Source organism: Mesorhizobium robiniae, from assembly GCF_040545535.1.
Taxonomy (GTDB): domain Bacteria; phylum Pseudomonadota; class Alphaproteobacteria; order Rhizobiales; family Rhizobiaceae; genus Mesorhizobium; species Mesorhizobium robiniae.
Genome location: NZ_JBEPMC010000021.1, coordinates 1 through 52,330, shown reverse-complemented (window position 1 = coordinate 52,330; position 52,330 = coordinate 1). Strand labels below are relative to the sequence as shown.

Below are 52,330 nucleotides of genomic sequence, written 5' to 3'. Positions count from 1 at the left end.
GCTCCGCGCCAGCGCCCGTCGCTTCACCCGCCCAGCAGGGCACAACCCACGCCCGAAACGAACTCAAAACTGGATAGAAACTGGGGGCAAGGTCATTGTGACCAAAACGGCCAGGTCAATATGGGTGATCTGGGTGCCTTCAGACGGCTCGAGCAGGCCTTCAAAGGCGACGGCGCTGGAGGCGATATCGATGACCCCTGCTTGTGCGCGAGGAAGAAACAGGGGTGATCGGAAGTGTCGTTGTCGAAATAGGCGTGTGACGCCTCAACTGTGACGTCGCGCAAGAGCCTCGCTTCACGGAACTGTTCCGGCGTGTTGGCCAGTGGCACGCGGGCATAGGCATGCATGACCCTTTGATGCAGTTCTTCGGCATTTATCTGCTGATAAGGACCGACAAGCAGCAATTGGGCGAGCGCCCTGCGTTTGGATGTTGGCGTCGGGCCAGATGTGCGGGGAACAGCTACCGAGCACGGATGTCTGGAGAGGATGACGTGCCGATGTTTAACCGGAATGGGCCCGGTCCCCTCAGGCGCTTGTCTGGAACGTCGCCTGTTGGCCATGGGTTGCTCTTAGCTTTCTCTGTGCCTTTGTCGGTTCTAGTGTGTGCTGCAAACGCCATGCCATCTGACTTGAAAGCAGCGGGTTAAAGCGATCTTTTTGCCTTAGAGAAAGGACCATGCCTTCGCCAAGACCCCGCGCCATAGTCGCTTGCCTCACGCGCACCGAGCAAAGGTGCTGACCTGCGACTGCATCACCGGATTCTAAGGTGTTCCCTTTGAGATCGAAGGGATATCCGCCGACCGTGTCGTGAAGAGACGACATGCTGCCAATTTCCAAATCGCAGCTGAATGTTCGCGGATGCCCGTATTTGGTCGCACGTGCGCACCGGCTCGAAAATAGGCTGGCATGTTCTCGGCGCCGCCGCGCCGGCGGCCACGATCAGCGGACGAGGAGCCGCCACGAAGGAAAGCCTGCCGGCTATTATGGCGATCTCATCGGGCTGGCGGCCGACATCACGTTGAAGCCCAAGTCCGCCGCGGCGATTGCAGCACCCACAGCCTCTGCATTGGACCATCGATGTCTTTCCCAGCGCCGCTTTGTCGCAACCTTGCGGCGGCAGCTGCCATCGCGAAACGTTCGATGCTCGGGAAAGATGAAAACCCTATCGAACAGTCCGATGAAACCTCTTGTGTCCGAAGGTGGACAAAATGTCGGAAGCCCGACCAAAGGGTGAGGGGGCGGGCCGCCGGAACGAAGAGTGGTTCAACGCAGATGGTACATTAATTCGGCACGCGTCTTGCTTCGATGCTTCTGTCACGCCGGGCGGCAATTGTAGATCTCCGATTGGCCCCAAGGGCGGTTGATGATGAAGCGCTTCGTGCGGCAGCCATGACAAATGTGTCCGTCCGGATAGACGGAGTGGAGGTAAGACAAGCATGCTGGGCAGACATACTGATGCGCGGAAGTTCGTGCGATTCCCGGCGCCGATGCACGGATCTGCGGAGACGATCGCCGTCCTGACGGTCCGCGCCAGCAAAAATCGCAAGGACCTCACCGCAGCCCGCCGCCCACTCGGGAGGAGGCTGTGACGCCACGTGCGCAGAGGCGTGCGTATCGCTTTGTGAAGAGCTATGTAACGCGGAACGTACTATCGGACAGCGTCCCGATAAGCGCTCGCAAGATCTCGACAATTCTCGGCGTCAGCCCTGTCCCGGTGCGCGAAGCTATGTTTCGCGGTCGCATGAGGGCCTGATGGACTTTGTGCCTGAAAAGGGTTTCTACGCAGACGTTGTCCCAGTCTGATGTCCTCCAGGCGTGCGCCACCGGCAAGGCCGTGGCTGCCGCCGGACCGGTCGGAGTCGTTTCTAGAGCGTCACAGGGCATCAATTGGCAAACCGAAGGTGTCGGCCGAATGCTTTAATCGCGAGGTCGGCGAGGGGACGAGGGCCGCCCCTGCCGGGTTGCAGGCGCCACCCCTCAAATCTCGGGCAAGCAGGCTGCTTCTTCTTGCTCTGTTGTGGTTTACGCGCGGCCATCAAGAATGTTCAGCGCGTAGCGGGTGTGTCGCCGTTCGCCGGTTCTTGTCAGTGCACCCTTGGCAACGAGGTCCTGCATATCTCTTGTCGCCGTCGCGCGCGATGCCTGTGTGATGGCGACATAGTTTTCGGCGCTGAGCCCTCCTTTGAAGCCGTCGATGCCTTCGCGGAACATCCGGGCAATGACCTTTTCCTGTCGCTCGTTGAGCTGATCCCGGTAACGTTCATAAAACTTAGCCTTGGCGACGGAGAATTCAACACGGGCGAGGGTTACGCGCTGGGCTTCAAGGATCGTGTTGGCGAAGTAGAGCAGCCAATTGGTAATCGCGTTGCTCTTGTTGTTGGCCTCCAGGCTATCGTAATAGGCCTTGCGGTGGCGCTCGATCGTGTACGCCAAAGCGATGAGAGTTGGCTCACCCAGGCTTTGCGCCAGCGCCTTTTCACAAAGGGCACGCCCTATGCGGCCGTTGCCATCCTCGAACGGGTGGATGCTCTCGAAATAAAGGTGCGCGATACCGGCACGCGTCAATGCCGGGAGCGGTGTCTTGCCTTTGGGTGAGGTATCGTTGAACCAAGCGGCGAAGGCGTCCATTTCAGTTCTCACCCGCGCCGACGGCGGCGCTTCGAAATGCACTTTGGGCTTATCCAGCCGATTGGAAACGATCTGCATGGCGGCGGCATGCTGGCGATAGTTGCCGATGGTCTCGATACGCCGCTCACCCGACATCACCATCTTGTGCCAAGCGTAGAGGGTGCGATGCGAGAGCACATCGGCAAAATGCAAATACACATCAGCCATCATTTCCGCGATGCCGCGCTCGGCAGGGGGAATGCGCCTTGTCTCGCTGCCCAATCCAAGTTGCTGGCGCAAGGATGATTGCAGACTCTCGCGGTTGAGATACTCCCCCTCAATCGCGGATGTCTTCAATGCCTCTTCGCTGATGAGATCGATGCGGATCTGGTCGCGCTCGTCGGAACCGACGTGCCGAAAGACGCCCAGGAACTCGCCTGATCGCAGCAGGAACTCGCTTTCCAGCGGTTCCAATATATTCTTATCGTAGGTAAAATGCGGCCAGTCGGCCTGCTCCCAATTCCATGCCATGAGTTATAGGGCACCTTTCTATAGCTCATCCTTGCACAAATAGTGAGCTATAGCAATCTCTGCTATGCCTCAGCGATTGAAGCGGGCGCGGGAAGACTACGAAACAAAATGATGAGGTCGGACGGATATGACAATCGATATGGAACAGGGGACGGGTAACGTCTTTGCTGATCTTGGGCTACCCGATGCTGTCGACCGGCAGACCAAGACGCGTCTTGCTCTCGCCCTTAACGAGATCGTCAAGGCGCGTAAGCTGCGCCAGGTCGCGATAGCGACGTTACTCGGCATTCCACAATCCAAAGTGTCGGCGCTGGTAAATTATCGCCTCGATGGATTTTCCGTCGAACGGCTTATGGGTTGTCTTACGCTGCAAAACCGCGATGTCGAAATCGTCATCCGCCCTAGCCGCGACGATCGTGAGGGGCATGTTTCCGTGCATGCTTTGCGATGAGTGGTTATCTAGCCGACTAGCCGGACAACGGTCGGAGCCTCTGCCCCAAAAGCGGAACCCTTTGGTTCCTGCCGGGGTCCTTTGCCCCCTATTTTGTCAGGTCCTCAGGCCCTTCGGCTATGGAAACTGCGGTAATTTCGACACGAAATTTACACAGAACCCTATACATAGCCGCATGCGCAGATAAAATATGGTAATTATTTCAATTTGATAACGCAATGACTTAAAGTCCATTTCGCTGCGGGATCCCCGCTTCGCACAAAAAACAGGGGTTCCGCGGGGAAGAGGGCCGGCTCCGGCGAGGTCAGCAGCGTCGCAAGTTACGGCATCCGACGCGTCCTGTCGCCTTTGTCGGGTCCGCTACACAGGGGCTTGTTTAGCCCATCTCTTGTTTCGCCTCACGCTAAACAGCTGAAAAGCAATCATGAAATCTATTCTTCGACTCGGTCAGCCAAATTGGCATGAGTCTTGAAACCCTTTGGTGCGAGGCGGCGAAAGCTGCCGACCGGCATTCATGTTGCGGGCAGCCGCGATTGATAGGAACGAAGGAAGGAAAGCTACATGGCACGTCTGCGTCAGATTGCCTTTTACGGCAAGGGCGGCATCGGCAAATCCACCACCTCCCAAAATACACTCGCCGCACTTGTCGACCTCGGGCAGAAGATTCTCATCGTCGGCTGCGACCCTAAAGCCGACTCCACCCGCCTGATCCTGAATGCGAAGGCCCAGGATACGGTCCTGCACCTGGCGGCACAGGAAGGTTCGGTGGAAGACCTCGAACTCCAGGACGTGCTCAAGATTGGCTATAAAGGCATCAAGTGCGTGGAGTCCGGCGGTCCCGAGCCGGGTGTCGGCTGCGCGGGGCGCGGCGTCATCACCTCGATCAACTTCCTCGAGGAGAACGGCGCCTATGACGATGTCGACTATGTCTCCTATGACGTGCTCGGGGATGTGGTGTGCGGCGGTTTCGCGATGCCGATCCGCGAGAACAAGGCCCAGGAAATCTACATCGTCATGTCGGGCGAGATGATGGCGCTCTACGCCGCCAACAACATCGCCAAGGGCATCCTGAAATACGCCCATTCGGGCGGCGTGCGGCTTGGTGGCCTGATCTGCAACGAGCGCCAGACCGACCGCGAGCTCGACCTCGCCGAGGCGCTGGCTTCCAGGCTCAATTCCAAGCTCATCCACTTCGTGCCCCGCGACAACATCGTCCAGCACGCCGAACTCAGGAAGATGTCGGTGATCCAGTATGCGCCGGACTGCAAGCAGGCTGGGGAATACCGCGCACTGGCCGAGAAGATCCATGTCAATTCGGGCCAGGGCACCATCCCGACCCCGATCACCATGGAGGAGCTCGAGGACATGCTGCTCGACTTCGGCATCATGAAGACCGAGGAGCAGATGCTTGCCGAGCTTCAGGCCAAGGAAACGCCGAAGGCGGCCGCGCAGTAACGACGGCTGTCAAGCCAACATGAGGCGTGGCCTTGAGCTGGCGCGCCTTCCGAACAACGGCGCCTCGTCCGTGAGGCGTCATGCGAACCTTGAAAGGGGTCCCATGAGCCTCGAATACGAAAATGACGGTGCTCTGCATGCGAAGCTTATCGAGGAGGTGCTGTCGCAATATCCTGACAAGGCGGCCAAGCGCCGCAAAAAGCACCTCAGCGTCGCAAGGAGCGGAGACGAGGCTGGCGAGGAAGGCGAGGTCGTTTCCGAATGCGACGTCAAATCGAACATCAAGTCGATTCCTGGCGTGATGACCATTCGCGGCTGCGCCTATGCCGGCTCTAAGGGCGTGGTCTGGGGGCCAGTCAAGGATATGGTCCATATCTCGCACGGTCCGGTCGGCTGCGGGCAATATTCCTGGTCGCAGCGGCGCAACTACTACGTCGGTACGACGGGCATCAACACGTTCGGCACAATGCAGTTCACCTCCGACTTCCAGGAGAAGGACATTGTCTTCGGCGGAGACAAGAAGCTGGAACAGATCATCGACGAGATTGAGGAACTGTTTCCGCTGAACAAGGGCATGAGCGTGCAATCCGAATGCCCGATTGGCCTGATCGGCGACGACACCGAAGCGGTGTCCCGCAATAAGGCCAAAGAGCACGAAAAGACGATCGTGCCGGTGCGCTGCGAGGGTTTCCGCGGCGTTTCGCAATCACTCGGCCACCACATCGCCAACGATGCGATCCGCGATTGGGTCTTCGAGAAGAAGGACGTCGAGTTCGAGGCCGGCCCATTCGACGTCAATGTGATCGGCGACTACAATATCGGCGGCGACGCCTGGGCTTCGCGCATCCTACTCGAGGAGATGGGCCTGCGCGTGGTCGGCAACTGGTCGGGCGACGCCACGCTCGCCGAGATAGAACGCGCGCCGAAGGCCAAGCTCAACCTCATCCATTGCTACAGGTCGATGAACTACATCTGCCGGCACATGGAGGAAAAGTATGGCATCGACTGGATGGAGTACAATTTCTTCGGGCCCTCCCAGACCGAAGCCTCTCTGCGCAAGATAGCCAAGCATTTCGGGCCGGAAATCGAAGACAAGGCCGAGGCGGCCATCGCCAAATACCGGCCCCTGGTCGATGCGGTCATCGCCAAGTACCGGCCGCGCCTGGAAGGCAGGACGGTGATGCTCTATGTCGGCGGGCTGCGCCCCCGTCACGTCGTCACGGCCTATGAGGACCTGGGCATGGTGATCGTCGGCACCGGCTACGAATTTGGCCATAGCGACGATTATCAGCGCACCGGCCATTACGTGAAGAAGGGCACGCTGATCTATGACGACGTGACCGGTTACGAGCTGGAGAAGTTCATCGAGGGGATCCGCCCTGATCTCGTTGGCTCCGGCATCAAGGAAAAATACCCGGTGCAGAAGATGGGCATACCGTTCCGTCAAATGCATTCCTGGGACTATTCCGGCCCGTATCACGGCTATGACGGCTTCGCCATCTTCGCCCGCGACATGGATCTGGCCATCAACAACCCGGTCTGGGACCTCTACGACGCCCCCTGGAAGAACAAACCCGAGCCGTCGGCGGCAATCGCAGCCGAATAGAACCTGGCCTCCCGGAGGCCGGGAGGCGGCGAACGCCTGCGGCCCTGTGTCCGCGGGAGACCTGAAAATGTCTTGATTGTCCCTGTGCCGCCCTATGGCGCGGCCAGATGGAAAAGAGGTAACGACCATGCCGCAGTCGGCTGAAAAAGTTCTTGACCATGCTCCGCTGTTCCGCGAGCCGGAATACAGGCAGATGCTCGCCGAGAAGAAGCTGAATTTCGAGTGTCCGCACCCCGACCAGGTCGTTACCGATCAACGCGAATTCACCAAGACATGGGAATACCGCGAAAAGAACCTCGCCCGCGAAGCGCTTGTCGTGAACCCCGCCAAGGCCTGCCAGCCGCTCGGCGCAGTGTTCGCGGCCGCGGGCTTCGAGCGAACCATGTCCTTCGTCCACGGCAGCCAGGGCTGCGTGGCCTATTACCGCTCGCACCTGTCGCGCCATTTCAAGGAGCCCGCTTCGGCGGTTTCGTCCTCTATGACGGAGGACGCGGCAGTGTTCGGCGGCCTGAAGAACATGGTCGACGGGCTGGCCAACACGTATAAGCTCTATGACCCGAAGATGATCGCCGTCTCGACCACTTGCATGGCCGAGGTCATTGGCGACGACCTGCACAGCTTCATCGAGAACGCCAGGGACGAAGGCTCGGTCCCGCGCGACTTCGACGTGCCCTTCGCCCACACGCCGGCCTTCGTCGGCAGCCATGTCGACGGCTATGACGGCACGGTCAAGGGCATTCTGGAACACTTCTGGAAAGGCGCGGAGCGAACCGAAGAAGGTGGAACCATCAACATCATTCCGGGTTTCGACGGCTTTTGCGTTGGCAACAACCGGGAACTCAAGCGCCTGCTCGATGTGATGGACGTGTCCTATACCTTCATTCAGGACGCCTCTGACCAGTTCGACACGCCGTCGGACGGCGAATACCGCATGTACGACGGCGGCACGAAGATCGAAGACGTGAAGAAGGCCCTCAACGCCGAAGCGACACTTTCGCTCCAGCATTACAACACTCGAAAAACGCTTGAATATTGTGAGGAGGTCGGGCAGGCTACGGCCTCGTTTCACTACCCGCTCGGCGTCCAGGCGACCGACGAATTGCTGATGAAGGTCTCGGCGATTTCCGGCAAGGAAATCCCCGAGACAATCCGCCTGGAGCGCGGCCGACTTGTCGACGCCATGGCGGACAGCCAATCCTGGCTGCACGGCAAGAAGTACGCGATCTACGGCGATCCGGATTTTGTCTACGCCATGGCCCGCTTCGTCATGGAGACCGGCGGCGAGCCGACGCATTGCCTCGCCACCAACGGCACCTCGGCATGGGAATCCGAGTTGAAGCAACTGCTTGCATCATCGCCCTTCGGCAAGGATGCTCAGGTCTGGGCGGGCAAGGACCTCTGGGCGATGCGCTCGCTGCTCTTCACAGAACCGGTGGATCTGCTGATCGGCAATTCCCATGGCAAGTACCTGGAGCGCGACACCGGCACGCCGCTGATCCGGCTGATGTTCCCGATCTTCGACCGGCACCATCACCATCGCTTTGCGCTCATGGGCTACCAAGGCGGCTTGCGTGTACTGACGACGATCCTCGACAAGATCTTCGACAAGCTTGATCGCGAGACAAGCGAGACGGGCGTGACGGACTATTCTTATGACCTCACCCGCTAAGGTTGGCGGCCGGCTTTCCGCCGCCGCCGTCCGTCCCCCCAATGGACTTTGGAGACATACGCAGTGTCCTCGCTCAGTGCCAAAATCCAGGATGTCTTCAACGAGCCCGCCTGTGATAGGAACCGCGGCAAGGATGCCAAGGCGCGCAAAGAGGGCTGTTCGAAGCCGCTGACCCCCGGCGCGGCGGCTGGCGGCTGCGCCTTTGACGGCGCCAAGATTGTGCTGCAACCGATCACCGACGTCGCGCATCTGATCCATGCGCCGCTCGCCTGCGAGGGCAATTCCTGGGACAATCGCGGTGCGGCTTCGTCCGGGCCAACGCTGTGGCGCACGAGCTTCACGACGGACCTTACCGAACTCGACGTGGTGATGGGGCAGGGAGAGCGAAAGCTTTTCAAAGCGATCCGCGAGATCAAGGAAGCGTATGGGCCGCCGGCGATCTTCGTCTATTCGACCTGCGTGACGGCGCTGATCGGCGAGGACATCGAGGCGGTCTGCAAGCGCGCAGCGGAAAAATTCGGCTTGGCCGTTGTCCCGGTCGATGCACCAGGCTTCGTCGGCTCCAAGAATCTTGGCAACAAGCTTGCCGGCGAGGCGTTGCTCGATCATGTCATCGGCACGGTGGAGCCCGACGATGCCGGACCCTACGACATCAATATCCTTGGCGAATTCAATCTCGCGGGCGAGTTCTGGCTGGTGAAGCCGCTCCTTGACCGGCTCGGCATCAGGGTGCGCGCCTGCATTCCGGGCGACGCGCGCTATCTCGACGTTGCCTGCGCGCACCGCGCACGGGCGGCGATGATGGTGTGCTCGAGCGCGCTCATCAATCTCGCCCGCAAGATGGAGGAGCGCTGGGAGATCCCATTCTTCGAGGGCTCCTTCTACGGCATAACCGAGACCTCCGAAGCGCTCCGGCGGATCTCTGCGCTGCTCGTGAAGAAGGGAGCGGATCCAGAGATCCTTGACCGCACAGAGACGCTGATCGCACAGGAGGAGGGGATTGCGTGGAAGAAGCTCGCAGCCTACCGGCCGCGGCTCCAAGGCAAGCGCGTGCTGCTCAACACCGGCGGTGTGAAGTCCTGGTCGCTCGTCCATGCGCTGATGGAAATCGGCATCGAGATCGTCGGCACCTCGGTCAAGAAATCCACGGCCAAAGACAAGGAACGCATCAAGCAGATACTCAAGGACGACAACCACATGTTCGAGCAGATGGCAGCGCGCGAGCTTTACGCCATGCTGTCAGAACACAAGGCCGATATCATGCTCTCGGGCGGGCGCACGCAATTCATCGCGCTGAAAGCCAAGACACCCTGGCTCGACATCAACCAGGAGCGCCAACACCCTTATGCCGGCTATGACGGCATGGTGGAACTCGTGCGCCAGATCGACCTCGCCATTCATAACCCGATCTGGCGCCAGGTGCGTGAGCCCGCACCGTGGGATCGCCCGCCTGCGGTAAAGGACGAACTGTCGAGCACAAAGAGCGCGACCGCGACTGTCCAGGCTTTCAAGAAATTCGCCGGCGCGACAGCCGTCGACTTCGGCGCGTGTTGAGGAAAGCCGATGGTCCGCATCCTTCCCCAGACCAAAGCAGCGGCGGTCAATCCGCTGAAGTCGTCGCAGCCGCTCGGCGCCGCCTTGGCCTTTCTTGGGGTCGATGGTGCGATGCCGTTGTTCCACGGCAGCCAGGGCTGCACCAGCCTCGCGCTCGTGCTTTTCGTGCGGCATTTCAAGGAAGCCATCCCCTTGCAGACAACGGCGATGGACGAGGTGGCGACCATCCTCGGCGGGGCGGACCGTCTGGAAGAAGCGATCCTCAACCTCAAGGCCCGTACAAAGCCAACGCTGATCGGGGTCTGCACGACGGCGCTCGTGGAAACCCGTGGCGAAGACTGTGCTGGAGAAATCGCCACCATCAAGCTGAAGCGCGCGGAAGACATCGCGGGTACGGAGGTGGTACTGGCCAACACGCCGGATTTCGACGGCGCGATCGAAGAGGGCTGGGCCAAAGCCGTCACCGCGATGATCGAAGGGATTACACGGCCAGGCCAGCAGGCGCGGCAATCAAAGAAGATTGCAATCCTGCCCGGCTGGCACCTCACTGTGGCTGACATCGAGCATTTGCGCGAGATGGTTGAAAGCTTTGGGCTCAAGCCGGTGATCCTGCCCGACATCTCCGGCTCGCTCGACGGCACGGTGCCCGACCGCTGGATCACGACCACCTATGGCGGCACCAGCGTCGAGGATATCCGTGAGCTTGGCACGGCCGCGCAATGCATCGTCATCGGGGAGCATATGCGGCGCCCGGCGGAGGTGCTGCAGAGGGTGACCGGCATGCCATACGTGCTGTTCCAGTCGCTGACGGGATTGCGGGGCGCCGACCGGTTCGTCTCACTGATGGCTGCGATTTCAGGCGTGGCGGTGCCGGCCGGGGTGCGCCGTCGCCGGGCGCAATTGCAGGACGCGTTGCTCGACGGACATTTCCATTTCGGAGGCAAGAAAATTGCGATCGCTGCTGAACCAGACCAACTCTACCAACTCGCAACCTTCTTCACCGACATGGGCTCCGACATCGCGGCGGCGGTCGTCACGACCGACATGTCGAAAATTCTGCAGAAAATACCGGCGGAGTCGGTTCAAGTCGGCGATCTCGGCGATTTGGAAGCGCTTGGCGCCGACGCTGATCTTCTCGTTACTCATTCCCACGGCCGCCAGGCGGCGCAGCGCCTTGGCATCCCGCTCATGCACGTCGGCTTCCCGATCTTCGACCGGCTCGGCAGCCAGCACAAGCTCACAATCCTCTATCAGGGGACTCGGGACCTGATCTTCGAGGTTGCCAACATCTTCCAGGCCAACCGCCACGCGCCGACACCTGAGGCGCTTGATCCACTCCGTAAGCGAGACATGCCAGATGAGCTCCGTTCGTCGCCTCTCACTCGTCACTGACGAAGTCCACGCATCGGTGCCGGAACGGCAAGCCGGCGCCTTGCGCGTCGCGATCGCCACGCAAGACATGAAGAGCCTCAACGCCCATTTCGGGTCGGCCAGGCGCTTTGCTGTCTACGATGTCACGCGCGAGGAGTGGGGTCTCGTGGAAGCCGTGGCCTTCGATGATGTTTCCGATGAGAGCGGGAAGCATCGGACTGACGGCGATGATCGCATCACCCCGAAAGTCGAGGCGCTGAGGGGCTGTCATCTCCTGTTTTGTCTGGCTATCGGCGGACCGTCGGCAGCCAGGGTTGTTTCGGCAAAAATCCACCCAATCAAAGTGCCGAAGCCCCAGACCATCCAGGAGGTGCTGTTGCGCACGCAGATGATGCTGAGGACATGTCCTCCCCCCTGGTTGCGCAAGGTGCTGGCGGAGGCAGGCGTCGCCGAAAAGAAACCGTCGTTCGAGGACGAGGACTGAGAGGACTGAAATGAGGAGAACGCGAAATGGATGCCGCGGTTAGCCTTGCTGTCGCCGAGGACGAGGCGGCCCTTGCCACCCCGTTCGTCAAATGCCTCGTGCGGCTGATCCGTGCTCAGGATTCCTACGGGTCATGGGAAGGCAAACCGGATGCCGAGCTGCTGGGCGACTTCATCGTCACCAAGCAACAGCTCCGTGCGATCCCGATCATCGGCGATCCCGATCCGGACGTGCTGTGGCGGCTCAACATGTTTTACGCCGCCGTCGGGCTAACCATCGAGGAGCGCTCCGGCTTGATGGCATCGCCGATGATGGAGATGAGCCATGAGGGTTTCGGGCGCGTCGTTTTGACGTCCGGGCGGTTGGTCGTTCTGTCGAAGACCCTGCGCGACGTCCACCGGTTCGGCTTCGAGACGTTATGGAAACTCGCGGCGGCCGGTACGAAACTGGCCGGCGATGCGACCGCAGCCCTTGAAACCTATCCCGAGGTGGCACGGGCGTGATGGAACCGATTTTCAAGCAAGGGGATCATGTCAGGTTCTGAGGACAGGCAATGGCCAGCCCACTCCACCGAGGCGGTCGAGGCCGATTTGGTTCTTGGGGTAGCGCTGATGAAGCCACTGGTCTTGATCTGTTCGCAAGATGCGGAGTTGTATCTGTTCCTCAGCCACATCCTGGGGGTGGACGGCTTCACAAGTGAGCCGGCAGGCGGCGTGGACGACGCTCTCGCATTGGCCGATGATCGGGAGCTCCAGGCGGTCGTGCTGGACTGCGGGCCAACAAGCGCGACAGGCTCCACAATTTGTGCCCGGCTCAAGGGCGAGCCACGGACCGGCGATCTGCCCGTTATTGCCCTGATCGCGCCAGGTGCCGAGAACCAGCACCTTGATCTGTTGAAGGCAGGCATTGACGAGAGCTTTGTGCGGCCGATCGCGCCGGCCACGCTGCTTGACTGTCTGCGGACGAAGCTGGCGCTGCCGAAGCCAGGTTCAAACGGAATTGAAAACGGCAGTTGGCTCCGCTGCGGCGGGCTCGAGATGAAGCTCGATGCCTACCGGGTTCGCGGCAATGGCCACGACATCCATCTCGGACCTCTCGAGTTCAATCTGCTGCGGCAGTTTCTTGAGACTCCAGGCAAGGTCTTCAGCCGAGACGAGCTGATCGACGCGGCCTGGCCGGACAATATCCATATCGGTGCGCGCACCGTCGACGTCCATATAAGCCGGATCAGAAAGGCGCTGAAGGCGGCTTCGCCAGGCAGCATCATTCGCACCGTCAGGTCGGCCGGCTACTCGCTCGAGAAGCCGGACGACTAAACAGGGCAGGGGTGGGTGCCACTCCCGTCTGCGTCCTGGCCAGGGTAAGTCTTGCGGCTTCGAAACGCGCCTGCGGGCACGACAAACTCAGGGAGAGGCAGTCAGATGGCCTTCAAAAGCCTACTCAGTGTAATGGGAGCTGACCACTCCGATCGGGATGTCAGAACAGCTGCCGGCTTGTGCGCCGAGGTCGGCGCATATCTGTCCGTTCTGATTATGTCGCCTCCTCGGCTCGTTATGTCGCCTCCGCCGCCATGCGATGGCATCCCCGAATGGCCTGAACAACACGCAAGGGCCATTGCCAGACTGGAAAAACGCTACAGGCAAATCGAGACATTTTCCCAGGACATGGCCAGTCTGGAAAAAACATCCAGGGAAATTCATAAACTGCTGAGAGCCACGTGGCGGTGCTATGATGTCGATATTGCCAACTGCGATCGGGCCAGCGTCGGTGAGGCGGTGCGACAGCGCGCGCTCTGTACCGACCTGACAATCGTCGGCCCCGCACTTCTCAACGACATTAGTCTCGGACCTTTAGTTATCGACGGCAGCTTGTTTGACACCGGAAGGCCGGTGCTTGTCGTGCCGAACGGCTCTGAGGCTACTCTGTCGCCACGGCGCGTGCTGGTCGGATGGGATGCGCGAGCCGAGGCGTCCCGTGCGGTTCGGGAAGCGCTGGATCTGCTATCCGGTGCAGAGGAAGTTCGTGTCGCCCTCGTCGATCCGGAGGCGACCTGTAGCGGCGACGAGCCGGGAGCCGACATTGCTGCCTATCTCACTCGGCACGGTGCTCGGGTGTCGGTTGACCGGCTAGCGAGTGCCGGCAAACCGGTGGCCACAGTGCTCGCGCAGCACGCAATCGACACGTCTGCCGACATGATTGTCATGGGCGCGTACGGCAGCCGTCGGCTGCGCGAGCGGCTCTTCGGTGGCGTGACGAGATGGATCGTTCGCAAGCCGCCATTGCCGCTGTTTTTGGCTCGTTGACGGGTTCCCAAGGTGCAGCATGCTGTTCGAAGCTCTACTCCCCTGCGTTATGTATCCTGACGCCAAGTCGCAGAAAGATCGCGGCAAACACGCAGGTTTCGCGAAGCTCCTCGAGCGAATTTGCACGCGCCATCGCGAAGAACATCCCGGACGTCTCGAGCGCGCTCGGGGTTTCTGCACGCCCGAGATGACCGGTGACGCGCAGACCAACGGCCGCGCACAGGTACAGGCGCCTCAATGCGCTCAAAACCACCGCTTCGCAGGTCGACGTCAGGTCGAGAAAGAGAGTCGTTTCAGCGCGGCAGGCCGCGTTCGGACCTTAGCCGCATCGTATTGGCGTTATCACGATTTCCCTCATCACTGGCCGGGAGCTGAACACCGCAACGACCGTGCAGTGGCCAAGGCACCGACCTTCGAGTCGGGACGGTCGGGCTCTTGCCGGCGTCGGCGCGAACGATGGCATCAATCCCATGTCATCGCCTAGGATGGTAGCCCGGGTTAGTGCGGACGGCGGCATCTTCGTTTTCGGTCGGTCGGGCCCGACCCCGCTTGGCGACAGAGCGGTCTTTGGGTTGTCAATTTCGCCAACGCTTACATTCCCACCATGAATTCCCGTTGCACCTGAGCACCGGGAATACAGAAGATAGACACAAAGCAGGATTCCCGCAGAGTTCACCGGCAGGCACATGCCGGCTCTCATCCTGATCTTTTCGCCCCGATCATGGTCGTCAGATCTGACGATTCGGTATTCACGAGCCGCAGTTGAACCGGCTTCGTCGTAAAGAACTCCTATGCCGCCAGCCAGGAATTCAATCGCAAGCGGGGGAGGCGGCGCAGGAGGGGCACGGATGAAGCGGCCCCTTGCAAGTGGCGAGGTCCGCTACCGCCTCCGGACCGGAACGGCAAGAAGCTCAAGCGAGGTGGCGTTAGTAGAGGATGATGACGATCCTGATGGTTGCCAAGACAGTCATCATGGCCTTCTGCTTGTCCCTTAACCCAAATTATATGTTGCGTCGTCCGTAGCCACACTTTTCTGACCGCGACGCGGGGTGCTTGTCCAAAACCTGACAGCGACAGACAACATGTCAGGTTCGCTACAACCGGCCATCTTGGACGCTGTGAAGGTTTTTCAATGCGAAATCATGCGCTTAACGCGCGCTGTGCGCGCTGGCACGGCCTTTGCTAATTGACTGTTGCAGATTGTGATGTGGTAACACTGAGTGAAGGCTGACTGCATGCATATGCGCGAGACGATAGCTCTCCTTTCTTTGAACCCTTGTGCCCCTCTCTAAGAGGGAAACAAGCTCGGGCATTAGGTGGTGAAACCTGCGGCAACAGCTTTGGAGAGCAAGATGGTATTGCGGATGGAGTCACCGGCTCCTTCGATCAAAGTGGAGAACTGGCTGCGTGGCGAGCCCCTTGCGAACTTCCAGTCCGGCAAAGTGTATGTCGTTGAATTTTGGGCAACTTGGTGCGGACCATGTTCGACGGAGATGCTCCAACTGATGCTGTTCCAGGAAATATACAAGGACAGCGGACTTGAGGTCGTCGGGATAGCGGCGGATGAAGACGCTCCAACGGAAGTTGAGGCCCGAAGCAAGTTGGACGCATGGTTGACCGACAAGTGCTCGAATCTGAACTATCGGATCGGGTTCGACTTCACAGGCGAAATGAAGAAGCTTTGGAGGGAACCCAGCTTTTCCGTCGGGATTCCGACCTCGTTCGTGGTCGACCGAGACGGCCACATCGCTTTTATCGGTCATCCGAGCCAACTCGATGAGGTTTTGCCGGAAGTGCTGAACGGCAGCTGGCGCACCAGCGATAAAGCTAAAGCCGCCGATACGGAGCGGCTCGCCACAAGCGAACCTATGGCGCGCGAGCAAGCGTTGAAAAAGCCGATCGATGACAGATTCTGGGCGGCGGTGAAGTTGGAAGATTGGAAGACGGCGCTCTGGGCAATCGAAGAGGGCATCGCCTTGATGCCGGACGACATCAATTTCCGCCTGGCTCATGCGCATCTGTTGCTGCACAAAATCCAAGACATGTGGACCGGCTTGCCCGTCATACGCCAATTGGTTCGCGACGCGATCGACAAAAACTCCGAGGATTGGATGGTTTCGGCGCTAGACCAACTTTTCCATCCGGCCAATGACCATTCGCGCCTTCCCCCTGCTGAACGCTTCGCGATGGGCAAGGAGCTGTCCGAACACATCCTGGCACTGAATCCTCCGCACGGCGACAGCCCTAAGTCCCAGTCTTATCCGGCAGTCGCCCGGTACTATCACGAGAACGGCAACAACGATCGCGCGATCGAGTTGGTCGAACTGGCACTGACGTCGCTGGACGGTCCGGAGCCTATCCCGGACGAACTGAAAGAGCACCTTCTACCGGATCTCCTGCAGGCCCTGGCCAACTACAGGGGTGGCAAGGTTTGTTACGGCGCTCTCTGTGCGGCTCCGCAAAACAAGCTTCCCGGAGGTGCCAAAGCGCGGCCGCGCGAGAAGAGTCCATAAAAAGGAGGATGGTCGGGATGTTCACTGGCCAATTCGTCCATTTCCCTGGCGTGGCCGCAAGCAGGCCCCGTGCAGCACCGGATGGATTGTTTGCAGCGGGGTCGAGGCTCGAATCTTGCGGTGACCTGTGGCCGCATCACGGTGGAAGGGATGCTCGACGCGGATCCGCGTGGAAGGCCTTGCAGTCGAAGACACGACCAAGCTCGGCCACCGAGGCATCAATTCCATGGAATTGGCCGCCCCGAGCCGGGCGTCGGCTGCGCAAGTGTGCCCGAGGCAACCGTCTTCGAAAAAAGAAAGAGTTCTTCGCGGAAGAGGACAGAAATTGAGGAGATATGAAATGTCTGATGCCGCGGTTAGCCCCGCTGCCAACGAGGACGTGGCGGCCCTTGCCGCCCCGTTCGTCAAATGCCTCGTGCGGCTGATCCGTTCTCAGGAATCCTACTGCTTATGGGAAGGCAGATCGGACGCCACGCTGCTGGCCGACTTCATCGTCACCAGAAAAAAGCGCCATGTGTTCCCTGGCATGGGCTATTCCGATCCGGACGTGCTGTGGAGGCTCGATATGTTTTACACCGCTGTCGGGCTTGCGATCGCGGAGCGTTTCCGCCCGGTGACATCGCCAATCGTGGAGATGAAACCAGTCAGGCCTTCGGGCGCGTGCTTTTCAGGGGCGGGCAGTTGGTCGTTCTGCCCAGACCTGCATCAGTTCGGCTTCGAGACGTTCCGGCAACTCGCCGAGGCCGGTACGAAACTGGTCGACGATGCGACCGCAGCCACTGAAGCCTGTCCCGACGTGGCGCGGGCATGATGAAACCAATTTGCGAGGAACGATCAATGTCAGACCTTGAGGCGTTGCGGAAGAAAGTTCGCAAGCTGCAGTCCCGTGCGGGCACAGCGAAGATGGAATTGCACGACCTTGCCGAGGACCTCCCGGTCAACTGGACTGAGATCAAGGCGGTTGCCGAGAAAACGTTCACCGTGTTTGCTGAGTGGGACGCAGCCAAGAAGGACCTCGCTGCACTGGAGAATGCGCGATGAGCAGCGCTTTCGTCACCCGCGACGGCTCCAAATGGATGCCGGAGTATCTCACCGCTATCGATGGCACGACCTGCATCGGCTGCGGCCGCTGCTTCAAGGTCTGCTCGCGCGAGATCATGCACCTCTACGGCGTCGACGACGCGGGTGAAATCCTCGGCGCCTGTGACGGCGAGGACGACGACGACTTCGACGGCGAGCTCAATCGCATGATCATGGTCGTCGACCATGAAGGCCGCTGCATCGGCTGCGGAGCCTGCGCCCGCGTCTGCCCGAAGAACTGCCAGACCCATGTCGCGGCCGACAAGGTCGCTGCATGATATGGCGCACAAACCAGGAGAACGGCGTTGCCCCTTAGAATCTTTTATCGCGTCCTGTGGCTGGTCCTGTGCGGCAACGCTCTGACCGTCTACGTGGCTTCTCATTCCATCCGCGCAGTTGTCGTCACAACGCTGGCTTGTTGGCTGCTCCTCCAGGTAGGCTATTTCGGTAGCGTGCTCTTTCTGATCTGGCGGTCCGGCTGTGCTAGCAGAAATGGCCGAATGGCTGAGCATGTCGGCAGTTGCAAGGAGGTTGGGTCCCAGCCGTCAGACCATGACGAGGTGACGAATGAATCTGCAGATTTACTCCATCAAATGCTAGCCATATCGCTGCTGCTGCCTTGATTTGTCATGACAAGGTCTGCGCTCAGGATACTTTTGATCAACCTTGAATATTGAGCGGAACTTGCAAGGAATACAGGCTTGATACATCGATGGCGACCGCACTCCGGTCATTCTATTTAATTCGGGAAATGCAGCTTTTCGGTGCCATAGGCATAGTAGCTTTGTTGCAGGACGCCGCCCTGCGGGCGCTTCGTCTCGATGACGAAATGGCGCTGGAACTAATGATGGGGGCCTCTTCTGGAACGTTGGAGGAAGGCAGCTAAACCTCAAATCAAACATGCCTTTAGAATGACCGTGCAAGCTAATTTTAGCTCAATCACGAGTTGCCGGAGAGAAAATGCTGAAAAAATTCGAACGCTATCCGCTCACCTTTGGACCAACGCCCATCGAGAAGCTCGACCGCCTTGGCAAGCATCTAGGCGACAAGGTGGAAATCTACGCCAAACGCGAGGACTGCAATTCCGGTCTCGCATTTGGCGGAAACAAGCTGCGCAAGCTCGAATACATCATCCCCGACGCCATCGCGTCAAATGCCGATACGTTGGTCTCCATCGGCGGCGTGCAGTCAAACCACACGCGGATGGTCGCCGCGGTCGCCGCCAAGATCGGCATGAAATGCCTCCTGGTTCAGGAGAGCTGGGTTCCACATGAGGATGCCGTCTACGATCGGGTCGGCAACATTCTTTTGAGCCGCATCATGGGAGCAGAGCTGCGCCTGGTCGACGAGGGCTTTGACATCGGCATCCGCCGCAGTTGGGAAAAAGCGCTCTATGAGGTCAAGGCAAGGGGCGGCAGACCCTATGCGATACCCGCCGGGGCGTCTGTTCACGAAAAGGGCGGCCTCGGCTATGTGGGGTTCGCGGAAGAGGTGCGCGCCCAGGAGAAACAGCTTGGCTTTGCCTTCGACTACATCGTTGTTTGCACGGTCACAGGCTCAACGCATGCCGGCATGCTCGTCGGATTCGCCGAGGACGGTCGACAGTGCAACGTGATCGGTGTCGATGCCTCTGCCACCCCCACCAAAACCAAGGCGCAGGTGCTAAACATTGCCCAACATACAGCGAAGCTCGTCGATCTCGAAACGGAAATCGTCGAAGACGACGTGGTGCTGTTCGAGGAGTATGCGTACCCGTGTTATGGCATTCCGTCCGAAGAAACCAAGGAGGCCATCCGCCTGTGCGCGCGGCTCGAGGGGATAATTACCGATCCCGTCTATGAGGGAAAATCGATGCAAGGGATGATTGATCTCATTCAGAAAGGCTTCTTTCCAGAGGGATCGAGGGTCCTCTACGCGCATCTCGGCGGCGCGCCGGCGGTCAACGGCTACAGCTATACCTTCCGCAGCGGCTGACGCTCGACAGATTGCGATTGCGCCGTCCTGCCGATGCTTTCTTTCGAGGGCCGCCCGGCAACCGAGGGAGTCGGCGGATGATCAACCATCGCGACGTTGACGGAGTTATGCGGAAATGTTTTGATCGATGGATTTTTGCTGAATAATCCCAAGTTTGTGGACAATATTATTTTGAGTATTGCAGGATGAATCTTGTACAGACCGATATCGCAGGGGCGATGATACAATATCTGTTGGTGGCTGAAGCAACGTTCTATCCGAGTGGACTTTTTCTGTTAGCAATTAGAGAGTGGCCAAGAGCACCGGAAAAGTGGATTCATATCCGATGATCTCTGTCGTCCCAGGCGGCAGGATTTTGGAAATAACGACGACCACAGGTTGCATCGTCGGATGTTCCTGTTGCCCGCAGGACAAGTTCGCCCATCGGCAAAGAGCAGTCTCTCATGCGAACCGTCTTCGGCTTGAAGATTTCAAGGGATGTCTGGCGCGCGTACCAACTTCCGTCGACATTGGTTTTTCCGGTACTCCGAGCCTTGGTTCAATCCGGATTGCACCGAAATGGTCGAGCACGCTTACGCCAGAGGCCATGGCATCCGGATTTTCACGACGCTTGTAGGAATGAAGGAGTGGGATCTACAACGCCTGCAAGCGCTGCATGTGAGCGTATTCATGGTCCATGTTTTCGATGATGGCGCATACATGAATAGCTACGCTCGTCGTGAGAATGCGGAGAGCGTGTGGGCCAGAATGAATGCGTTGGACACCTTGCGATCCAAAGATTACGCGTTCGCGCTGGCAGCATTCAAACCCACCATCGAAGCGCCCAGAATGTGGCACCCACAGCGGTGACCACGAACAGAAGCGTGAAACCCGCAGACGACGAGGACCGCTGAAACCGCCGAGGAGGTCGTTGACCGATTACAGAAGGTGTCCAACTGGAATAATATCTTACATCCAAGCTTTTTTGCAATTTCTCTACGCTCACAAAAGCTTTTGAAAAATAACTTTTACACAAAATAACTTTATGCAACGCGAGGGTGGGGTAGAGCTTCAGCGCTGTCCGTCTGCGAAGACGGCGCCTTAAACCGGCAGATTGGCGCACCAGGCGCAAGTGGCTGCAGAGCAGAGACTATGGCGAGCCCGCGGATGACTGCAGTCTCTCAGCTTCGAAGGCTGGAAATCGGCGTTTCCGACCAGTTTTCTTTAGTCCCCTCGACGAATTTGCGAGCGGCAGCCAAAGATGCATTTGCCGTCGAGTTCGGCCGATTTCTCGACCAGGCTGATGGTGTTGCTCAACCCGAGAAGTTGTTCGACCTAGTATGTGCTTTTGCCCTGAAGTTTGATTGCCCGTGGATTGCATATAGCTATCTTACTGGCAACCAAAGATTTTTGAAGCCCGTCAAGTGCGATCCTGTGGCCATGCTGAATTATCCTGACGAATGGCAGGAGCGCTATTTCGAGATGGGCTACGACAAGATAGACCCCATTATTAAGACGAGCCGAAAGCGGGCAGGCACCTTTCGTTGGAGCGAGGTGTACAACGATGCAAGTACGACTGAAGACGAACGACGCGTTTTCGACGAGGCTGCGACGTTCGGCCTAAGGTCAGGCATCAGCATTCCATTGCACCGCCCCGATGGCAGCTTTGCAGTTGTAAGTTTTGCGCAAGTATATGACCAGGATTTCCGGAATATAGCAGTCACCTACTTGGAACTTGTTGCCTTATACTTCCATCTGAGGATCGCCGAGTTCGTGCTTTCGAGTTGCGCCAAGGGCCCTTTTGGCCTCTCTCCAAGAGAAAAGGAATGTATTTCGTGGGTAGCACGAGGAAAAACGTCGTGGGAGATAGGGAAAATTCTAGATATATCTGATAACACTGTAAACTTTCACATAAAAAACGTAATGCGAAAACTTGATGTCGCCAGCAGGACGGTTGCCGCTATAAAGGCGGTCAACAACGGAATTATAGAACTATAATTCTATTGTAAATCTCGTTAAGTAAAATTTACGTTGGCTTTTCGTATGAGAAATATACTTGAGTTATTATGATATGATTCTTATATCGTGGGCTTTTCGAGGGGTTTTGATTTGGCCCCTGTGCGTTTGCTCTACTAATCAGGCCGGATCGGGAGTGACTGCGAGAAGGTGGTGCTCACAGACTTCGACGTTAGGCCGCCGCATGATGAGGTCAGTAGCGCAAGGCGTCTCAATCTGTTGAACGATCTTAGGAGAGTTCGTCCCAGGATCGTGCCTGCTAACGAGATCGCCTTGCCCGTCGTCCACGGGAACGATCCGGCTTTGTCAAGCGACACGAGGAATTGGCCCCTTTGGCGACATCAGGAACTGACCGCCTTCACTGGGTTGCTGTTTCGTTGGTTTCGGGCGCCGGACCGGCGCTTTTCGTGGAGACGGTAGCTATCGCCGCGGATAGTAATCACCGCGGAATGGTAAAGCAGGCGATCCAGGATCGCGGTGACCACCACGGGATCTCCAAAAACGTTCCCCATTCGCGCCCACCGAACGATTGGAGGTAATCAGGATCGATCCCTTCTCGTATCGGCGCGACACCAGTTGGAAGAACAGGTGAGCGGCATTGGCCTCGAAGGGAAGATAGCCGAGCTCGTCGATGATCAGCAATTTTGGACGTGATAAGATCGTCAACTGCTTGTCGAGCGAGCCGTCGTCATGGGCTTTTGCCAACATCGCCACCAGCGTGGCCGCAGTGACGAATTGAACATTGTAATTCTGCCGGATCGCCTCGCGACCAAGGCTCACAGCACCGTTCCCGGAGGCCCCAGCAACAAGAGCGTGTCGCCATGGGCAATCCAGCGACAGGTCGCCAGCCTTGCGGACCAGATCCCGCAGCTGTCTGAACGGCGCGCGTCCGGCCAGCGGGCGAAGCGCACGAGCTTCAGCGGCAAAGCGTTCCACCGGCGCGACACCGGTCGTGCCGTGTTCGCGCTGGTCGGCGACCTCGCGCGTCCACCGGTCCAGATGCGCCTCGAACGCCGCCCAGCTCTCAAACCGGCGCCCGGCGATCGCGTTCTTCTTGACGTAGCCGACTCCGCGTTCGTCCTACCCTTTCGTGCGCGCTCGATAGGGAGCACAGGCCCGCGGCTTGAAGCCCCAGTACCGGGCGAAGGCATGCAGCCGCGCGTTAAACCTCACCTCGCGCGTCACCGCGTCATGGTGCTCGACAAGAGCCTTCGCATTATCGATCAGGACTTCCGCCGGAACGCCCCCGAACCGCAGGAATGCGCCCTCCAGCCCTTCGAACCAGTCGGCCTGGCGCTGCCTCTGCGAGGCCCGGATATGCATCCGGCGCGAATAGCCAAGCGTCCCGACAAACACATGGATCCGCACCCGCTCGCCGCCGATCCAAACACGGGTATCGCCGAAGTCGATCTGCATCTGATGACCGGGCGCCGTCTCGAAGCGGACTGTCGCCCGCTTCTGCGCCTTTAGCTCCCGGCGCCAATGCTGTACCCCACGCTCCACCGAACGCAGGCTGATAACGATCCCGTGTTCGTCCGCCAACTCCTGGCGGATAACGTCCGTGTGCGGGGCAAGGAAACCAAGCTGTGTTTCATCGGGCATGGGCTGATGGAGAACCGCCACGGCCTTTTGGTCGATGCCTGCCTGACGCTGGCCGACGGACATGCCGAGCGAGTGGCACTGCACATGATCGAGCCCCGCGCCGACCGGCCGCAGGCGATCACGCTCGGTGCCGACAAGGCCTACGATGCGGAGGACTTCGTCAACGAACTGCGTTCGATGAAGGTGACGCCGCATGTGGCGCAGAACACCAGCGGCCATAGTTCGGCCATCGACGGGCGCACCACCCGGCATAGCGGCTATGCTGTCAGTCAGCGTATTCGTAAGCGCATTGAAGAGGCGTTCGGCTGGATCAAGACGGTCGCCGGTCAGCGCCAAACCAAGTTGCGCCGCCGGAACCGCGTCGGATGGGCTTCACCCTCAGCGCCGCCGCCTACAATCTGGTGCGGCTGCCGAAGCTCATCGCTGGAACCACTGACATGTCCAAGGTTCCAGCCATCGCCATGGCCTTTGCCGATCGCTGGCGTATCGTCGACGCCTCTCTCTCGTCGCGACTGAAAGATACTACCATCCTTGGTAGGCGCACGAGTCGAGGTTACCGTCTAAAACTGCGAAGCCATCAGAATTTCGATTGGGATGCTTCGATTGGGATGCTATGGCGCCACCATTTAGATGAGGAAACGATTGTGCTTCAAGAGAGTACCTCCAACTCGCTATTTGCCTTCGAAACTCTCGAGTCAAACGTGCGGTCTTATTCGCGATCGTATCCTGTTGTGTTCAGGAAGGCTGCGGGAGCCATTCTCGAGGATGAGAGTGGCTTCGAGTTCATCGATTTTCTCTCCGGCGCGGGCGTCCTCAACTATGGCCATAACGATCCCGATTTGCTAAATGCCGCAAGGCAATACCTTGAATTACGCGGTATTATTCATGGTCTTGACATGGCTACCTCTGCAAAAAGAGAGTTTATGGAGAATTTTGACGCGACAATACTTCATCCGCGTGGCCTAGCGTACAAATTTCAGTTCCCCGGCCCCACCGGCGCCAATGCCGTGGAAGCGGCTTTAAAGCTCGCACGCAAGGCCACTGGTCGGCAAACTATAATTTCATTCACCAACGGCTTTCATGGAGTGAGCTTGGGCGCGCTTGCCGTAACGGGTAATCGGCACTGCCGAGACGCAGCAGGCCTTCCTCTAGCCGGCGCAGTGTTCATGCCTTACGATGGGTATTGGGGAGCCGATCACGACACTTCGGAATATCTGGCGAGGCTACTTGCTGATGCAAGCAGTGGTGTCGACCTACCCGCAGCCATCATTCTAGAAACTGTCCAAGGCGAGGGGGGCATCAACACTGCGAGCAAGAATTGGCTTCAGTCGCTCGAGCGACTTTGCAGAACGAACGGCATTCTCCTGATTGTTGATGACATTCAGGCGGGTTGCGGACGAACAGGTAGTTTCTTCAGTTTCGAGTTTGCCGATTTATCTCCGGATATGATTGTTTTGTCGAAGTCCCTCAGCGGCTGTGGACTGCCACTGTCCCTTTTGCTGCTAAAACCTGAAATAGACGTTTGGCAGCCGGGCGAACACAATGGAACTTTCAGAGGCAACAACCTTGCGCTAGTGACTGGGACTGCTGCGTTGCGAAAATATTGGACTAGTGAAAAGCTGTCTGATGGCGTTGCGGAAACAGGACGCATTTTGAGCGGGCGCCTTCACCAGGTTGCTCAAAGTAGCGGAGATCATAACCTTTCCGTTCGCGGAAGGGGCATGATGCTCGGGCTCGATTGTAATACAGGCCAATTGGCGGAGAAAATCGTCCGTAGGGCCTTTGAAGATGGACTTGTGGTAGAGCGATGCGGCGCCGAGCACCAGGTTATCAAGCTCCTTCCTCCTTTGACGATCGACGGGCAGACGCTTCAACGCGGTCTCAACATTTTGGACCGTTCTGTGCATGCAAGCGTCTAAGCGGATCCACGCTGTGGTGCTTACAGAGGGGGGATCATGTCAATTAATGGCTGCCGAAATCGAAGATGCTACAGGATCACACTGCGACGTGACCGACTGAACCCCTTGAGGCGTAGAGTGGGGGCTGCGCGTTGAACGCATCTCTCATCGCATAGCTTGCAAATTGCTTACGACGTGATTGGTGGAACATGAACGCGACGGTTCTGAAATTCGGGGGCTCCTCTTTTCGACATACTGAAGACTACCATCGAGTTGCTGGGCACATAGCCGACCGACTAGCAACTGGCGAAGGCAAAATCGTTGCCGTGGTCAGCGCGATGTCGGGAATAACTGACAACCTGAAAGAGGTGATGCTCAACGTCAACAAGAAAGCATCACCATCGAACGTTGATGCAGCACTTGCAACTGGAGAGATGATCAGTGCCTGCTGTTTGGAGGCTGCCATCAGCCGGCTGAGGATACCGGTCATGTCTTTGAACGGCTATTCCCTTGGAATACGTACGAATTCGGACTTCGGTCGCGCGTCAATAGAAAGCGTAGATCCTAAGCAAATTATGGCAGCATTGCTGGAGCATGATGTGATCGTTGCCGCTGGCGCCCAGGCAATCGATCAGTCCGGCAGGTTAACGTTTCTGGGCAGAAACAGCTCCGACCTGACAGCTATCGTAATAGCCTCCATGTTAGGAGAGCACGCTTGCGAAATCTACTCAGATGTTCCGGGCGTCTATACGGCAGACCCTTATCTTGTCCCAGGAGCACAACTGATTCCGGAGCTTGCCTATCAGACGATCCTACAGATGTCCCTACACGGCGCAAAGGTTCTCCACCACAGGGGGGTGCATTACGCCGAAAAGCACAGGGTTTCCATTATTTGTAAATCGCTGACCAGCGACGGAGCCATCACCGGCACGATCGTATCAGGTCATGGCAACGCCCGTTCTGTGACCGTGGCTCGCGACAGCCCGGTGTTTTCATGCGCCAGCCTCGAAGAATGCGACAGCCTTTGCGCCCTTCTTGCTAGACATGACATCAACGTCCTTCGCCTGGAGGACAGTCACGGGGTGAGGGTTTGTATTGTAAGCGACATCGATTTTGCCCAGCGACTAGTCTCGCTTGCGGACATTGGTCCGGTTTTCATTGGCTTAAGCAATGTGGTGACAGAACTTGATTCTTCGGGGTTGCTCGTGCATTTGGTCGGCGATTATGACGGCGCCATTTCCCTGGTGCGCCAAATCCACGAACAAATGTATCCTGCAGTAGTTAGCGTACCGTTTGGGGCGTCGGTGTAGTTCGAGGCGCCCATCGTTGCGACGAACAGCTTTAGGCCGGTGATTGGATCCAAGATGTTGAAGGTGTCGCCGGCGAAATCGCCAAACACCTTCACGCCGCGGAGTGCATCTGGCGTATCGTCTGGTGTACGCGTCCTTTCCAGGTAAGGTCATGCAAAAATAGATATAGAAGGCCGCCTGGATTGGCGTCGCGATACTCCTCCCACGCCAGCACCCGCGTTAACTCTGAGACCAAGCTGATTCGAAGGTAACCGCTGTTCTCAGGCCACGGCCTTGAGCGGCCCGGGGGCATAGGCCCAGGGCAGCAGGTCGTCGATCTGGCTTTGCGGATGGCCTGCGACGATGTGGGTGATGACGTCGGCGAGATAGGCGTATGGGTCGGCGCCGTTGAGTTTCGCGGTTTCTACGAGCGAGGCGATGGTCGCCCAGTGCTCGCCACCACCGTCGGAACCGGCGAAGAGCGCATTCTTCCGATTGAGGGCGATTGGCCTAATCGAGCGTTCGACGACGTTGGAGTCGATCTCGACGCGGCCGTCGTCGAGGAAGCGACCAAGTCCGGCCCAGCGCGAGAGCGGGTAGCGGATTGCTTCGGCGAGCTTGCTCTTCTGGCTGACCAGGGCGAGCTTTCGCGCAGCCATGGCTGGAGGGTATCGATGACGGGGCGGCTTCTCTCCTGGCGGGCGGTGCGCCGCTCTTCGGGCGAGCGTCCCCGTATCTCGCTCTCAATCCTGTAGAGCTCGGTGATGCGCTGGAGCGCCTCCGTGGCGATTGGCGCGGGTCCGGACTGGACCAGTTCGTAGAACCGGCGACGGACATGCGCCCAGCAGAACGCCAGGCTCACGGCATTGCGCTCGGCCAACGCCCGGTATCCAGCGTAGCCGTCGACTTGCAGGGTTCCGACGAAGCCCTGAAGGTGCCGGAGTGGCTGTTCGGCCTTGCGGTCGGGCGCATAGAGATAGGCGACGCCGGGCGGATCGATCCCGCCCCAGGGGCGATCGTCGCGCGCATAGGCAAACAGCTGGCCCGTCTTGGTGCGGCCGCGCCCGGGATCGAGCACCGGCGCGGTGGTCTCGTCGGCGAAGAGCTTGCCGGACGCCTTCAGCCGCTCGAACAGCCGCTCGTGGATCGGCCGTAGCAGGAAGGCTGCCTTGCCGACCCAGTCGGCGAGCGTGGACCGATCCAGGTTCACGCCCTGCCGGGCATAGATCTGCGCCTGGCGATACAGGGGAAGATGGTCGGCATACTTCGACACCAGCACGTGGGCGACGGTCGCTTCGGTCGGGATGCCCCCCTCGACGAGGCGCTCCGCTGCGGGCGCCTGCACCACGACCTCCTCGCAGCTCCGGCAGGCATACTTCGGTCGGCGCGTGACGATGACGCGGAATTGGGCCGGCACGATGTCGAGGCGCTCGGAGCAATCCTCGCCCATGACGTGCAGCATCCCCTTGCAGCACGGGCAGATCTTGTCGGGGATGTCGATGACCTGCTCGATACGCGGCAGGTGCGCGGGCAGTGAACCGCGGTTGGCGCGGCGCTTCCTGGCGCGAGCCTCGCGCTTAGCAGGATCGGCGGCGTGCTCTGCGGCGAAGCCCTCCGCCTCGACCTGCTCGGCCTCTTCCAGGCCCAGCAGCAGTTGGTCGACCGGCAGGCTCTCTGCCCTGCGGCCGAAGCGGTGGCGCTGCAGTTCCTTGATGATCTGGCGCAGCCGCTCGTTCTCGGCGCGCTCCGCCGCGAGCATCGCCTGAAGCGCGATCGGATCGTTGGTCTGAGGCTCGGCCGGGTTGCTCACAAGGCCGATTCAATCATGTATTCCAATGCTTTGCCAGCGTCTCTGGCCGCCCGTGGAATCAATTTGCCGCGACCGGCACGCGCGTCTCGCGGGCGTCATGCACGCGCCGCCAATCCAACCCTTCCAGGAGCGCCTGCAATTGCGCCGCCGACGACCTCACCACGCCATCGGTGATGGCAGGCCAGCAGAACTTCCCGTCCTCCAGACGCTTCGCCAGCAGGCACACGCCGGTGCCGTCGAAGTACACCAGCTTGACCCGGTCGGCGCGCTTGGCCCTGAAGACGTAGACCGCGCCGGAGAACGGATCGGCGCCCATCGTCTCGCGCACCAGCGCGGCCAAACCCTCGGCGCCCTTGCGGAAGTCCACTGGCTTCGTCGCGACCATCACCTTGACCGCCCCCGTCGGCCCGATCACGACGACGCCTTCAGCGCACGGATCACCGCCGCCACCGTCCTGGCGTCGGCGCCACGACCGACCCGCATGGCGACACCGTCAATCTCCAGCTCGATCACGCCAGCTTCTCGCGCGGCCTTTCGCTTCCGCGTCGATCTCGCGCGCTCCCCCGCCGGACTGGGCTCCGGTGCCGCGACCACTGCTGGAACAAACAACGGCTCCGGTGACGGCGTATTCGCCAATGGCACCCGCGCGGACCGGCGCCAGGCGAACAGCTGCTGCGGGGACAATGCATATCGCCGGGCCACAGCGCTCACGGTCTCGCCGGCATCATAGCTTTCCGCCACGATCCGCGCCTTCTCCTCCGGCAACCATTCGCGCCGCCGTCCAGAACCCGTGAATATCTCAAGCCGTCGAACCGGCTCCTCGTCCCTGGACTTAAGCGTAAGCTCTGAAACCGTCATGTGTTGAAGCCCTCAAAGGCTCCGAGCATCGTGGCTCACGGCCACGCGCGAAAGGTGGCGCCGGGACAGCGCTCACATTCGAAGAACCGATGACCGACGACATTGTGAACCTGCGTATGCTCGCGGCAAGAACACCCTGCCTGAGCGCCTACGACGACTATCCCACCATCAGGCTGGCGAATTGTGAAATTTGTCCCCTTGTCTAACGAAGATTAACCCGGTTATACGAAATATAATTTCATTAATTATTAATTTATACGTCCTTGATCGCTCCATATATCGAGCAGATATTTGGAATGGGTGCGAGACTGATCGCAAAGCGACGAATCCCCGGTGAAGGAAGTCCCATTTCTTATGAAGGTTGATGGAAGCGCCGTGCACGCAGTCGTTCCCGTAACACAGAACCCCAGCAATAGGGCCGCCGAACAGGACTGCGCCGGATCCCACTGTCCCTCCATGGAGTAACTGTCATGAAAATCCCTGATCAACAGGCCGCGCTGGATCAAGCAGCACGAAAGCGCATCAAGGCTTCCCATACACTCGACGGCGATGTCGGTTACTTGGCCCAGTTCTATCGCGAACAGGCCGGTAGCTACAATCTGAGGAACCGTCACGGATACTACGGGCCTATTGTCGTGGCGGAGCTGGCGGCCGCCATGCAGACGGCCTATTTAGCCAAGGAGCGAGCAGCCATCGCGATCCTTGACGCTGGCTGCGGAACAGGCCTCGTCGGTGTGCAGTTGGAACGCCTTGGCTTTCAGTTGATCGACGGGTTTGACCTATTCGAGGAAATGGCCGAAAAGGCCCGAGAGACCCGCGTGTACCGTCATGTGCGGGGCGATGTCGACCTCAACGGCCCGCTCTCCGAATATTCCAACGCGAGCTATGACATCACGGTCTGCTGTGGCGTCTTCGTGCACAGGCATGCCCAACCGGATGGGCTGCGCGAATTGGCTCGCGTCACGCGCCCCAACGGATTGGTCATCGCAAGCGTCCGAAAGAGCTATGCGGAGGCGACGTCCTTTGAAGGCGAGGTGCGACGTCTGCACGATGGGGGCATCCTTGTACCGGCACATTGTCTAAACGGTGCCAGATATTACGAGGAGGACGCGCACTACTGGGTTTTCAAGGTGCCCCATAAGGCCACCGCACCAACTGACGAGAAGCTATGAAGACACTACCGCAATCTCGCTGGCGAAACTAGCAGCCGATGCAGATGAAGGCGCGAGCGCCTACGATAGCCTGCCACGAGCAAGGGGGCTTCTACCTTGTCAAGCAGGGCAACCTGAACGAACGCGTCGCACAAGCCATTCGAGCTTCCCGGCGGTACTTTGCGCTGCCACAGTCGATTAGGGAACGCTACGGCCACGTCTCACAAAACGTAGACCCTAACTCTCGCGGAGGATGTGTAGCAGTTTTTCTGGATACGGGCTTTGTTTCAATCATTTTCGGAGGGTTGCGATGTTCAGTAAGCGGTGTTCTTCGGCCACAGCCTTGAGCTCTGGAGTACGGATGTAGATCCCAGGGTAGAACCTCGTCGATCCGGCTGTTGGGATGACTGCTGGCGATCCAGGTGAGCAAGTCGGCGAGATAGCTGAGCGGCTCAACGCTGTTGAGCTTGCAGGTCTCGATCAGCGGGGGGCGACGCAATCAAGGTTTTTCAGACACTCCTGCCAACAGGCAGGCTTGTGTTTCTGGGGCTGCCACCGGATCATGTGCGCAGACCTTTGGGGATCAACGATGGCCGTCTTCGAAACGCTCACCCTCGCAGAACGCGCCAGACAGCTTGGCAACCCCGAGGGCGCTGTAGGCCTCGCCGTTGCCGACTGGCTGAACGAGAATAACAGGCAAGCGAATGCCAAGAACGTCGCGCTTCTGGGCGGGGATGCGGGCAACCGCGTGCTCGAAATCGGCTTCGGCAACGGGCGCACTGTGCCCGATGTGATCGCCCAAGCGCTGGACGTCACTTATTGCGGGATCGACATCTCCCCAACAATGGTCACGGAAGCCTCCACCTTCAAAGCCGCCCTCGTCGCTTCCGGCAAAGCAAGCTTTGATCTGGCCTCGGCGGAGAATATGCCTTGTGCCGAAGACAGCTTTGACAGCGTTTTCTCGATCGGAGTAATTCATTTCTGGACAGAGGTGATGCGCCCCGGCGGCTCGATGCCAATGGCCTGTCTGGCGCCAAGGGAAGCGCCGGATTTCGCCCGGCCGGAACACGGCTTCCACCTCCGCGACGCCGCGAGCTGGGATGCGCTCTGCCGCGCCGCCGGCTTTACAGACGTTCATGTTGAGACGGTCGAATCCGAGCAGATTACCCCCAGTGGTGCGCCGATCCGGCGCTATGGGATCATCGTCCGGGGACGCGCATAGCCATCCGGAGATCTTTGACGGTCAGCCCAGAATGCCGTCGTTTGGACGAGTAACGTTACCCCTCGGCTGCTTTTGCGGTCAGGCGCGGCAGGCATATATATTTGGTCGCCGTACAACAATCACAGGCAGCTGCGCCGAACGATGTCGAGCGTAGCCACTGTTCTCAGGCCACGGCCTTTAGCTCAGGCTGGTTGACGTAGGCCCAGGGCAGGAGATCGTCGATCTGGCTGTTGGGGTGGCCGTTGACTATCCTGGTGAGAACATCGGCGAGATAGCTGAGCGGCTCGACGCTGTTGAGCTTGCAAGTTTCGATGAGCGAAGCGATGACGGCCCAATGCTCGGCGCCGCCGTCAGAGCCTGCGAAGAGTGCGTTCTTTCGGTTGAGCGCGATCGGGGTAAGCGGTGCGCCAAGGCACCTTGCAATAGGCTGATGAACATGGAGCTTTCGCGCCATGACATTGGAACATGCGAGGGGCGATATGGTCGCCGAGTTAAGCGGCGCCGCGGCGGCCGAAGAGCTTTCAATGGTGCCCGGGCGCGTTCGGCGTAGCTCCGTCACAGCTCTATGCCTGGCGCAAGCAGATGGCCGGTTGCGAGCTCGAGGCCGATCGGGCGATGGCAACTTTCGCGCGGATCGAAGTGAACGATCCGCCCGAGGTCGAGCGTCCCGTCGCCGATTGCCCGGACCCGGCCGGCAGGATCGTCGTGGCCTTTCCGAACGGCGCGCGATTGCGGATCGACGGGACCGTCGATCCGACAGCGCTGCGTATCGTCCTGGCGGAGTTGACCAGGTGATCACGGTGGTGCCGACCGACCGGATTTACCTTTGCTGCGGTGAGACCGATATGCGCCGCGGGATCAACAGCCTGGCGCGCATGGTGCAGCAGGTGCTCGCGCTCGACCCGCATACCGGCGCGATCTTCTGCTTCCGAGGACGCAAGGGTCATATCATCAAGATTTTGGCGCATGACGACCAGGGGTTCTGCCTTTTTACAAAACGCCTTTCCGATGGGTGTTTCGCTTGGCCGACCACCAAGGATCAGGTGACCGTGTCGCTCACCAAGGCACAGCTTTCGCTACTTTTGGACGGGATCGATTGGCGCCGGCCAAACAAGATTTATCGACCACGTATGGCTGGCTGATTTTGCTCGTTTCTTATTGATTTTGTGTCGATTCTGCTTCCGTAACGGAGGCCTTTCGGGTATGTAATTTGGGTGTCGGAACAGGCCCCCTCAAACGCTGATTTCATCGCCCGGATCGCCTTTCTGGAGGCGGCGGTTTGTGCCCGTGACATCGCCATTGCCGAACGCGATGAGCAGCTGCGAAGAGAGCGCGCCGAGGCCGCGCTGCGGATCGATCGCTTCAACCGCAAGGCCTTCGGCCGCTCCTCCGAGAAGCTCGGCCAGATGCAGCTCGAACTCGAAGATCTCGAGACCGATTTCGCCGCCAGCGTGCCCGATCTCGAACTGCCTATCGTCGCGGACAGCGACAAGGTGCGGGTGTTGCCGGTGCGTAAGCTCAACCCCACCCTGCCGCGCAAGCGGGTCGTTCGCGAGCCGTCTTGCGCATGCTGCCCGGGCTGCGGCGGCGATCTGCGCGCCATGGGCGAAGATAGCGAGGAGATGCTCGATCTGGTCGCCCAGGCCTGGCAGGTAATGGAGACCATTCGACCCAAGTACAGCTGCCGGACCTGCGATAAAATCATCCAGGCGCCGGCACCAGCCAAGGCCATTGCACGCGGCAAGCTCAGCTATGCCGCGCTCGCCCATATCATGATGGCCAAGTGGGGTTATCATTTGCCCTTCTACCGTCAGGCCCAGATGATGGCCGCCAAGGGCGTCGATATCGAGCGATCCACGCTTGCGCGCAGCGCCGGCTACGCTGCCGCCTTGCTCGATCCGATCTACAACCGCATCCGTGAGATCGGCCTTACCCGCAGCAAGATTCACACCGACGACACGCGGCTTCCGATCCTGGCGCCCGGCAACGGCAAGACACACAAGGGCGCGCTCTGGGTTTATGTCGCCGACGACCGCAATTCGGGTTCGAAGGAGCCGCCGATCGCCTGGTATCGCGCCACCATGGGCCGCGCCGGCGAGAGCGTGATGAGCGAGCTCGCCGGATTTTCCGGCACCCTCCAGGCCGACGGATTCAGCGGCTACAATCAGCTCTACAAGGGCGGCGCCATTCGAGAAGCTGCCTGCCTGGCCCATCTGCGTCGCAAGATATTCGACGTTCACGACAGCCAGCCGACCGAGCTCAGCACGACGGCGATGGCCGGTATCCAGGCGATCTACCGGATCGAGGAAGAGATACGGGGGCTGCCGCCCGCCGAGCGATTGGCCGCACGACGAAGGCGGACCCGACCACTGGTCCTCGCGCTGCGACGACAGCTCACGCGCCAGGGCAAGGGTTTGTCGCGCCATGCCGATATCGCCAAGGCCTTCGCCTATGGCACCAACCGATGGCGCGCGTTCAATCGCTTCCTCTACGATGGCCAGCTCGAGCCCGACAACCTGATCGCGGAGCGCGCCATTCGTGGATTTACGGTCGGAAGGCGCAACTGGCTTTTCTCGGGCAGCTTCGCCGCGGCGGAGCGGTCAGCGGTCGTGCTCAGCATCATAGAAACCTGCAAGCTCTGCGGCGTCGATGCCGAAGCCTACATGGCCGATATCACCGAGCGCATCCAGAACGACTGGCCAGCCTCGCGCTGGGACGAGCTGATGCCATGGAATTGGGTGCGCCGCCAAGCGATGCCGCTCCCGTTGGCGGCATGAGCGCGATCAATGACATGGCGCTGTCGGACGCGGCGCTGGAGGCCTGGATGGCCGTCAAGACCAACCCCCGCCCGCTGGTGCGGACGATGTCGGCGCTGGATGGCTTCGTAACGGCGGCGGTCACCGGGCCGCGGTTCGCGGACCCGCAAGACTGGATGTGCCCGCTCATGGGGTTGCGGCGCGACGTCCTGGCCAAAGGCTCTGCAACCGATCACGCCGTGTTTGCCAGCGTCGCCAGGATCCACAACCGGATCAACGAGACGCTCTTCGACAGACCGCAGGATTATGCGCCCCGATTCGCTACCAAGCCCAGCGGCGGCATCGACCCGCGGCCGTGGTGCCAGGGGTTCTACGCGGCCATCAATCTCAACATCAAAAAATGGAAATCGCTACTCGACCTCAACAACCCCAATCACGGCCTGCTGCTGCCGATCCTGATCTACTGCGTCGACAAAAAGGGCAGGCCCGTTCTCGGTAAGCCCAGGCCGGGGCCCGAGACCGCGCGCTTCATCGAGCACGAGGCGTACAAAGACATCGCCCTCGTCATCCCCGCCCTGCGCGAACTCCACTACGTCACCCGTTATGACTCGGAGTGATCGGCGCCGGTGCGCCGACCAACAAGCGACCTAACCATAAAGACGATTTCGGGAAAGGTGCCTTGGCGCACCGCTTACCGATCGGGCGGATCGAGCGCTCGACCACGTTGCTGTCGATCTCGATGCGGCCGTCATCGATGAAGCGGGCGAGCCCTTCCCAGCGTGAGAGCGTGTAGCGGATCGCCTCGGCGAGCTTCGTCTTCTGGCTGATCAGGCCGAGCTTCTCGCGCAGCCACGGCTCGAACTCGGCCAGGAGCGGCCGGCTCCTTTCCCGACGCTCGGCATGGCGTGCCTCCGCCGTCTGGCCGCGGATGTCGTCCTCTATTCTGTAAAGTTCCGCGATGTGCCGGAGCGCCTCGCTGGCGATTGGCGCTGGGCCGGCTGCGGCGAGTTCGTAAAAGCGCCGGCGCACGTGCGCCCAGCAGAAGGCGAGCGTTACGCCGCTCTTGTCGGCGAGTACGCGATAACCACCATATCCGTCTACCTGCAGGATTCCGGCAAAGCCCGCCAGATGGGCGATTGGTCGCTCCGCCTTTCGTTCTGGCGCATAGAGATAGGCGACGCCCGGTGGGTCGCTTCCACCCTATGGCCGGTCATCGCGCTTATGTAGAGATCTCCATAAGCGCGATTATGTGCACCTCGTGATTATGCGCAGATTGCTGAGGCAGGAGGCTTTAACCGTCGGATTCTCGGACGACTTCCGGCTGGCGAACTGCGCATAATTTCAGAGACTCATCAGGAACTGCATGAGCTGGTCCGGCGGACGATATCGACCTTGACTGGACGTCATGGGCTGCAGTCGGTTGAGGGTACGTTCCTTCATCGCGAGATCTGCTTGAAGGTACATATGCGTCGTCGCGGAACTCTCATGACCGAGCCACAGAGCAATGACGCTGATATCGACGCCGGACTGCAGGAGATGCATCGCTGTGGTGTGGCGGATGGTGTGAGGCGAAATCGAGCGGCTCGCGAGTTGCGGGTAACGTTCCGCCGCAGCCGATACCGCAAGTTCAAAGCGCTGGGTGACGTTTGAACGCGCCATGCGCCCTCCGCTACGGTTCGGAAACAGGAAGTCCTCCTCGCTTGTGAAAGCCAGCCGACGTTTCCAGTTACGGATCAAGCTGACTGTCGTACGCCAAAGCGGCACGCTACGGTCTTTACGTCCCTTACCATGCAAGTGTGCAACCGCCGCGCCATCGACGATAACCTCGCCGACGCGTAGGCCGATGGCTTCGGACACACGGGCGCCAGTGTTGTACATCAGGCTGAACAGCGTGCGGTCCCGTTCACCTGCCCAGGTCCGCGCATCCGGCGCGTCAAGAATCGCCTGCATCTCCTCGCGCGAGAGAAATCCCAGGACCGGCCGGTCGAACCGTTTCATCGGAATGGCCAGTGCCTGTTGGATGACGATGAGCGCAGTCAGGTCGTAGTGGGCGGCATACTTCAGAAAGGAGCGAAGTGCCGCCAAGCGGGCATTGCGCGTGCGCACACCGTTGCTCCGTTCCTTCTCCAGATGGTCGAGGAAGTCCAGGATCAATTGCGCATCAAGATCGGCCAAGATCAGCCGGGTGGGCGCCTTGCCAATCTTCGCTTCGGCGAAGCCAAGCAACAATCGAAAAGTGTCCCGGTAGGCTGCGATGGTGCGAGGGCTGACAGCTCGCTGGTTGCCCAGATGTTCGACAAAGAAGCGTTGAAGCAGGATGGGGAAGGACGGTGTCGGGTTGAGATCAGACACGATAATCTCCTCCGACATTTGCTGCGAAAAGCTCGAAACGCCTGCCAGAGACCGCCATGAGTTCTGGGACGGCGGTCAGATACCAATAGGTATCGGAGATTTTGGCGTGGCCGACGTAGGTCGAGAGCGCTGCCATCCTATTGTCGATATCGGCGCCATGTTCGTGCCAAAGCTGAACGCGGCGGCAAATAAAGGTGTGGCGCAGGTCATGGATGCGCACTTCACGATGGCCGCCCCGCGGGGCCCAACCGAGTTTGGTACGAAGCTTCTGGAAAATCTTATTGATCCTCCGCTCCGCGATGAATCCGCCCTCTGAGGAGAGGAACAGCGGCGAATCCTTGGAGAGAGCGCCATGACGCGCACGAACCTCCAGATAGCGCCGCAACGCGGCTACGACGGTGGCATGCATAGGCACATGCCTGGACTTACGGAACTTCGTATTACGAATCGTAAGGACCGCGCTGTCGAGATTGATATCGCCGTAGCGCAGCTGGAGTGCTTCCGAGCGTCGTAGCCCCGTAGCCGCGATCAGTCCGAAGATCGTTGCGTATGTCGCTGGTCGCAAACCGCCCTTGGGAGTCAGCCGCGAAGCGGCAGCCACGAGATCGCATATCTCCTGCTCTGAATAGATATGCGGCGTGAGGCGTCGATGTGCACGACCAAAGATCGCGGTCTCAGGGAACTCAGTGTCGGGATCAACCCGCGTCAGATACCTCGTGAACGGGCAAGGACCTCGAGGCGCCGGGCCCAGGAGAGCGGGGTAGCTTTTTTGGCCTGACCTTGCACCCAGTTCAGAACGACACCGTCGGTGAGTGGGCCGCGATGACCGTGTTGGTCTGCGAACAGGGCGAAAGCGGTGATGTAATGGCCCTCCATCCTGAGCTTAAAACCAAGGGCGCGGCGCTCGGACAAATAGTCCTCGGCCAACGAGAGCATCGTGCGTGCGTTGATCATTGTGCGCTCCCCGGCCAAGGCAGAGCCACAGCAGATAGATTGTTCAGATCAACCTTTGCATAGATGGCGGACGTGTCGAGGCTTCGATGCCGCAAGATGTCCGCAATCTCCTTCATCGGCGCGCCGGCGCGTAGAAGTCGGCTGGCAGCGCTGTGGCGGAGAATGTGGACCCCGGTTCGCGTCCATCCACATCTTCGGTAGCCGGCCAATACTGCGCGTACGACGCTCTTGGTTGTGATCGGTTTGTCGTAGGGTACGACGTGACGAACAAATACGGCTCGGTTCGCCGTCGTAGGACGCTCCTCACGCAGATAGGCCGCAATCGCCGCTCCTGTTGAGACTGGCAGGGGCAGAGTATCAGCCCGTCGACTCTTGGTGCCGACAAGGTTGATTGTACCATTGGACCAGTTGATGTCGTTAAGTTGCAACTTGACGACTTCGCCGGATCGCAGGCCGAGATCGATTAGGCACCGCACCATCGCATAAGCTCGCAGGCGCGACGGAAACGACTGATCAAACGAACTCAGCAGTTGGTCGATCTCGGCATCGGTCAGAACCTCTGGTAATGACGCCAACCGCCAGCGCGCGACTCGGGGAATTGCGGCCTTCAGTTCGCTCACCCGATCGCCGGATATACTGCGAAAGCGGAGATAGAAGGCAATGGTGGCGCCTATCGCGGCGATGGCTGCGGAGCCTCGCCCCTGCTCGCCGAGGATGAAGTGACGGACGGTCGTGGCTGTCGCCATCGAAATGGGCTGCTCGCCGACATGTTCGACAAGAACCTCCTTAACCACTTTGCAGCGCCGCCGACGGGTCCTGTCTGCCAAACCCCAGACGTCTCGCATGTGGGTATCGAAACGCGTCAACTCCTGTTCGATAGCGGAGTTCCGAGCCGGATACTGCGGCACCACGCCGCCAGCTTTGAGTACCTCCAGAAGGTGGCCAAGTACCGCCTGCAGGTCATGACGAATACGGCGGACCGGATCGGGGCAGACGCATGCCGGCAAGTGTTCCGAGAGAAAGCGAATGACGGCGACTTGACCGATCGCTTCCAGGCGGTACCCCTCCTGTGTCAGCCAATGGGCGAAGTGCGCGATGCAGCACATGTAGGCGCGCTGGGTGCCCGGAGCATATCGCCTTCGTTGCAAATGCTCCCCGTATTGCGAAACGTAAGGCTGAAGAATACTTCCTTCCACCCAAGCGCGCGGCCGTGGCTGTATGACGATCATCTTTTGCATACTGATCTCCTATTGAGCTGATTACGCTCGATAGGAGACACAAGAATTATGCGCAGTTCGCCAGCCGGAAGTCATCCGAGAATCCGACGGTTAAAGTCTCCTGCCTCAGCAATCTGCGCATAATCACGAGGTGCACATAATCGCGGGCGTAGGCCCAGAGTTGCCCGGTCTTTGTCTTGCCGCGGCCTGGATCCAGCACGGGCGCCGTGGTCTCGTCGGCAAAGAGTTTGGGCGAGGCCTTCAGCTTCTCCAGCAGCCGCCCGCGGACCGGACGCAGATGCCAAGCCGCGCGGCCGACCCAGTCGGCGAGCGTGGAACGATCCAGATGTATGCCCTGCCGGGCATAGATTTGCACCTGGCGATAGAGCGGGAGGTGATCGGCATATTTGGAGACCAGAACCTGGGCGACGGTTGCCTCGGTCGGCAGCCCGCCTTCGATCAGTCGCGCCGGCGCCGGAGCCTGCACGACAACGTCCTCGCGCGCGACAGGCATATTTGGGCCGGTGCACGACGACGACGCGCAGTTGCGCCGGCACGATGTCGAGCCGCTCGCTGACGTCTTCACCGATCCGGTGAAGTCCGTTGCGGCAGCACGGGCAGGCACGGTTCATCCGCCACTTTGCGGTGTGCTCCCTGCGCTTGGCCGGATCGGCACATTCGACCTCTTCCTCGCCGGCCGCCTCGATCTGCTCGGCCTCCTCGAGCCCAAGGAGGAGTTGGTCTTCGGGCAGGCTTTCGGCCCGGCGGCCGAAGCGGTGGCGCTGCAGTTCCTTGATGATCTGGGTCAGGCGAGCATTGTCGACATCGCGCGCCAGGACCATCGCCGTCAGCACATCCGGATCGTCGGGAAGCTGGTCCGCTGTCATCGCCAAGAGCGGATCAGACCATATTCGCTCGCTCCGGGCGACGGCGGAATCCAGGCTGATTCACTTGGTCGCGGATCAGCCCGCCTGCAAGGGAATACTGGTCTGACGCGCCTCGTGGACCCGCCGCCAGTCGAGACCTTCGAGCAGCGCCGACAGTTGTGCGGCCGTCAGCCGCATCGCGCCATCCTGCACCTTCGGCCAGCGGAACTCGCCATCCTCCAGCCGCTTCGCATAGAGGCAGACCCCGGTGCCATCCCAGAAGATCAGCTTGATCCGATCCGTCCGTTTCGCGCGGAAGACATAGATCGCGCCGCTGAACGGATCGGCGCCCATCGTGTCGCGCACCAGTGCGGCCAAGCCCTCCGCTCCCTTGCGGAAGTCCACCGGCTTCGTCGCGACCATGACCTTGACCGCACCCGTCGGCCCGATCACGCCGTAGCCTTCAGCGCGCGGATCACCGCCGAGACCGTCCTGGCGTCGGCACCACGGCCGACCCGCACGGCGACGCCGTCTATCTCCAGCTCGATGACAGCGGCGTCTCGGGCCGGCTTCCGCTTCCGCTGCTTCGCTGGACGCTTTGCGCTCGGCTCGGAAATCGGCGCTGCGACCACCGCCGGAACAAACAACAGGTCGGATGCCGACACCTCCGCCAACGGCCGACGAGCGGCCCGACGCCAGGCAAAAAGCTGCTGCGGGGACAAGGCACAGCGCCGGGCTACCGCGCTCACGGTCTCGCCGACCTCGTAGCTTTCCGCCACGATCCGCGCCTTCTCATCCGGCAGCCATTCCCGCCGCCGACCGGAACCCGTGAATATCTCCAGCCGCCGGACCGAGATCCTCATCCTAGACTTAACTGTAAACTCTGAAATCGTCATATGTCGAAGCCCTCAAAGGCTCCGAACATCGTCCCTCACGTCGACACGCGAAAGGTGCCCCCAGAACAGCGCTTACGATGTTCAAGGGCCGTCAGTTCAACCAATCTGTGATCCTGCTTTGCGTGCGCTAGTACCTGGCCTACAATCTGAGCCTACGTGACCTTGAGGAGATGATGGTCGAGCGGGGCATTACGGTCGATCGCACGACCATCATCGGGGCGAGGTACGCCTGGTGCGCTATATCGACGAATTTGTGATCTGCTTCCAATATCGTTCGAACGCTCTGCGCGCCCAGGAGGCCTTGCATCACAGGTTGGGAAAGTTTGGCCTCACCCTCGAACCGACCAAGACAAAGCTGGTCGAGTTTGATCGGTTCGCACAACGACACGCAGACAGACGCGGCAGAAACCGTAATGCCCAGAAAATAGAATGTCGCCGGTCGCGACACGCTCCTTGAAGCCGAGACTTCTCCCTGCGCATGCCAACCTTGAAGTTGCCCTTCAGATCCGCGTGCAGTACAACGGACCGGATATTTCCGGCAACATCATAATAGGCATAGTGGGCACGCAGGGCAGCGTTTATCGCTCTGCCCTGATCACTGATCGCGTGATGCGTATTTGTCGCATCAACTCCTGCAACGACGGGCTGACCAAGGTGTATCGGGTCACTGAGCGTTACTGGCACAAGATGCTGTGCAGTCGCAGCTGTGACGCCTCGACTGGGACGCCTTCCACCAAATCAAAAGTAAGCGCTGTTCTCAGGCCACGGCCCTGATTTCGGGCGCACAGATGTAGGCCCAGGGCAGCAGGTCGTCGATCTGGCTGTTGGGGTGGCCGTTGACGATCCTGGTTAGGACATCGGCGAGATAGCCGAGCGGCTCGACACCGTTGAGTTTGCAGGTTTCGATCAGCGACGCGATGACTGCCCAGTGTTCGGCACCGCCGTCGGAGCCTGCAAAGAGTGCGTTCTTGCGGCTGAGTGCGATGGGTCGGATGGACCGCTCGACCGTGTTGCTGTCGATCTCGATGCGGCCGTCGTCGAGGAAGCGCGAGAGGCCTTCCCAGCGCGAGAGCGTGTAGCGGATCGCCTCGGCGAGCTTCGTCTTCTGACTGATCAGGCCGAGCTTTTCGCGCAGCCAGGGTTCGAAATCGGCGACGATAGCGCGGCTATTTTCCTGACGCATCGCGCGGCGCTCGTCGGCCGACCGGCCACGGATGCCGTCCTCGATCTTATAGAGCTCGGCGATCCGTCTCAGCGCCTCGCTGGCAATCGGCGCGGGACCGGCAGCTGCCAGTTCATAAAAGCGCCGACGGACATGCGCCCAGCAGAAGGCCAGCGTCACGCCGCTTTTGTCGGCCAGCATGCGATAGCCGCCATAGCCGTCGACCTGAAGGATTCCGGTGAAGCCTGCGAGATGAGCGATCAGACGCTCGGCCTTTCGGTCCGGCGCATAGACATAGGCGACGCCCGGCGGGTCGCTTCCCTCCCATGGTCGGTCATCGCGGGCATAGGCCCAGAGCTGGCCTGTCTTCGTCTTGCCGCGGCCCGGATCGAGCACCGGCGCGGTCGTCTCGTCGGCGAAGAGTTTTGGCGAGGACTTCAGCGTGCCAAGCAGCCGCTCATGCACCGGACGCAGATGCCAGGCGGCGCGGCCGACCCAGTCGGCGAGCGTGGACCGGTCGAGATTGATGCCCTGCCGGGCGTAGATCTGCGCCTGACGATAGAGCGGCAGATGATCGGCATATTTGGAGACCAGCACCTGGGCGACCGTCGCTTCGGTCGGAAGGCCGCCTTCGATCAGCCGGGCGGGCGCCGGAGCCTGAACGACAACGTCCTCGCAAGCCCGGCAGGCATATTTTGGTCGCCGCACGACGATCACACGTAGCTGCGCCGGAACGATGTCGAGCCGCTCGCTCACGTCTTCGCCGATGCGATGCAGGCCATTGCGGCAGCACGGACAGGCATGGTCCTCGATGTCGACGACCATCTCGACGCGAGGAAGGTGTGCCGGCAGCGCGCCTCGGTTCGCTCGGCGCTTGGCGACACGCGCCTGACGTTCCGTGGGAGCAGCCCGCTCGTTCTCCTCCTCGCCGGCGGCCTCGATCTGTTCGGCTTCTTCCAGCCCCAGCAGAAGCTGGTCTTCCGGCAGCGTCTCGGCACGTCGGCCGAAGCGGTGACGCTGCAATTCCTTGCTGGATCAGGCGGGCATTCTCGACGTCGCGCGCCAGGACCATCGCCTTCAGCGCGTCCGGATCGTCGGGAAGCTGGTCAGCCGTCATCGCCATGACCGGATCAGACCATATTCGCTGACAGCCCGCGACAGCGGAATCGATGCTGATTCACTTCGTCGCGGGTTAGCCCGCCAGGGCTGGAACGCGGGTCCGGCGCGCCTCGTGGACCCGCCGCCAGTCGAGCCCTTCGAGCAGCGCCGAGAGCTGCGCAGCCGTCAACCTCATCACGCCGTCCTGTACTTTCGGCCAGCGGAACTCGCCGTCCTCCAGACGCTTGGCATAAAGGCAGACTCCGGTGCCGTCCCAGAAGATTAGCTTGATCCTGTCGGTGCGCTTGGCGCGGAAGACGTAGACCGCGCCGCTGAACGGATCGGCGCCCATCGTCTCGCGCACCAGCGCGGCCAATCCCTCCGCGCCCTTGCGGAAGTCTACTGGCTTCGTCGCCACCATGACCTTGACCGCACCAGTCGGCCCGATCACGACGTCGCCTTCAACGCGCGAATGACCGCAGACACCGTGCTGGCGTCGGCGCCACGGCCGACCCGCATCACGACGCCGTCGATCTCAAGCTCGATCACGCCGGCGTCTCGCACCATCTTCCGCTTCCGTGGCCGTCCTGGGTGCTTCGCCGCGGATTCCGACGTCGGCGCCGCCACCACCGCCGGCACGAAGGCAGGAGAATCTTGCTGCACCGAAGCGGCCCGCTTGCGCGCTTCGCGGCGCCAGGCGAAGACCTGCTGCGGTCTGAGGCCATAACGGCGGGCGACCTCAGAAATGATTGCGTTCGGTTCCAGCGTCTCCGCGATGATCCGCGCTTTGTCATCCACCGACCACTGACGCCGGCCGCCAGCACCGTTGATCACCTCGAAACGTCGAGGTTGCCGCTCCGGGTCAAGCGTAAGGTCAAGTCCAGACACAAGCCGATCTCCGATCCCAATGCAGAACCGGCAACCTCACAGATCGCGACCACTCCCGAAAGGTGGTCCCGAAACACCGCTTACAATCAAAAAACGGACCCCGCTACTGCATCCGAAACTGCGGCTCCCCTACCGGGGCTGCGGGCACTTGCGGTGCTGTGAAGCAACTGCGCAGGAGCGTGGTGCGGTAGCTCCGCACGCCACGTTCTGTGGGAACCGGGGGACCGCCTCCGGTGACCCGGTCGAAGCCGAATGGCTGAACTCGACCGCGACGACCCAGGAAGTCACTTCTTAGTGGCGGATGACCCCTTGTCGGCTTTGTTGACTTCGCGACACAGTAGTGTTCGGCCTGTTTTCGCTTACCTCTCATTTAGGCCATGCGATCATAATAGAAAATCGATTTGAGGCTTTCTCTGCGCTGTTGGCACAAGTTTTGAAGCTTCTTCGTCCAGAGGCGGTTAGAAACCGTTTGGAAATTCTACTCTGGCGGCCATCTGAAGGCGTTTTCTGCGCTTCCGGTGGTCACGGACCAACGTCCGCTGTGCGTCGGTTCTCGAAACCACCATGATATGACTCGCCGGAGCGAATTTCGAAACGGTCTCTTAGAGATCCGACCGAGAGAGGATTGTTCACTGAACCACTTGCTTCGGGAGGAGGCTGCCATGACTAGACCGGTTCGCCAGCCCGATACATTCGGAGCCCTACAACCAAATCCCCCTCGAGCCCACGTTTTGTTTCTTCCAGGAAGCGCGCAATTTGAGGCTCTGCGATCCTTCCGGAGCCCAGGGCGCGAGGTGCAACGCCCGCAATCATCTGAAATCAACGCCGAGTCTCGGAGAGACCCATGTCCGATCCAACGAAAGCGGAAACCACAATCCGCAATGTCGATCTTTCCAGTGAAGTTGACAGGTTACTCGCCGCAGTCGGAGTAGGCCGACCCCACTGCAAAGATGGGATGCTCGAGGTGCATACTCCTATAACCGGTCAGATCATCGGACACGTCAAGCAAACAAGCTCCGGGGAGGCGGTCGCGATCATCGAAGCGGCGCATACGGCTTTCCACGCGTGGAGACTCGTGCCCGCGCCGAAGCGGGGGGAGTTGGTACGGCTGCTTGGCGAAGAATTGCAGAACAACAAGGAGAGCCTCAGCCGGCTGGTCTCGATCGAAGTTGGGAAAGTCGCCTCGGAGAGCCTTGGTGAAGTCGAACAAACGATCGAGGTCTGCGACTTTGCGCTCCGACTTTCTCGGCAGTGCGGTGGCCTGACGATCGCGACCGAGCGCGGCAAGGATCGGATAACGGAAACTTGGCATCCGCTCGGCGTCACCGGAATCATCTCAAACTTCAGTTCTCCAGTGCTGGTGTGGGCGTGGAATGCGGCACTTGCTCTCGTGTGCGGCAACAGCGTCGTGTGGAAGCCGTCGGAGAGGACACCGTTAACCGCGCTGGCCACCGCGGCGTTGCTTGAACGTGCCTTGAAGCGCTTTAAGCAAGAGGGCGGGGCGGCGCCAGAGAGCCTCTCGGCAGTACTATTTGGCGGTCGCGAGGTCGGCGACCTCCTCGTTGACTACCCAAAGGTAGCATTGGTCTCAGCTACGGGTTCCAAGGCAATGGGCCTTGCCTTTGGGCCGCGGCTTGCCAAACGCTTCGCACGTGCGATTCTTGACCTCGGCGGCAACAATGCCGCAATTGTTGCGCCCACGGCCGACCTCGACCTGACGCTGCGCGCTGTTGCCCTCGCTGCAATCAGCACAGCTGGCCAGCGCTACACAACTCTGCGTCGCCTATCCGTTCACGAGAGCGTATATGACACATTCGTACCGCGCCTGAAGCGTGTGTATGATTCCCTCACGATCGGCGATCCTCTTGAGGCCCGCACGCTAGTTGGTCCATTGGTCGACGGCGCAGCCTATCGCAACATGCAAAGCGTACTCCAATCTGCGAAAGCTGCAGGTGCGACGGTTTATGGCGGTGAACGCGTGCTTATCGACGCGGCGGCGGATGGCTACTACGTCCGTCCGGCCATGGTGGAAATCATCGCACAGAAGGGGCCAGTCGAACACGAGACCTTCGCGCCGATCCTATACGTGACAAAATACCGCCACCTCGATTCCATGCTTCAGTTGCACAACACCGTTACGCAGCAAGTTTCGTCCTCGATCTTCACCAATGATCCGCGCGAAGCCGAAACATTCCTGTCGGCGCGTGGATCCGACTACGGCATCGCCAACGTCAATACCAGCCCATCAGGCAGAGCAATAGGCGTCTTTGGAAGCGAGAAGGAGACAAGCGCTTGGCGGAAATCCGAGTCAGACGTGTGGAAGGCTTATATGCGCCGTGCGCATCAAGAACGGTTGAATGCTATGGCTCGCGCGTCGCCTTAGGCCAGATCGTGTTGGAGAAGTCAGCGAGGAAGCCCGCGATTTTGTTGCCGCGCCGTGTTGCGATTGAGGTCGAACGGCCTCCTTGTCCTAGTTGGACGGGCTTGGCGCTGGAGCGGTGCAGATCTTGGCCGGTTTCCTAAGGTTCTGCGATTGCTGCTAGATGGAACTCATCGCGCGCTAGGGGGCCCCGCTATCGCTACGATCGAGCTTCAGACGTTTGAGGTGGGCCAACAGATTCTCCACCTTCTTCCGTTGACAACTTTCAGGATTGGTAGGCGTCGGTTTTGGCGATATTGCGGGTCATGTACCGCGCGCGCTCGTAAATCGAGCGCGTCACCTTTCGTGCCGGCGCATTGCGACAGCAACGAGATTTCAGCGCGCAGGTGTCGCAGTCGTCGTTGGTCGCTCTGTAGTTCCTCGATCGTGCCGATCCCACGCTGACGGTGAGCGTCAGCGACGATCATGCCGACATCGGTCGCAAAGCCTTCGCCCCCACGAGGCCCTCCCGGAGGACGGTCTCGAATAGTTCGCGCAGCAGATCGGCGTCAATAATCTCCTGAGCAGGATCATCGACGGATCAAGCGCTGTATCGGCCAATGCTCGGCTTCAAGTCGCTCGTCACTACCGGCATCATCCTGTTCGGCATCGAAATGGTCCACATGATGCGCAAGCGACAGGCGAGGTATGCCTTCAATCCGACTCCGTCCCTGGCCCCATTCTCGCTGCCTGACCAGCGCACCAATCCTTCCTCCTGCGTACCCAACCCAGTCACTGCAGCACACAAACCCGACGACGCGCTCCATCTGCAGATCGGTGACGGGGACAATTCGGCAGAGACGGCAGGACAGGCCGAACTCGATCATGCGGGCGAAGAGCTCGCAAGTGACGACGGCAATTCCGCTAATAGACACCACTAAGGTGCTGCAGCCGCCGCCGTTGTTGCCGGATGCCCCCCAACCGACGATGCCTTTCTCGATGACGACAACGTCGACGCCGGCTTGTGCCAGCCACTAGCCGGCGCTCAGTCCTGCGACACCGCCGCCGCCCACGGCGAATGCACGCCTGGTCTCAGTCATGGCCACCTCGATCGTCAACCGCCGCCGCAACGGTCGCGTCGTTGGTCGCCACCGAATGAAAATCGAATGTCTCCCATTGGGATAGCCGTTGCGAGGGGATTCCCGACCAGAGAGCCCAGCGTAGGTCACCCCGCTGCTTGGCGCCCCCCAAGTCACGTCATAGTGACGAGCCGGGCCACGGTCCGATGACTCCAACGTCGTTCTCGATGGCTACGTCAGTTCCAAATGGCTTCGACAGCTTTTGTAGACGGTCCAGAATGGCCTTTGCCTTTGGCCCGGTAACCAGACGCGGGATGCCCCTATTGGCAAATCTCTTCGAATGCCCGAGCTCGATAGGATAAAGTCGCAATTCAGCGAGCTTGTTTTGCTCAAACCGACCGACGGTGACAACACTCTCATAGAAGACTGGGCCGGATAGCGTGCCTACAAATCCTTCTGCCGTAGGATATCCTTTTGCCGCCTCGTCGACCGTCGCCTCGGCATCTGTGTCGACCCGCGGGCCCTTCCAGTAGGCCTCGAACATGTCAGCCCCGCAGGCGTCCGGAGGTCGTCATAGAAGAAATTTCCCAAGCTATAAAAGATCGGGCGGCCCTTATAGATCTCGATGCCTCGCGGAAGATGCGGCCCGTGTCCTACATATGCGTCCGCCCCAGCATCGATCATCTTGCGCGCAAAGGATTGCTGGTAATCCGGCGGTTCCTGGCTCACTTTGTGGCTCCAATTGGGCTCGTGACGGTGGTTGGTGACAATGCAGAAGTCAGAGAACTGCTTACCCGGCGAACATTTCGTAGGATGTCGGCGACATCGCGCGGGTTTGCTTCGTAGCTGTAACCGGGCTTGTCGCCTGCTTTATATGTACCCCCACTGGAGCACGACCCGGCTTGGATCCTTCCCGCCGGCCTTGAAACCGGGCAACGCATCGCGCACTTGTCTCAAGTTTTCGAGCATCCCGGCGGGACCACGATGCTTTCCGCCAAACGAAGGGGGGTTGAGTCCAGGTCTGCCTGGCGCCTCGCCAGCGGGATCGCACGCACGAGACATTGGCGCGAACGTTGCAGCAAATGACACCAACCCACGCGACCGCGTGCAGCTTCCAAAAAGCGAGCGGCGCCGGCTTGAGCAAGATTCTCGCCGGAACCTGCATGGACGATACCACTCTCATCGAGCACCCGACTCGTCACGCGCATGCCTCGAAGGCCCCAATCAAGCGTATGGTTGTTTGCACGACCGACGATGTTTGTTGAAACCCATCGCTTTCAAATCAGACCCGAGTTCCGGCAGGCTGACGTGATAAGCGCCGCCGTGTTCAGCCTCCGGGCTTCCTTTGAACGATAGGACGTCGAAGATCAGGGTCTCCATGTTGCCGAACGTGACATCGGCATTACGAAGGATCTTGATGATGTCATCGAGGCCGGGATGATGGCCTTCGGCGCTCGGGACACGATCAGGTCGCCAACTGCTACCATCGTTAAGCCATCAGCGACGCCCGTTGCAATCGACCCGACCGTATCATAGTTTTCACCCGGTTGGTCAAGACAAGAACCGATCCCGCGTGTATATTCTTCCATAGTCCTCTTGCTCTTCTTTTCGCTGCATTTGAGATTGGTTCAGTGTTCGTGTCAGCGGTGCAATCGGGATGCTGCATCGGGTGAAAGAGCCTCTGACATAGCCTAGGACGGCGCTAGCAGGCTGGCCCCGAAGTTCCGCTGCAGAAGCGCGCACATGACAGGCCACGACGCGGCCGTCTGGGATTGGGCACTGGTGCCGCCGCGGGCGGCGCCTCCCTGCAGGGTGGACCGGCTTGGCGAAGAGCGCCTCGCAGGGCGCTAACTGCACAATCTGCCCTAGATGATGACCGCGACACCGCGACGCGATTGCCGATATGCTCCACGACGCTAAGATTATGCGCCATGAAGATGAAGGCGATGCCCACCTGCTCCTGCAGATACATCAGCGGGTTTAGGATTTGTGCCTGAACGGAGACGTCAACGGCGATACCGCCTCGTCGGCAATGATCAGCGAGGGCCCGGCGGCCGGCCCACGCGCAATGCAGAGCCGCTCGCGCTGGCCACCGGACAGCTCGGACGGGAGCCCGTGCATCATCTCCGGCGAGATCCCGACCTTTGGCAGCAGTTCTGCGGCAGGCGTCATGGCCAGCACCCGACGATTCTGCCTGCAAACTCTCGCGGCAATGCATAGAGTGAAACAGACTTCATGACCAGGGCCCTAATTTAGCCGTCCCTTGCGGTCCCAGCCGATAAGCGGCAATATGGGTCCACCCGAAGTGTCGGGACAGTAGTCTACCGAAACGTCCCCTTTCAAAAGGGCATCGATCGAGCAAACCCCAGTCGACGTTGTAAAGATCGAACTCACCCTCAATTGTTAATCCGAGCTGGCAGCACAGTTGATCCAGCGCTGCCACGCTTCGGCACTGACGTGCCGTCCGAATATCGACACAACTACCGCCCAATAAACCTGTTCGCACCAGATTTCGGAGCGTTAAGGCCCAGACTCGTTTCGGCCGAAACGACAGGATGTGGCGAGTCACCGCCACCAATGTAAACAGGCTAGCGGGGTTCGTGTACGAAGCGACGAACATGCCGGTCGGCTTCAAGAGTGAGAGTGTGCGCTGAATAAAAGCAGGTTGATCCTGAACATACGGCAAGACGCCGATAGCGGCAATGAGGTCAAAGCGTCCTTCAAACGGCAAAGAGTCAGCTGTGCACACCTGAAAGCGCTCCTCCGGGGCGTCGAGGACTCCGCGCGCTGCTTGGATCGCAATTTCGATTTGCACTGACGACAGATCAGCTCCGTGTACGTCAAATCCACGTCTCCCCAAATCAAGACACAGCTGGCCTGTTCCGCACCCGATATCTAGCATTCGACCTGGCGAGGTATTACGCAATACGAACTCCGCGACGAAAGCAGCTCGTCGAGCGAAAAAAGAATTCGGATCGCGAGCAGTCCTAGCAAATTCCACACCGCAATCATTCCAGAATTGGACGGGGTCGCTCATCTTGTTCCTTCCTCCTCTCAAGCTGTGTTGCCCGCGTCACCGATCCGGCTGGCCTTCGCCGCCGCCTCCCAAAACCCTGCTTGTTCTGCTCGCTCGCGATCAGCTGCAGCCAGCAGGGCCGTGAACGGCGGGGTATCGAGCCCCATTTACCCGAGACATCCATCCTTCACCAAGTTCAGACGCACCCGCGGTGAAAAAGGCGCCTCGACATCTGCGCTCGTTCCCTACGCCTAATCCACGCAATCATGCTCATGAATAAGACAGGCCAGTAACATGTCTCATCGCGGCAGAATCGTTCCCACCCCAAAAGCACGGGCTTTACGGAGAGCTAGTCCGGCCAAAGCCAGATCGGCGATCCCGAGACCTCGGAAGCCGAAAAAGGCTCTGATTGGAACAGGAGGCCGAGACGAGCCAGAAGCAAGATGCACAAGATCGTCCTGAAATCTCACACCCTCAACATAACTTCCAGATGCGTCAACCGGCGATGTATCTTGCTCCAGACTGTCTGTGATAAGTCTGTCGAAAGCAGTGAGCGTTTCCGGCCGCCAGCTCCTGCCTCCATCCACAGCCGAGGCGAACGCCGAACACGGTAGAGATCGAGCGTCCAGAAATGGTTTCAATCCAGGTGAACTCGGAATCATAGAGACCACGATCTCGCTTTCGCTCAACAGCTGATCAGGATTGTGTGCGATGATTGGATCTAGCTGTTTTTCGGAAGCGACAGTTGCGATCCTCTCGGCTGAGCGGACGTTTCGACTGAAGAGATAGATCCTGCGTAGCGACGGAAACAGATCGACAAACGCATCAAGATGGCTAAACGCCTGCAGGCCGCAGCCGATCAAGCCAATCGTTGCGGATGCCTCAGGAGCGAGATAGATCGCCGCCGCTGCGGACATCGCCGCTGTCCTTATTAGCGTAATCGAATTGCCATCGAGAACTGCGATGGGCACTCCCGATTTGTAGTCGCTCACACAGACCAAGCCGTTTACTACCGGCCTTGTTTGTGTCCCTTCGACTGGAACAACGGCCACGCATTTCACTGTTGCGATACCGTCGCCTTCGGATGCCGAGCTCATCGAGATGAGCCAGGAACTCGGACCGATGGTGATAAACGATTTCGGCAAGCCGACGTTGCGGCCAGAAGCGTTGTCGCGAAAGGCTCCAAGAACTGCCTCGCGTGCCTCGCGAGGTGTAATTTGCAAGTCTTGGATATCAGAATTCGACAGGTAAAGCAGCTTGGTTGACATCGCTGGTACTCTCTTATGATGAAGTTGCGCGCTACCATACTATGCGAAAACGGCTGGGTATTTGGATCCGACTTCGTTATCGAGGCGGTCCGAAATCTGTGTAACGTCGTCGTGGGCGACATCGCATTAATTTTGCTGCGCCGGTGCCAGTCACATCTTTGGTTTGTGAAACTTGACCGGGGCCGGTGTGGCCATGGACAGATGCGTAAAATGAGCCGTCGGAAAACCGGTTTTCTTTTTCTAAAGACATAAGCGAAATTCCTTCTTACATGTAGATAACGAGGAATTTACCGACAAAACGTCGCGGTATATTTTTATACTGCGGTCATCTGCGAGAGGTCGCGACCCACACGTCTTGGGGCTGTTTTTGTTAACCAGACCAATGCACCAGCACTCGTCGTGTGAAATTGCAGTAATCCGGTTTGGCGCTGTGGCATTCACGAGTGTTACTACACTCCAGCGCAAATGCCGTGCCAGCCTTGGCTCGCTCTGCAAGCTCCTGAATAAGCTTTGAAAATCGGGGCCTTTGCCCAGCCGGCAGCGTGTCTTGGATCTGACAATATCTATGCCTCTGTCCCAAAACCGCCAACGATTGCCAGCCTCGAACCGACAGACTCAGCTTGCCAAGCCATGGTCAGAGCATCCGTTTGTCAATGACCACGGAATCGGGACCCTGGTTTTTCGCGCAAACGGGACCCCGGTATTGGGGTGTTGAAGGGCACGCCGGTAAGCGCCCGATCACGCGAAGCTGGTCGGGGTTGCACAGCCTGATCGGGCGCGACTAATTGGCTTTCGGACTTCAGCTTTGAGAGCGGCTCTTGAAGCGCCAGGATTCGTTGCCAGTCTCGGCGATCTCGCAGTGATGGGTGAGGCGGTCGAGCAGCGCGGTGGTCATCTTGGCGTCCGCGAATGCTTCATGATGCACCTTTCTTTGATCGCCTGGTCCGTTGCAGCCGGCGTTGAAGTTGATCGATCTGGTCGCTGGAAAGGCTGATC

The 52,330-nt window shown here is 59.6% G+C and carries 47 protein-coding genes and 13 pseudogenes; 33 read left to right on the top strand and 27 right to left on the bottom strand.

Annotation, left to right across the window (positions count from 1 at the left end; all coding sequences use genetic code 11):
• A partial coding sequence (locus ABID19_RS33465; RefSeq protein WP_354494756.1) for a hypothetical protein occupies positions 1 to 228 on the top strand: 228 nt, incomplete at its 5' end.
• Positions 229 to 525: 297 nt separating this feature from the next.
• Here the strand turns inward: ABID19_RS33465 and ABID19_RS33460 are convergent.
• Positions 526 to 822 carry a hypothetical protein gene (locus ABID19_RS33460; protein ID WP_263807148.1) on the bottom strand — a complete coding sequence of 99 codons (297 nt, stop codon included), beginning with the start codon at positions 820 to 822 and terminating at the stop codon, positions 526 to 528.
• 1,200 nt (positions 823 to 2,022) lie between these two features.
• Positions 2,023 to 3,138 (bottom strand): Fic family protein, encoded by a 1,116-nt coding sequence (locus tag ABID19_RS33455; protein WP_263807147.1) that lies wholly within the window; start codon positions 3,136 to 3,138, stop codon positions 2,023 to 2,025.
• A 127-nt stretch (positions 3,139 to 3,265) separates the two neighbouring features.
• On the opposite strand from ABID19_RS33455, the gene ABID19_RS33450 reads away from it, so the two are divergent.
• From ABID19_RS33450 to ABID19_RS33360, 19 genes are all read left to right on the top strand, one after another.
• Positions 3,266 to 3,589, top strand: coding sequence for a helix-turn-helix domain-containing protein (locus tag ABID19_RS33450; protein ID WP_263807146.1), 324 nt, complete (start codon positions 3,266 to 3,268; stop codon positions 3,587 to 3,589).
• A 561-nt stretch (positions 3,590 to 4,150) separates the two neighbouring features.
• Entirely contained in the window at positions 4,151 to 5,044 is an 894-nt protein-coding gene (gene nifH, locus ABID19_RS33445; protein ID WP_006199559.1) for a nitrogenase iron protein, read from the top strand.
• Positions 5,045 to 5,147: 103 nt separating this feature from the next.
• Positions 5,148 to 6,650, top strand: coding sequence for a nitrogenase molybdenum-iron protein alpha chain (gene nifD / locus ABID19_RS33440; RefSeq protein WP_263807145.1), 1,503 nt, complete (start codon positions 5,148 to 5,150; stop codon positions 6,648 to 6,650).
• Between the two features lie 127 nt (positions 6,651 to 6,777).
• Positions 6,778 to 8,319: a nitrogenase molybdenum-iron protein subunit beta gene (nifK, locus tag ABID19_RS33435; RefSeq protein WP_263807144.1), complete on the top strand. Its 1,542-nt coding sequence runs from the start codon at positions 6,778 to 6,780 to the stop codon at positions 8,317 to 8,319.
• Between the two features lie 63 nt (positions 8,320 to 8,382).
• A complete protein-coding gene (gene nifE / locus ABID19_RS33430) occupies positions 8,383 to 9,873 on the top strand; it encodes a nitrogenase iron-molybdenum cofactor biosynthesis protein NifE (RefSeq protein WP_263807143.1) in 1,491 nt (496 codons plus the stop codon).
• A 9-nt stretch (positions 9,874 to 9,882) separates the two neighbouring features.
• Positions 9,883 to 11,265: a nitrogenase iron-molybdenum cofactor biosynthesis protein NifN gene (nifN, locus tag ABID19_RS33425; protein WP_263807142.1), complete on the top strand. Its 1,383-nt coding sequence runs from the start codon at positions 9,883 to 9,885 to the stop codon at positions 11,263 to 11,265.
• On the top strand, positions 11,231 to 11,728 hold the full coding sequence (gene nifX / locus ABID19_RS33420; RefSeq protein WP_263807141.1) for a nitrogen fixation protein NifX: 498 nt from the start codon (positions 11,231 to 11,233) through the stop codon (positions 11,726 to 11,728). The genes nifN and nifX overlap by 35 nt, the downstream gene beginning before the upstream one ends.
• A 26-nt stretch (positions 11,729 to 11,754) precedes the next feature.
• Entirely contained in the window at positions 11,755 to 12,231 is a 477-nt protein-coding gene (locus ABID19_RS33415; RefSeq protein WP_006199553.1) for a NifX-associated nitrogen fixation protein, read from the top strand.
• Positions 12,232 to 12,258: 27 nt separating this feature from the next.
• Positions 12,259 to 13,044 carry a response regulator transcription factor gene (locus tag ABID19_RS33410; protein ID WP_263791871.1) on the top strand — a complete coding sequence of 262 codons (786 nt, stop codon included), beginning with the start codon at positions 12,259 to 12,261 and terminating at the stop codon, positions 13,042 to 13,044.
• Positions 13,045 to 13,149: 105 nt separating this feature from the next.
• Positions 13,150 to 14,031, top strand: coding sequence for a universal stress protein (locus tag ABID19_RS33405; protein ID WP_263807140.1), 882 nt, complete (start codon positions 13,150 to 13,152; stop codon positions 14,029 to 14,031).
• A gap of 1,352 nt (positions 14,032 to 15,383) precedes the next feature.
• Positions 15,384 to 16,544 carry a TlpA disulfide reductase family protein gene (locus ABID19_RS33400; RefSeq protein ID WP_263807139.1) on the top strand — a complete coding sequence of 387 codons (1,161 nt, stop codon included), beginning with the start codon at positions 15,384 to 15,386 and terminating at the stop codon, positions 16,542 to 16,544.
• A gap of 340 nt (positions 16,545 to 16,884) precedes the next feature.
• On the top strand, positions 16,885 to 17,355 hold the full coding sequence (locus ABID19_RS33395; protein WP_263807138.1) for a DUF269 domain-containing protein: 471 nt from the start codon (positions 16,885 to 16,887) through the stop codon (positions 17,353 to 17,355).
• Between the two features lie 26 nt (positions 17,356 to 17,381).
• Positions 17,382 to 17,585, top strand: coding sequence for a CCE_0567 family metalloprotein (locus ABID19_RS33390; protein WP_263807137.1), 204 nt, complete (start codon positions 17,382 to 17,384; stop codon positions 17,583 to 17,585).
• Positions 17,582 to 17,902 carry a ferredoxin III, nif-specific gene (gene fdxB / locus ABID19_RS33385; RefSeq protein ID WP_263807136.1) on the top strand — a complete coding sequence of 107 codons (321 nt, stop codon included), beginning with the start codon at positions 17,582 to 17,584 and terminating at the stop codon, positions 17,900 to 17,902. The genes ABID19_RS33390 and fdxB overlap by 4 nt, the downstream gene beginning before the upstream one ends.
• A gap of 93 nt (positions 17,903 to 17,995) precedes the next feature.
• Positions 17,996 to 18,247 (top strand): exopolysaccharide production repressor protein, encoded by a 252-nt coding sequence (locus tag ABID19_RS33380; protein WP_412177317.1) that lies wholly within the window; start codon positions 17,996 to 17,998, stop codon positions 18,245 to 18,247.
• A gap of 89 nt (positions 18,248 to 18,336) precedes the next feature.
• Positions 18,337 to 18,510, top strand: a complete 174-nt coding sequence (locus ABID19_RS33375) for a hypothetical protein (RefSeq protein WP_263807190.1) — start codon at positions 18,337 to 18,339, stop codon at positions 18,508 to 18,510.
• 74 nt (positions 18,511 to 18,584) lie between these two features.
• Positions 18,585 to 19,598, top strand: coding sequence for a 1-aminocyclopropane-1-carboxylate deaminase (locus ABID19_RS33370; RefSeq protein WP_263807189.1), 1,014 nt, complete (start codon positions 18,585 to 18,587; stop codon positions 19,596 to 19,598).
• 558 nt (positions 19,599 to 20,156) lie between these two features.
• Positions 20,157 to 20,447 (top strand): hypothetical protein, encoded by a 291-nt coding sequence (locus ABID19_RS33365; RefSeq protein ID WP_263807188.1) that lies wholly within the window; start codon positions 20,157 to 20,159, stop codon positions 20,445 to 20,447.
• 297 nt (positions 20,448 to 20,744) lie between these two features.
• Positions 20,745 to 21,575 carry a LuxR family transcriptional regulator gene (locus tag ABID19_RS33360; protein WP_263807187.1) on the top strand — a complete coding sequence of 277 codons (831 nt, stop codon included), beginning with the start codon at positions 20,745 to 20,747 and terminating at the stop codon, positions 21,573 to 21,575.
• 359 nt (positions 21,576 to 21,934) lie between these two features.
• Here ABID19_RS33360 and ABID19_RS34455 read toward each other — a convergent pair whose 3' ends face one another.
• From ABID19_RS34455 to istA, 3 genes and pseudogenes are all read right to left on the bottom strand, one after another.
• Positions 21,935 to 22,078, bottom strand: a complete 144-nt coding sequence (locus tag ABID19_RS34455; protein ID WP_412177319.1) for an ATP-binding protein — start codon at positions 22,076 to 22,078, stop codon at positions 21,935 to 21,937.
• On the bottom strand, positions 22,014 to 22,373 hold the full coding sequence (locus ABID19_RS33355) for an ATP-binding protein (RefSeq protein WP_412177321.1): 360 nt from the start codon (positions 22,371 to 22,373) through the stop codon (positions 22,014 to 22,016). The genes ABID19_RS34455 and ABID19_RS33355 overlap by 65 nt, the downstream gene beginning before the upstream one ends.
• A pseudogene (gene istA / locus ABID19_RS33350) lies at positions 22,347 to 23,159 on the bottom strand (IS21 family transposase); the annotation flags it as partial. The gene ABID19_RS33355 and the pseudogene istA, both read right to left, overlap by 27 nt.
• Before the next feature lie 3 nt (positions 23,160 to 23,162).
• On the opposite strand from istA, the pseudogene ABID19_RS33345 reads away from it, so the two are divergent.
• The 3 genes and pseudogenes from ABID19_RS33345 to ABID19_RS33335 all read left to right on the top strand — a co-directional run.
• Positions 23,163 to 23,620: pseudogene (locus ABID19_RS33345) on the top strand (transposase); the annotation flags it as partial.
• A gap of 183 nt (positions 23,621 to 23,803) precedes the next feature.
• Entirely contained in the window at positions 23,804 to 25,114 is a 1,311-nt protein-coding gene (gene ectB, locus ABID19_RS33340; protein ID WP_412177320.1) for a diaminobutyrate--2-oxoglutarate transaminase, read from the top strand.
• Positions 25,115 to 25,302: 188 nt separating this feature from the next.
• Positions 25,303 to 26,403: an amino acid kinase family protein gene (locus ABID19_RS33335; RefSeq protein WP_263807186.1), complete on the top strand. Its 1,101-nt coding sequence runs from the start codon at positions 25,303 to 25,305 to the stop codon at positions 26,401 to 26,403.
• Positions 26,404 to 26,663: 260 nt separating this feature from the next.
• Here the strand turns inward: ABID19_RS33335 and tnpC (ABID19_RS33325) are convergent.
• The 3 genes and pseudogenes from tnpC (ABID19_RS33325) to tnpA (ABID19_RS33315) all read right to left on the bottom strand — a co-directional run bounded on the left by tnpC (ABID19_RS33325) (position 26,664) and on the right by tnpA (ABID19_RS33315) (position 29,050).
• Positions 26,664 to 28,141: pseudogene (gene tnpC, locus ABID19_RS33325) on the bottom strand (IS66 family transposase).
• A 109-nt stretch (positions 28,142 to 28,250) separates the two neighbouring features.
• Positions 28,251 to 28,607 (bottom strand): IS66 family insertion sequence element accessory protein TnpB, encoded by a 357-nt coding sequence (tnpB, locus tag ABID19_RS33320; RefSeq protein WP_412177318.1) that lies wholly within the window; start codon positions 28,605 to 28,607, stop codon positions 28,251 to 28,253.
• Positions 28,604 to 29,050, bottom strand: a complete 447-nt coding sequence (tnpA, locus tag ABID19_RS33315) for an IS66-like element accessory protein TnpA (protein ID WP_263807185.1) — start codon at positions 29,048 to 29,050, stop codon at positions 28,604 to 28,606. Before tnpA (ABID19_RS33315) ends, tnpB (ABID19_RS33320) begins: the two co-directional genes overlap by 4 nt.
• A 470-nt stretch (positions 29,051 to 29,520) precedes the next feature.
• On the opposite strand from tnpA (ABID19_RS33315), the gene ABID19_RS33310 reads away from it, so the two are divergent.
• Positions 29,521 to 30,222: a class I SAM-dependent DNA methyltransferase gene (locus tag ABID19_RS33310; RefSeq protein WP_263807184.1), complete on the top strand. Its 702-nt coding sequence runs from the start codon at positions 29,521 to 29,523 to the stop codon at positions 30,220 to 30,222.
• A gap of 38 nt (positions 30,223 to 30,260) precedes the next feature.
• Positions 30,261 to 30,368 (top strand): annotated as a pseudogene (locus ABID19_RS33305) (hypothetical protein); the annotation flags it as partial.
• A gap of 41 nt (positions 30,369 to 30,409) precedes the next feature.
• Here ABID19_RS33305 and ABID19_RS33300 read toward each other — a convergent pair.
• Entirely contained in the window at positions 30,410 to 30,700 is a 291-nt protein-coding gene (locus ABID19_RS33300) for a transposase domain-containing protein (protein ID WP_263807183.1), read from the bottom strand.
• A 90-nt stretch (positions 30,701 to 30,790) separates the two neighbouring features.
• On the opposite strand from ABID19_RS33300, the gene ABID19_RS33295 reads away from it, so the two are divergent.
• Complete coding sequence (locus ABID19_RS33295) at positions 30,791 to 31,423, top strand: class I SAM-dependent methyltransferase (protein ID WP_263807182.1); 633 nt, start codon at positions 30,791 to 30,793, stop codon at positions 31,421 to 31,423.
• A 163-nt stretch (positions 31,424 to 31,586) separates the two neighbouring features.
• On the opposite strand, the pseudogene ABID19_RS33290 reads toward ABID19_RS33295, so the two are convergent.
• Positions 31,587 to 31,823, bottom strand: a pseudogene (locus ABID19_RS33290) (transposase domain-containing protein); the annotation flags it as partial.
• A 182-nt stretch (positions 31,824 to 32,005) separates the two neighbouring features.
• Between ABID19_RS33290 and ABID19_RS33285 the strand changes: the two are divergent.
• The 4 genes from ABID19_RS33285 (at position 32,006) to ABID19_RS33270 (ending at position 34,796) form a co-directional block, all read left to right on the top strand.
• Entirely contained in the window at positions 32,006 to 32,218 is a 213-nt protein-coding gene (locus ABID19_RS33285; protein WP_263807181.1) for a hypothetical protein, read from the top strand.
• Positions 32,215 to 32,565, top strand: coding sequence for an IS66 family insertion sequence element accessory protein TnpB (gene tnpB, locus ABID19_RS33280; protein ID WP_263807180.1), 351 nt, complete (start codon positions 32,215 to 32,217; stop codon positions 32,563 to 32,565). The genes ABID19_RS33285 and tnpB (ABID19_RS33280) overlap by 4 nt, the downstream gene beginning before the upstream one ends.
• 72 nt (positions 32,566 to 32,637) lie before the next feature.
• Entirely contained in the window at positions 32,638 to 34,200 is a 1,563-nt protein-coding gene (gene tnpC, locus ABID19_RS33275; protein ID WP_263807179.1) for an IS66 family transposase, read from the top strand.
• The gene (locus tag ABID19_RS33270; RefSeq protein WP_354494749.1) at positions 34,152 to 34,796 is read left to right on the top strand and encodes a UPF0149 family protein; all 645 of its coding nucleotides are present in this window, start codon (positions 34,152 to 34,154) and stop codon (positions 34,794 to 34,796) included. Before tnpC (ABID19_RS33275) ends, ABID19_RS33270 begins: the two co-directional genes overlap by 49 nt.
• Before the next feature lie 43 nt (positions 34,797 to 34,839).
• Here the strand turns inward: ABID19_RS33270 and tnpC (ABID19_RS33265) are convergent.
• The 8 genes and pseudogenes from tnpC (ABID19_RS33265) to tnpA (ABID19_RS33230) all read right to left on the bottom strand — a co-directional run.
• Positions 34,840 to 35,403 (bottom strand): annotated as a pseudogene (gene tnpC / locus ABID19_RS33265) (IS66 family transposase); the annotation flags it as partial.
• Positions 35,404 to 35,520: 117 nt separating this feature from the next.
• Positions 35,521 to 36,531 (bottom strand): site-specific integrase, encoded by a 1,011-nt coding sequence (locus ABID19_RS33260; RefSeq protein WP_263807177.1) that lies wholly within the window; start codon positions 36,529 to 36,531, stop codon positions 35,521 to 35,523.
• Entirely contained in the window at positions 36,524 to 37,132 is a 609-nt protein-coding gene (locus ABID19_RS33255; protein WP_263807176.1) for a tyrosine-type recombinase/integrase, read from the bottom strand. Before ABID19_RS33255 ends, ABID19_RS33260 begins: the two co-directional genes overlap by 8 nt.
• 104 nt (positions 37,133 to 37,236) lie before the next feature.
• On the bottom strand, positions 37,237 to 37,485 hold the full coding sequence (locus ABID19_RS33250; protein WP_263807175.1) for a hypothetical protein: 249 nt from the start codon (positions 37,483 to 37,485) through the stop codon (positions 37,237 to 37,239).
• The gene (locus tag ABID19_RS33245) at positions 37,482 to 38,723 is read right to left on the bottom strand and encodes a site-specific integrase (RefSeq protein ID WP_263807174.1); all 1,242 of its coding nucleotides are present in this window, start codon (positions 38,721 to 38,723) and stop codon (positions 37,482 to 37,484) included. The genes ABID19_RS33250 and ABID19_RS33245 overlap by 4 nt, the downstream gene beginning before the upstream one ends.
• 139 nt (positions 38,724 to 38,862) lie before the next feature.
• A pseudogene (gene tnpC / locus ABID19_RS33240) lies at positions 38,863 to 39,595 on the bottom strand (IS66 family transposase); the annotation flags it as partial.
• 69 nt (positions 39,596 to 39,664) lie between these two features.
• Entirely contained in the window at positions 39,665 to 40,021 is a 357-nt protein-coding gene (tnpB, locus tag ABID19_RS33235) for an IS66 family insertion sequence element accessory protein TnpB (RefSeq protein WP_263807173.1), read from the bottom strand.
• The gene (gene tnpA / locus ABID19_RS33230; RefSeq protein WP_263807172.1) at positions 40,018 to 40,431 is read right to left on the bottom strand and encodes an IS66-like element accessory protein TnpA; all 414 of its coding nucleotides are present in this window, start codon (positions 40,429 to 40,431) and stop codon (positions 40,018 to 40,020) included. Before tnpA (ABID19_RS33230) ends, tnpB (ABID19_RS33235) begins: the two co-directional genes overlap by 4 nt.
• Before the next feature lie 110 nt (positions 40,432 to 40,541).
• Here tnpA (ABID19_RS33230) and ABID19_RS33225 point away from each other — a divergent pair.
• Positions 40,542 to 40,676, top strand: a pseudogene (locus tag ABID19_RS33225) (IS6 family transposase); the annotation flags it as partial.
• 545 nt (positions 40,677 to 41,221) lie between these two features.
• Here ABID19_RS33225 and tnpC (ABID19_RS33220) read toward each other — a convergent pair.
• From tnpC (ABID19_RS33220) to tnpA (ABID19_RS33210), 3 genes and pseudogenes are all read right to left on the bottom strand, one after another.
• Positions 41,222 to 42,749 (bottom strand): annotated as a pseudogene (gene tnpC / locus ABID19_RS33220) (IS66 family transposase).
• 69 nt (positions 42,750 to 42,818) lie between these two features.
• A complete protein-coding gene (gene tnpB / locus ABID19_RS33215; protein ID WP_263807171.1) occupies positions 42,819 to 43,175 on the bottom strand; it encodes an IS66 family insertion sequence element accessory protein TnpB in 357 nt (118 codons plus the stop codon).
• On the bottom strand, positions 43,172 to 43,612 hold the full coding sequence (gene tnpA / locus ABID19_RS33210; RefSeq protein WP_263807170.1) for an IS66-like element accessory protein TnpA: 441 nt from the start codon (positions 43,610 to 43,612) through the stop codon (positions 43,172 to 43,174). The genes tnpB (ABID19_RS33215) and tnpA (ABID19_RS33210) overlap by 4 nt, the downstream gene beginning before the upstream one ends.
• An 844-nt stretch (positions 43,613 to 44,456) precedes the next feature.
• Here tnpA (ABID19_RS33210) and ABID19_RS33205 point away from each other — a divergent pair.
• Complete coding sequence (locus tag ABID19_RS33205) at positions 44,457 to 45,995, top strand: aldehyde dehydrogenase family protein (RefSeq protein ID WP_263807169.1); 1,539 nt, start codon at positions 44,457 to 44,459, stop codon at positions 45,993 to 45,995.
• Between the two features lie 87 nt (positions 45,996 to 46,082).
• On the opposite strand, the pseudogene ABID19_RS33200 reads toward ABID19_RS33205, so the two are convergent.
• A pseudogene (locus ABID19_RS33200) lies at positions 46,083 to 46,407 on the bottom strand (transposase); the annotation flags it as partial.
• Positions 46,408 to 46,553: 146 nt separating this feature from the next.
• On the opposite strand from ABID19_RS33200, the pseudogene ABID19_RS33195 reads away from it, so the two are divergent.
• Positions 46,554 to 46,708, top strand: a pseudogene (locus ABID19_RS33195) (IS6 family transposase); the annotation flags it as partial.
• Between the two features lie 520 nt (positions 46,709 to 47,228).
• On the opposite strand, the pseudogene ABID19_RS34450 reads toward ABID19_RS33195, so the two are convergent.
• From ABID19_RS34450 to ABID19_RS33155, 5 genes and pseudogenes are all read right to left on the bottom strand, one after another.
• A pseudogene (locus ABID19_RS34450) lies at positions 47,229 to 48,639 on the bottom strand (CapA family protein).
• A gap of 167 nt (positions 48,640 to 48,806) precedes the next feature.
• Positions 48,807 to 49,213 (bottom strand): annotated as a pseudogene (locus ABID19_RS34445) (ATP-binding cassette domain-containing protein); the annotation flags it as partial.
• A 70-nt stretch (positions 49,214 to 49,283) separates the two neighbouring features.
• Entirely contained in the window at positions 49,284 to 50,087 is an 804-nt protein-coding gene (locus tag ABID19_RS33165; RefSeq protein ID WP_263807167.1) for a class I SAM-dependent methyltransferase, read from the bottom strand.
• Between the two features lie 278 nt (positions 50,088 to 50,365).
• Complete coding sequence (locus ABID19_RS33160; protein WP_263807166.1) at positions 50,366 to 51,334, bottom strand: ornithine cyclodeaminase family protein; 969 nt, start codon at positions 51,332 to 51,334, stop codon at positions 50,366 to 50,368.
• A gap of 799 nt (positions 51,335 to 52,133) precedes the next feature.
• Positions 52,134 to 52,330 (bottom strand): ATP-binding protein (locus ABID19_RS33155; protein WP_354494744.1); only part of this gene is annotated, 197 nt, incomplete at its 5' end.

What these genes read in the sequence shown, in the direction of transcription:
- fdxB (WP_263807136.1), top strand. Translation starts at nt 17,582, where the DNA reads ATGAGCAGCGCTTTCGTCACCCGCGACGGCTCCAAATGGATGCCGGAG.
- ABID19_RS33450 (WP_263807146.1), top strand. Translation starts at nt 3,266, where the DNA reads ATGACAATCGATATGGAACAGGGGACGGGTAACGTCTTTGCTGATCTT.
- ABID19_RS33400 (WP_263807139.1), top strand. Translation starts at nt 15,384, where the DNA reads ATGGTATTGCGGATGGAGTCACCGGCTCCTTCGATCAAAGTGGAGAAC.
- ABID19_RS33245 (WP_263807174.1), bottom strand. Translation starts at nt 38,723, where the DNA reads ATGCAAAAGATGATCGTCATACAGCCACGGCCGCGCGCTTGGGTGGAA.
- ABID19_RS33390 (WP_263807137.1), top strand. Translation starts at nt 17,382, where the DNA reads ATGTCAGACCTTGAGGCGTTGCGGAAGAAAGTTCGCAAGCTGCAGTCC.
- nifD (WP_263807145.1), top strand. Translation starts at nt 5,148, where the DNA reads ATGAGCCTCGAATACGAAAATGACGGTGCTCTGCATGCGAAGCTTATC.
- ABID19_RS33160 (WP_263807166.1), bottom strand. Translation starts at nt 51,334, where the DNA reads ATGTCAACCAAGCTGCTTTACCTGTCGAATTCTGATATCCAAGACTTG.
- ABID19_RS33370 (WP_263807189.1), top strand. Translation starts at nt 18,585, where the DNA reads ATGCTGAAAAAATTCGAACGCTATCCGCTCACCTTTGGACCAACGCCC.
- ABID19_RS33360 (WP_263807187.1), top strand. Translation starts at nt 20,745, where the DNA reads ATGACTGCAGTCTCTCAGCTTCGAAGGCTGGAAATCGGCGTTTCCGAC.
- nifN (WP_263807142.1), top strand. Translation starts at nt 9,883, where the DNA reads ATGGTCCGCATCCTTCCCCAGACCAAAGCAGCGGCGGTCAATCCGCTG.
- ABID19_RS33375 (WP_263807190.1), top strand. Translation starts at nt 18,337, where the DNA reads ATGGCGACCGCACTCCGGTCATTCTATTTAATTCGGGAAATGCAGCTT.
- ABID19_RS33250 (WP_263807175.1), bottom strand. Translation starts at nt 37,485, where the DNA reads ATGATCAACGCACGCACGATGCTCTCGTTGGCCGAGGACTATTTGTCC.
- nifH (WP_006199559.1), top strand. Translation starts at nt 4,151, where the DNA reads ATGGCACGTCTGCGTCAGATTGCCTTTTACGGCAAGGGCGGCATCGGC.
- ABID19_RS33460 (WP_263807148.1), bottom strand. Translation starts at nt 822, where the DNA reads ATGTCGTCTCTTCACGACACGGTCGGCGGATATCCCTTCGATCTCAAA.
- tnpA (WP_263807172.1), bottom strand. Translation starts at nt 40,431, where the DNA reads ATGAGGATCTCGGTCCGGCGGCTGGAGATATTCACGGGTTCCGGTCGG.
- ABID19_RS33335 (WP_263807186.1), top strand. Translation starts at nt 25,303, where the DNA reads ATGAACGCGACGGTTCTGAAATTCGGGGGCTCCTCTTTTCGACATACT.
- ABID19_RS33205 (WP_263807169.1), top strand. Translation starts at nt 44,457, where the DNA reads ATGTCCGATCCAACGAAAGCGGAAACCACAATCCGCAATGTCGATCTT.
- ABID19_RS33310 (WP_263807184.1), top strand. Translation starts at nt 29,521, where the DNA reads ATGAAAATCCCTGATCAACAGGCCGCGCTGGATCAAGCAGCACGAAAG.
- ABID19_RS33410 (WP_263791871.1), top strand. Translation starts at nt 12,259, where the DNA reads ATGTCAGGTTCTGAGGACAGGCAATGGCCAGCCCACTCCACCGAGGCG.
- ABID19_RS33165 (WP_263807167.1), bottom strand. Translation starts at nt 50,087, where the DNA reads ATGAGCGACCCCGTCCAATTCTGGAATGATTGCGGTGTGGAATTTGCT.
- ABID19_RS33270 (WP_354494749.1), top strand. Translation starts at nt 34,152, where the DNA reads ATGGAATTGGGTGCGCCGCCAAGCGATGCCGCTCCCGTTGGCGGCATG.
- nifX (WP_263807141.1), top strand. Translation starts at nt 11,231, where the DNA reads ATGAGCTCCGTTCGTCGCCTCTCACTCGTCACTGACGAAGTCCACGCA.
- ABID19_RS33405 (WP_263807140.1), top strand. Translation starts at nt 13,150, where the DNA reads ATGGCCTTCAAAAGCCTACTCAGTGTAATGGGAGCTGACCACTCCGAT.
- ectB (WP_412177320.1), top strand. Translation starts at nt 23,804, where the DNA reads ATGCTATGGCGCCACCATTTAGATGAGGAAACGATTGTGCTTCAAGAG.
- ABID19_RS33285 (WP_263807181.1), top strand. Translation starts at nt 32,006, where the DNA reads ATGGCCGGTTGCGAGCTCGAGGCCGATCGGGCGATGGCAACTTTCGCG.
- tnpA (WP_263807185.1), bottom strand. Translation starts at nt 29,050, where the DNA reads ATGACGGTTTCAGAGCTTACGCTTAAGTCCAGGGACGAGGAGCCGGTT.
- nifK (WP_263807144.1), top strand. Translation starts at nt 6,778, where the DNA reads ATGCCGCAGTCGGCTGAAAAAGTTCTTGACCATGCTCCGCTGTTCCGC.
- ABID19_RS33295 (WP_263807182.1), top strand. Translation starts at nt 30,791, where the DNA reads ATGGCCGTCTTCGAAACGCTCACCCTCGCAGAACGCGCCAGACAGCTT.
- ABID19_RS33455 (WP_263807147.1), bottom strand. Translation starts at nt 3,138, where the DNA reads ATGGCATGGAATTGGGAGCAGGCCGACTGGCCGCATTTTACCTACGAT.
- ABID19_RS33415 (WP_006199553.1), top strand. Translation starts at nt 11,755, where the DNA reads ATGGATGCCGCGGTTAGCCTTGCTGTCGCCGAGGACGAGGCGGCCCTT.
- ABID19_RS33395 (WP_263807138.1), top strand. Translation starts at nt 16,885, where the DNA reads ATGTCTGATGCCGCGGTTAGCCCCGCTGCCAACGAGGACGTGGCGGCC.
- ABID19_RS33365 (WP_263807188.1), top strand. Translation starts at nt 20,157, where the DNA reads ATGGTCGAGCACGCTTACGCCAGAGGCCATGGCATCCGGATTTTCACG.